50 protein-coding genes (2 of these 50 only partly in view) are annotated in these 56,896 nt (G+C 67.0%); 22 read left to right on the top strand and 28 right to left on the bottom strand.

Annotated elements, in window-relative coordinates; translation table 11 throughout:
• Positions 1-1,085: the 3' portion of a dihydrolipoyl dehydrogenase gene (gene lpdA / locus CVM50_RS13515; protein WP_085886943.1), read on the top strand. Its footprint begins 310 nt before the window's first position; only the last 1,085 of its 1,395 coding nucleotides appear in the window; its start codon lies off the left edge, out of view; it ends in the stop codon at positions 1,083-1,085.
• Between the two features lie 73 nt (positions 1,086-1,158).
• On the opposite strand, the gene CVM50_RS13510 is transcribed toward lpdA, so the two are convergent.
• Positions 1,159-1,863, bottom strand: a complete 705-nt coding sequence (locus tag CVM50_RS13510; RefSeq protein WP_085886942.1) for a ZinT family metal-binding protein — start codon at positions 1,861-1,863, stop codon at positions 1,159-1,161.
• Positions 1,864-2,295: 432 nt separating this feature from the next.
• Between CVM50_RS13510 and uvrA the strand changes: the two genes are divergently transcribed.
• The gene (gene uvrA, locus CVM50_RS13505) at positions 2,296-5,154 is read left to right on the top strand and encodes an excinuclease ABC subunit UvrA (protein ID WP_085886941.1); all 2,859 of its coding nucleotides are present in this window, start codon (positions 2,296-2,298) and stop codon (positions 5,152-5,154) included.
• Positions 5,155-5,211: 57 nt separating this feature from the next.
• Here the strand turns inward: uvrA and CVM50_RS13500 are convergent, their stop codons facing one another.
• From CVM50_RS13500 to CVM50_RS13475, 6 genes are all read right to left on the bottom strand, one after another.
• Positions 5,212-6,192: a phosphotransferase gene (locus tag CVM50_RS13500; protein WP_085886940.1), complete on the bottom strand. Its 981-nt coding sequence runs from the start codon at positions 6,190-6,192 to the stop codon at positions 5,212-5,214.
• Positions 6,193-6,259: 67 nt separating this feature from the next.
• Positions 6,260-7,132, bottom strand: coding sequence for a 3-hydroxyisobutyrate dehydrogenase (gene mmsB, locus CVM50_RS13495; protein ID WP_085886939.1), 873 nt, complete (start codon positions 7,130-7,132; stop codon positions 6,260-6,262).
• A gap of 35 nt (positions 7,133-7,167) precedes the next feature.
• Positions 7,168-8,202 (bottom strand): enoyl-CoA hydratase/isomerase family protein, encoded by a 1,035-nt coding sequence (locus CVM50_RS13490; RefSeq protein ID WP_085886938.1) that lies wholly within the window; start codon positions 8,200-8,202, stop codon positions 7,168-7,170.
• Positions 8,199-9,338: an acyl-CoA dehydrogenase family protein gene (locus CVM50_RS13485; RefSeq protein WP_085886937.1), complete on the bottom strand. Its 1,140-nt coding sequence runs from the start codon at positions 9,336-9,338 to the stop codon at positions 8,199-8,201. Before CVM50_RS13485 ends, CVM50_RS13490 begins: the two co-directional genes overlap by 4 nt.
• A 56-nt stretch (positions 9,339-9,394) precedes the next feature.
• Positions 9,395-9,817, bottom strand: coding sequence for a hypothetical protein (locus tag CVM50_RS13480; RefSeq protein WP_085886936.1), 423 nt, complete (start codon positions 9,815-9,817; stop codon positions 9,395-9,397).
• A gap of 203 nt (positions 9,818-10,020) precedes the next feature.
• Positions 10,021-11,520, bottom strand: a complete 1,500-nt coding sequence (locus CVM50_RS13475) for a CoA-acylating methylmalonate-semialdehyde dehydrogenase (RefSeq protein ID WP_085886935.1) — start codon at positions 11,518-11,520, stop codon at positions 10,021-10,023.
• Between the two features lie 110 nt (positions 11,521-11,630).
• Here CVM50_RS13475 and CVM50_RS13470 point away from each other — a divergent pair, with 110 nt between their 5' ends.
• The 3 genes from CVM50_RS13470 to coaD all read left to right on the top strand — a co-directional run bounded on the left by CVM50_RS13470 (position 11,631) and on the right by coaD (position 13,657).
• Complete coding sequence (locus CVM50_RS13470; RefSeq protein WP_085886934.1) at positions 11,631-12,524, top strand: LysR family transcriptional regulator; 894 nt, start codon at positions 11,631-11,633, stop codon at positions 12,522-12,524.
• Positions 12,525-12,589: 65 nt separating this feature from the next.
• Positions 12,590-13,024 (top strand): CBS domain-containing protein, encoded by a 435-nt coding sequence (locus CVM50_RS13465; protein ID WP_085886933.1) that lies wholly within the window; start codon positions 12,590-12,592, stop codon positions 13,022-13,024.
• Between the two features lie 141 nt (positions 13,025-13,165).
• Positions 13,166-13,657 carry a pantetheine-phosphate adenylyltransferase gene (coaD, locus tag CVM50_RS13460; RefSeq protein ID WP_085886932.1) on the top strand — a complete coding sequence of 164 codons (492 nt, stop codon included), beginning with the start codon at positions 13,166-13,168 and terminating at the stop codon, positions 13,655-13,657.
• Here the strand turns inward: coaD and CVM50_RS13455 are convergent.
• From CVM50_RS13455 to tkt, 5 genes are all read right to left on the bottom strand, one after another.
• Entirely contained in the window at positions 13,626-14,609 is a 984-nt protein-coding gene (locus tag CVM50_RS13455) for an alpha/beta fold hydrolase (RefSeq protein ID WP_085886931.1), read from the bottom strand. The two genes, coaD and CVM50_RS13455, sit on opposite strands and share 32 nt — an antisense overlap.
• Before the next feature lie 52 nt (positions 14,610-14,661).
• A complete protein-coding gene (locus CVM50_RS21730) occupies positions 14,662-14,805 on the bottom strand; it encodes a hypothetical protein (protein WP_198431901.1) in 144 nt (47 codons plus the stop codon).
• A 193-nt stretch (positions 14,806-14,998) separates the two neighbouring features.
• Positions 14,999-16,000 carry a type I glyceraldehyde-3-phosphate dehydrogenase gene (gap, locus tag CVM50_RS13450; protein WP_085886930.1) on the bottom strand — a complete coding sequence of 334 codons (1,002 nt, stop codon included), beginning with the start codon at positions 15,998-16,000 and terminating at the stop codon, positions 14,999-15,001.
• Between the two features lie 201 nt (positions 16,001-16,201).
• Complete coding sequence (gene gap, locus CVM50_RS13445; protein WP_085886929.1) at positions 16,202-17,206, bottom strand: type I glyceraldehyde-3-phosphate dehydrogenase; 1,005 nt, start codon at positions 17,204-17,206, stop codon at positions 16,202-16,204.
• Positions 17,207-17,603: 397 nt separating this feature from the next.
• Positions 17,604-19,619, bottom strand: coding sequence for a transketolase (gene tkt / locus CVM50_RS13440; protein ID WP_085886928.1), 2,016 nt, complete (start codon positions 19,617-19,619; stop codon positions 17,604-17,606).
• Between the two features lie 361 nt (positions 19,620-19,980).
• Here tkt and CVM50_RS13435 point away from each other — a divergent pair, with 361 nt between their 5' ends.
• Both CVM50_RS13435 and CVM50_RS13430 read left to right on the top strand, forming a co-directional pair.
• Positions 19,981-20,523: a hypothetical protein gene (locus CVM50_RS13435; protein ID WP_085886927.1), complete on the top strand. Its 543-nt coding sequence runs from the start codon at positions 19,981-19,983 to the stop codon at positions 20,521-20,523.
• Positions 20,523-20,936 carry a cell division protein ZapA gene (locus tag CVM50_RS13430; protein WP_085886926.1) on the top strand — a complete coding sequence of 138 codons (414 nt, stop codon included), beginning with the start codon at positions 20,523-20,525 and terminating at the stop codon, positions 20,934-20,936. Before CVM50_RS13435 ends, CVM50_RS13430 begins: the two co-directional genes overlap by 1 nt.
• Before the next feature lie 166 nt (positions 20,937-21,102).
• On the opposite strand, the gene grxD is transcribed toward CVM50_RS13430, so the two are convergent.
• From grxD to CVM50_RS13405, 5 genes are all read right to left on the bottom strand, one after another.
• Positions 21,103-21,465, bottom strand: coding sequence for a Grx4 family monothiol glutaredoxin (gene grxD / locus CVM50_RS13425; protein WP_085886925.1), 363 nt, complete (start codon positions 21,463-21,465; stop codon positions 21,103-21,105).
• A 129-nt stretch (positions 21,466-21,594) separates the two neighbouring features.
• Positions 21,595-21,822, bottom strand: coding sequence for a BolA/IbaG family iron-sulfur metabolism protein (locus CVM50_RS13420; RefSeq protein WP_085886924.1), 228 nt, complete (start codon positions 21,820-21,822; stop codon positions 21,595-21,597).
• Between the two features lie 237 nt (positions 21,823-22,059).
• Entirely contained in the window at positions 22,060-22,695 is a 636-nt protein-coding gene (locus CVM50_RS13415) for a YrbL family protein (RefSeq protein WP_157792186.1), read from the bottom strand.
• Positions 22,696-22,836: 141 nt separating this feature from the next.
• Positions 22,837-25,002, bottom strand: a complete 2,166-nt coding sequence (gene purL / locus CVM50_RS13410; protein ID WP_085886922.1) for a phosphoribosylformylglycinamidine synthase subunit PurL — start codon at positions 25,000-25,002, stop codon at positions 22,837-22,839.
• 482 nt (positions 25,003-25,484) lie between these two features.
• Positions 25,485-26,399 (bottom strand): LysR family transcriptional regulator, encoded by a 915-nt coding sequence (locus tag CVM50_RS13405; RefSeq protein ID WP_085886921.1) that lies wholly within the window; start codon positions 26,397-26,399, stop codon positions 25,485-25,487.
• 192 nt (positions 26,400-26,591) lie between these two features.
• Between CVM50_RS13405 and CVM50_RS13400 the strand changes: the two genes are divergently transcribed.
• The 11 genes from CVM50_RS13400 (at position 26,592) to CVM50_RS13350 (ending at position 39,600) form a co-directional block, all read left to right on the top strand.
• Positions 26,592-30,005: an indolepyruvate ferredoxin oxidoreductase family protein gene (locus tag CVM50_RS13400; RefSeq protein WP_085886920.1), complete on the top strand. Its 3,414-nt coding sequence runs from the start codon at positions 26,592-26,594 to the stop codon at positions 30,003-30,005.
• Positions 30,006-30,257: 252 nt separating this feature from the next.
• A complete protein-coding gene (locus CVM50_RS13395) occupies positions 30,258-31,175 on the top strand; it encodes a lysophospholipid acyltransferase family protein (RefSeq protein WP_085886919.1) in 918 nt (305 codons plus the stop codon).
• A gap of 46 nt (positions 31,176-31,221) precedes the next feature.
• The gene (locus CVM50_RS13390) at positions 31,222-32,034 is read left to right on the top strand and encodes a glutamate racemase (protein ID WP_085886918.1); all 813 of its coding nucleotides are present in this window, start codon (positions 31,222-31,224) and stop codon (positions 32,032-32,034) included.
• Between the two features lie 122 nt (positions 32,035-32,156).
• Complete coding sequence (gene argC / locus CVM50_RS13385; protein WP_085886917.1) at positions 32,157-33,185, top strand: N-acetyl-gamma-glutamyl-phosphate reductase; 1,029 nt, start codon at positions 32,157-32,159, stop codon at positions 33,183-33,185.
• A 24-nt stretch (positions 33,186-33,209) separates the two neighbouring features.
• Positions 33,210-33,647: a cytochrome c maturation protein CcmE gene (gene ccmE, locus CVM50_RS13380; RefSeq protein WP_085886916.1), complete on the top strand. Its 438-nt coding sequence runs from the start codon at positions 33,210-33,212 to the stop codon at positions 33,645-33,647.
• Between the two features lie 110 nt (positions 33,648-33,757).
• Entirely contained in the window at positions 33,758-34,372 is a 615-nt protein-coding gene (locus tag CVM50_RS13375; RefSeq protein ID WP_085886915.1) for a holin-associated N-acetylmuramidase, read from the top strand.
• Entirely contained in the window at positions 34,363-34,911 is a 549-nt protein-coding gene (locus CVM50_RS13370; RefSeq protein ID WP_085886914.1) for a holin family protein, read from the top strand. Before CVM50_RS13375 ends, CVM50_RS13370 begins: the two co-directional genes overlap by 10 nt.
• A gap of 109 nt (positions 34,912-35,020) precedes the next feature.
• The gene (locus CVM50_RS13365) at positions 35,021-36,988 is read left to right on the top strand and encodes a heme lyase CcmF/NrfE family subunit (RefSeq protein ID WP_085886913.1); all 1,968 of its coding nucleotides are present in this window, start codon (positions 35,021-35,023) and stop codon (positions 36,986-36,988) included.
• Positions 36,985-37,464 (top strand): cytochrome c-type biogenesis protein, encoded by a 480-nt coding sequence (locus CVM50_RS13360; RefSeq protein WP_085886912.1) that lies wholly within the window; start codon positions 36,985-36,987, stop codon positions 37,462-37,464. The genes CVM50_RS13365 and CVM50_RS13360 overlap by 4 nt, the downstream gene beginning before the upstream one ends.
• 75 nt (positions 37,465-37,539) lie before the next feature.
• Positions 37,540-38,319, top strand: a complete 780-nt coding sequence (locus tag CVM50_RS13355) for an enoyl-CoA hydratase-related protein (RefSeq protein ID WP_085886911.1) — start codon at positions 37,540-37,542, stop codon at positions 38,317-38,319.
• Between the two features lie 108 nt (positions 38,320-38,427).
• Positions 38,428-39,600: an MFS transporter gene (locus CVM50_RS13350; RefSeq protein ID WP_085886910.1), complete on the top strand. Its 1,173-nt coding sequence runs from the start codon at positions 38,428-38,430 to the stop codon at positions 39,598-39,600.
• An 80-nt stretch (positions 39,601-39,680) separates the two neighbouring features.
• On the opposite strand, the gene CVM50_RS13345 is transcribed toward CVM50_RS13350, so the two are convergent.
• Both CVM50_RS13345 and gltX read right to left on the bottom strand, forming a co-directional pair.
• Entirely contained in the window at positions 39,681-40,976 is a 1,296-nt protein-coding gene (locus CVM50_RS13345; protein WP_085886909.1) for a citrate synthase, read from the bottom strand.
• 83 nt (positions 40,977-41,059) lie between these two features.
• Entirely contained in the window at positions 41,060-42,469 is a 1,410-nt protein-coding gene (gene gltX, locus CVM50_RS13340) for a glutamate--tRNA ligase (protein ID WP_085886908.1), read from the bottom strand.
• 81 nt (positions 42,470-42,550) lie between these two features.
• Here gltX and CVM50_RS13335 point away from each other — a divergent pair, with 81 nt between their 5' ends.
• A complete protein-coding gene (locus CVM50_RS13335) occupies positions 42,551-44,665 on the top strand; it encodes a ComEC/Rec2 family competence protein (protein WP_232618241.1) in 2,115 nt (704 codons plus the stop codon).
• A 302-nt stretch (positions 44,666-44,967) separates the two neighbouring features.
• Here the strand turns inward: CVM50_RS13335 and lexA are convergent, their stop codons facing one another.
• The 6 genes from lexA to trpD form a co-directional block, all read right to left on the bottom strand.
• Positions 44,968-45,687, bottom strand: a complete 720-nt coding sequence (lexA, locus tag CVM50_RS13330; RefSeq protein WP_085886906.1) for a transcriptional repressor LexA — start codon at positions 45,685-45,687, stop codon at positions 44,968-44,970.
• A 94-nt stretch (positions 45,688-45,781) separates the two neighbouring features.
• A complete protein-coding gene (locus CVM50_RS13325; RefSeq protein WP_085886905.1) occupies positions 45,782-46,966 on the bottom strand; it encodes a molybdopterin molybdotransferase MoeA in 1,185 nt (394 codons plus the stop codon).
• A complete protein-coding gene (gene moaC / locus CVM50_RS13320; protein WP_085886904.1) occupies positions 46,963-47,436 on the bottom strand; it encodes a cyclic pyranopterin monophosphate synthase MoaC in 474 nt (157 codons plus the stop codon). Before moaC ends, CVM50_RS13325 begins: the two co-directional genes overlap by 4 nt.
• 61 nt (positions 47,437-47,497) lie before the next feature.
• A complete protein-coding gene (trpC, locus tag CVM50_RS13315; RefSeq protein WP_085886903.1) occupies positions 47,498-48,307 on the bottom strand; it encodes an indole-3-glycerol phosphate synthase TrpC in 810 nt (269 codons plus the stop codon).
• Positions 48,304-49,011: a uracil-DNA glycosylase gene (locus tag CVM50_RS13310; protein ID WP_085886902.1), complete on the bottom strand. Its 708-nt coding sequence runs from the start codon at positions 49,009-49,011 to the stop codon at positions 48,304-48,306. The genes trpC and CVM50_RS13310 overlap by 4 nt, the downstream gene beginning before the upstream one ends.
• A complete protein-coding gene (gene trpD / locus CVM50_RS13305) occupies positions 49,008-50,027 on the bottom strand; it encodes an anthranilate phosphoribosyltransferase (protein WP_085886901.1) in 1,020 nt (339 codons plus the stop codon). Before trpD ends, CVM50_RS13310 begins: the two co-directional genes overlap by 4 nt.
• A 212-nt stretch (positions 50,028-50,239) precedes the next feature.
• Here trpD and CVM50_RS13300 point away from each other — a divergent pair, with 212 nt between their 5' ends.
• Positions 50,240-51,937, top strand: a complete 1,698-nt coding sequence (locus CVM50_RS13300) for a divergent polysaccharide deacetylase family protein (RefSeq protein ID WP_085886900.1) — start codon at positions 50,240-50,242, stop codon at positions 51,935-51,937.
• A gap of 158 nt (positions 51,938-52,095) precedes the next feature.
• Here CVM50_RS13300 and CVM50_RS13295 read toward each other — a convergent pair whose 3' ends face one another.
• The gene (locus tag CVM50_RS13295; RefSeq protein WP_085886899.1) at positions 52,096-53,946 is read right to left on the bottom strand and encodes a peptidylprolyl isomerase; all 1,851 of its coding nucleotides are present in this window, start codon (positions 53,944-53,946) and stop codon (positions 52,096-52,098) included.
• A gap of 128 nt (positions 53,947-54,074) precedes the next feature.
• Positions 54,075-55,253 carry an aminotransferase gene (locus CVM50_RS13290; RefSeq protein ID WP_085886898.1) on the bottom strand — a complete coding sequence of 393 codons (1,179 nt, stop codon included), beginning with the start codon at positions 55,251-55,253 and terminating at the stop codon, positions 54,075-54,077.
• A gap of 220 nt (positions 55,254-55,473) precedes the next feature.
• Here CVM50_RS13290 and CVM50_RS13285 point away from each other — a divergent pair, with 220 nt between their 5' ends.
• Entirely contained in the window at positions 55,474-56,166 is a 693-nt protein-coding gene (locus CVM50_RS13285; protein ID WP_085886897.1) for a DUF4336 domain-containing protein, read from the top strand.
• Positions 56,167-56,186: 20 nt separating this feature from the next.
• Here CVM50_RS13285 and CVM50_RS13280 read toward each other — a convergent pair whose 3' ends face one another.
• A complete protein-coding gene (locus CVM50_RS13280) occupies positions 56,187-56,645 on the bottom strand; it encodes a winged helix-turn-helix transcriptional regulator (RefSeq protein ID WP_085886896.1) in 459 nt (152 codons plus the stop codon).
• Between the two features lie 112 nt (positions 56,646-56,757).
• On the opposite strand from CVM50_RS13280, the gene CVM50_RS13275 reads away from it, so the two are divergent.
• Positions 56,758-56,896, top strand: the beginning of a protein-coding gene (locus CVM50_RS13275; RefSeq protein WP_085887270.1) for an SDR family oxidoreductase. The gene runs 722 nt beyond the window's last position; only the first 139 of its 861 coding nucleotides appear in the window; its start codon is at positions 56,758-56,760; its stop codon lies off the right edge, out of view.

Below are 56,896 nucleotides of genomic sequence, written 5' to 3'. Positions count from 1 at the left end.
AGAAGAACAAGGTCACCGTTGTCATGGGCGAGGCCAAGCTGGCCGGCAAGGGCAAGGTCAGCGTCAAGACCAAGGATGGCACCGAAGAGCTGACCGGCAAGACCGTGGTCCTGGCCACCGGCGCCCGGGCTCGCGAACTGCCGGGCCTGGAAGCGGACGGCGATCTGGTCTGGACCTACCGCCACGCGCTGAAACCCGCACGCATGCCGAAGAAGCTGCTGGTCATCGGATCTGGCGCCATCGGCATCGAATTCGCCAGCTTCTACAATACGCTTGGCGCCGACACGACCGTGGTCGAGGTCATGGACCGCGTGCTGCCCGTGGAGGACGAGGAAATCTCGAAGTTCGCCAAGAAGCAGTTCGAGAAGCAGGGCATGAAGATCATGCAGAAGGCCATGGTCAAGCAGCTGGATCGGGCCAAGGGCAAGGTCACCGCCCATATCGAGGTCGGCGGCAAGGTCGAGAAGCACGAGTTTGACACCGTGATCTCCGCCGTGGGCATCGTCGGCAACGTCGAAAACCTCGGCCTGGAAGAGCAGGGCATCAAGGTCGACCGCACCCATGTGGTGGTCGATGAATACTGCCGCACCGGGGTCGAGGGCGTCTATGCCATCGGCGACATCGCCGGCGCCCCCTGGCTGGCGCACAAGGCCAGCCACGAAGGCGTCATGGTGGCCGAGCTGGCCGCGGGCAACAAACCGCACCCGGTCCGCCCCGAAAGCATCGCGGGCTGCACCTACTGCCACCCGCAGGTCGCCTCCGTCGGTTTGACCGAGGCACAGGCGAAAGAGGCGGGATATGAGCTGAAGGTCGGGCGTTTCCCCTTCATCGGCAACGGCAAGGCCGTGGCCCTGGGGGAACAGGAAGGTCTGGTGAAGACCGTCTTCGACGCCAAGACCGGCGAGTTGCTGGGCGCCCACATGGTCGGCGCCGAGGTGACCGAGCTGATCCAGGGCTACGTGGTCGGCCAGGCGCTGGAGACCACCGAAGAGGACCTGATGAACACCGTCTTCCCGCACCCGACCCTGTCGGAGATGCTGCATGAATCGGTGCTTCAGGCCTATGGCCGCGCGATCCACATCTGATCGCTGCCGATTTTTGACACGCAAAAGGGGCGCCGGTTGATCCGGCGCCCCTTCGCATGTCCGGGCCCTGGGATCAGTGGGCCAGCATCTCCTCGACGATCTCGTCGCCGCTCAGATCGGCAGGGTAGTAGGTCGGCCAGTTGGTGACCTCTTCCAGCAGGGCCGCGCGGTCGTCGCCCCAGTAGAGGTGATAGTGGCCCGCATCGGTGGGCGAGACCGCGTGGTCGCTGAACTGCACGTAGCCCGGGGCGGCCTCGTCGCCGTCGACCTTGCGGAAGATGTAGCGCACGCCGCGGTTCCCCTTGGCGTAGGTCAGCACCTCATAGCCGTTGTTGACGTAGTCGGCGGTCACCGCGCCCTCGGGGCCGTGGAAGGTGAAGCTGTTGCCCGTGATCTCGATCCGGTCCACGTCGGTGGCATAGCCGGTGTCGTAGTAGGCGGTATATTCTTCTGCGGTCTTGTCGCCGGTCTGGGCCTTGGCGGCCATCACCGGCGCCAGGGTGCCGTCCTGCAGGAACGGGTAGACCGACTGCCAGTCGCCATACCAGTCGGACAGGGGGCGCGGCTGGATTTCCTCGTCGGTGAAATAGCCGCTGTAGATCCGTTTGCTATCCGTGTCGTGGGCATGGCCATGGTCGTGCTCGTGTGCCTCGTCATGGGCATGCTCGTGGTCGTGGTCGTGGTCGTGGCTTTCGGCCCAGGCGGGCAGGGCGGTGAGGGTCAGCGCGCCGAGGGCCAGCGCCGCGAGGGCGCGGGAGGTCAGGGGAAGGGACGACATGAGATCTCCTCTCGAATCATGTAACGATATAACATGGCGTTGAGTAGACGGAGTTTGCCCCGGGCTCAAGCCGTTTGCGAGGCTTGTCGCACCGGCGCGCGCCGCCTTGCCTGTCAATGTTGGGTCGCTGGCCTGCGTCCAGTGGCTCGGGTTGATGCTGTTACGCACCTCCGTGTCGCGCGCCTATGCGCCAAATCTCGGCAGCGATCCTCCACCACATCCTGAACGCTCACCCCGCCGGATCGGGAGAGGGACGAGCGAGGTGGACCATGGGCGGCCCCTCGGAACTGCCCGAGATCCTCCCAAGAGGAAGACAGGACCCGCCATTGTGAATGGCTGCAGACTAATGTTTCCTTAATGTTCTCATTTTCTCCTTGGATAGCCGTGCTGTCTCCCCTATCTCTAGCCGCAGTGGTTTTCCCGGGGGCGAATATGGCCGAGCAGAAGTTTATCGAGGTCCGCGGCGCGCGCGAACACAACCTCAAGGGCATCGACGTGGACATCCCCCGCGACCAGCTGGTGGTGATCACCGGGTTGTCGGGGTCGGGCAAGTCGTCCCTGGCCTTCGACACGATCTATGCCGAGGGTCAGCGTCGCTACGTCGAGAGCCTCTCGGCCTATGCGCGCCAGTTCCTCGACATGATGGAAAAGCCCGACGTGGATCACATCTCGGGCCTCAGCCCGGCGATTTCGATCGAGCAGAAGACCACGTCGAAGAACCCGCGCTCCACCGTCGGCACGGTGACCGAGATCTACGACTACCTGCGCCTGCTCTTCGCCCGCTCCGGCACCCCCTACAGCCCCGCAACAGGCCTGCCCATCGAGGCGCAGCAGGTGCAGGACATGGTCGACCGCGTCATGGGTATGGAGGAGGGCACGCGCGGCTACCTGCTGGCGCCGATGATCCGCGACCGCAAGGGCGAATACCGCAAGGAATTCCTCGACCTGCGCAAACAGGGCTTCCAGCGGGTCAAGGTGGATGGCGAGTTTTACGAGCTGGACGAGCCGCCGACGCTGGACAAGAAGTACCGCCACGACATCGACGTCGTGGTCGACCGGATCGTGGTGCGTGAGGGCATGGAAACCCGCCTGGCCGACAGTTTCCGCACCGCGCTGGATCTGGCCAACGGCATCGCCGTGCTGGAAACCGCACCGAAGGAAGGCGAGCCGGAACGCATCACCTTCTCCGAGAATTTCGCCTGCCCGGTCTCCGGTTTCTCGATCCCGGAAATCGAACCGCGCCTGTTTTCCTTCAACGCCCCCGACGGCGCCTGCCCCCATTGCGACGGCCTGGGGATGGAGCTGTTCTTTGACGAGCGGCTGGTGGTGCCCGATGCCCAGCTGAAGGTGGCCGATGGCGCCATTGCCCCCTGGCGCAAGGGCAAGTCTCCCTATTTCCTGCAGACCATCGACGCCATCGCCCGGCATTACGAGTTCGACAAAAACAGCCGCTGGAAGGACCTGCCGAAGAAGGTGCAAAACGTCTTCCTATACGGCTCTGGCAAGGAAGAGATCGCCTTCCGCTACGACGAGGGCGGGCGTGTCTACAACATCACCCGTGCCTTCGAGGGCGTCATCCCCAACATGGAACGGCGCTATCGCGAGACGGACAGCAATTGGGTGCGCGAGGAATTCGAGCGCTACCAGAACAACCGTCCCTGCGGCACCTGCAATGGCTACCGGCTGAAGCCCGAACCGCTGGCGGTGAAGATCGACGGCCATCACATCGGCCACGTGGTGGAGAAATCCATCCGCGAGGCGCTGGATTGGATCGGGGCCGCGGGCGACACCCTGTCGAAGCAGAAGGCCGAAATCGCGCGCCCGATCCTCAAGGAGATCCGCGAGCGGCTTGGCTTCCTCAACAACGTCGGGCTGGAATACCTGACGCTTTCACGCGCGTCTGGCACCTTGTCGGGCGGTGAAAGCCAGCGGATCCGGCTGGCCAGCCAGATCGGCTCGGGCCTGACCGGGGTGCTCTACGTGCTGGACGAACCCTCCATCGGGTTGCACCAGCGCGACAACGGGCGGCTTCTGTCCACTCTGAAGGGGCTGCGCGATCAGGGCAACTCCGTGCTGGTGGTGGAACACGACGAGGAGGCGATCCGCGAGGCCGATTACGTCTTTGACATCGGGCCCGGCGCCGGTGTGCATGGGGGGCAGGTGATCGCCAAGGGCAAGCCCGAAGAGATCGCCGCCGATCCGGCCAGCCTGACCGGCCAGTATCTGTCGGGCACCCGCGAGATCGCCGTGCCCGCCGTCCGGCGCGATGGCAACGGCAAGTCCATCCAGGTGGTGAAGGCCAGCGGCAACAACCTGAAGGACGTGACCGTGGACTTCCCACTGGGCAAGTTCATCTGCGTCTCGGGCGTGTCGGGGGGCGGCAAGTCGACCCTGACCATCGAGACCCTGTTCAAGACGGCATCCATGCGGCTGAACGGCGCCCGCCAGACGCCCGCCCCCTGCGAGAGCATCAAGGGGCTGGAACACCTCGACAAGGTGATCGACATCGACCAGCGGCCCATCGGGCGCACGCCCCGGTCGAACCCGGCCACCTATACCGGCGCTTTCACCCCGATCCGCGACTGGTTCGCGGGCCTGCCGGAGTCGAAGGCCCGCGGTTACAAGCCCGGGCGCTTCAGCTTCAACATCAAGGGCGGGCGCTGCGAGGCTTGCCAGGGCGACGGGGTCATCAAGATCGAGATGCACTTCCTGCCCGACGTCTACGTCGAATGCGAAACCTGCAAGGGCCAGCGCTACAACCGCGAAACCCTGGAGATCAAGTTCAAGGGCAAGTCCATCGCCGACGTGCTGGACATGACCGTCGAGGATGCGCAGGAGTTCTTCCAGGCGGTCCCCTCGATCCGGTCCAAGATGGATGCGCTGGTGCGCGTGGGTCTGGGCTACATCAAGGTGGGCCAGCAGGCGACGACGCTGTCGGGCGGCGAGGCGCAGCGGGTGAAGCTGTCGAAGGAACTGTCGCGCCAATCCACGGGCCGCACCCTCTATATCCTCGACGAGCCGACCACGGGTCTGCATTTCGAGGATGTGCGCAAGCTGCTGGAGGTGCTGCACGAGTTAGTGGAACAGGGCAATACGGTGGTGGTGATCGAACATAACCTCGACGTCATCAAGACCGCCGACCACATCGTCGACATCGGCCCTGAAGGCGGCGATGGCGGCGGTGAAGTGGTGGCGATCGGCACGCCTGAGGACGTGGCGGAGGTCGAACGCAGCCACACCGGGCGCTACCTGAAGGACATGCTGAAAGGCGCGAAGGTTGCCGCCGAATAGGGTGGGGCGCACATCAGGGAAACAGGGGCCGGGCGGAGACGTCCGGCCCGTCGCGTTTCAGGCGGCGGCGAAGGCCAGAGCCAGGCGGTTCTCCAGACGCTTGTACTTTCCTTGCAGGAAGGGACTTTCGGCGTGGCGTGCCGCGTCGATGTGAAGCCAGTCGATCAGCAACTGCGCGCGCAGCAAGAACGACAGCAGTTCCTCGTTCACGGGCTGTCCATAGCCCTGCAACAGCGCGGCGCGCACCTGGCGCCTCACGCCGCCGGCATCGATCTCTGCCTCTGGCGCATCGGCGCGGATGTCGCCTTTCAGGAAATCCACCATGTCGTAGACCGCCAGCTTTCGCTTCTCTTCGAAGAGATCGAGGCCCAGCAGGCGTTTCTCCTCGACCAGCAGGTTGCCGGCATGGAAGTCCCCGTGGCTCAGAACACGTGGAACGGGGCACCCGCGCAGCCCTTCGACCTGCTGCCGCAGTGCACGGATCAGGGGCCGGAAATCGGCGGCGGGCGCCTGTGGCCCCTTCGCCCGAAGCTCCTCCAGCCGCGCGAAGATCCACTTGGGCCAGAACCGAGCCTCCTCCGCCGGGCTTTGCCCATGCAGCACGGCCAACCAGCGGCCCGCGCGGTGGCAGAGCGGCAGCGGATCGGCGCCCTCCTCCATCCGTTCCAGCACCGTCGGCACATCGTGGAACCGCGTCACCATGAAGGTTTCACCGGGGGACAGGTAGAGGGCCTCGATCACGCCCAGGTCGGGGTACGGGGCAAAGACCCGTGCCGCCTGCCGCAGGGCCCGGTATTCCTCCGCGATGCGCCCGGCCTGTTTCGGCACCTGGTTCAGCTTCAGGACGAAACTGCCGCCCCCCATCTCCATCCGCAGCACGCTGCGGTCGAGGTCAGGCGCCTTGGCCCCGTCGAGGCGTAGGAAATCCGGCCGCCCCGTGGCGCCTCCGGGCAGAGCCGCGCGCCCGGCGTCGGAGGCCAGGAACTCTGTCGCGCAGGCCTCGGCCAGGTCGCGGTCGAAATCCAGAAATCTCAGCATTGCCGGTCCCTTGCCCGATCCCTTGCCCCCGGGCAAAGCCTAGTGGGGGCAGGGGAGGGAGACAAGGTCAGGCGCCGTTGAGGCGCGAGAAGCGGGGCAGCATGGCGGAGAAGTCCTTGTCGCCGCCGCCTTCCTCCTCGACGAAGCGGGAATAGAGCGCCTCGGCCGCAGACCCCATGGGCGTCTCGGCGCCGCTGCTTTGCGCCGCCAGTTGCGACAGGCGCAGGTCCTTCAGCATCAGGGCGGCGGCGAAGCCGGGGGTGTAGTCGTTGTCTGCGGGCGACTTCGGCCCCACGCCCGGCGCGGGGCAATAGGCGTTCATCGACCAGCTGTAGCCCGAAGAGGTGGAGACCACGTCGAACATCGCCTGCCGGTCCAGCCCCAGCTGGTCGGCCAGGGCGAAGGCCTCGCAGGTGGCGATCATGGTCACGCCCAGGATCATGTTGTTGCAGATCTTCGCCGCCTGGCCGTTGCCCGCGCCGCCGCAATGCACGGCCTTCTGGCCCATGATCTCGAAGAGCGGCGAGACGAGCGCGAAGGCCTCCTCGGGCCCGCCCGCCATGAAGGTCAGCGTGCCCGCGTCGGCGCCGCCCGTTCCGCCCGAGACCGGCGCATCCATGGCCAGCAGGCCGCGGTCGCTTGCGCTCTCGGCCACGGCGCGGGCGCTGTCGACATCCACGGTGGAGCAATCCAGATGGCAGGCGCCCGCCTTCATCGCCGGCTGGATCTGTTCGGAGACCTGGCGCAGGATCTCGCCATTTGGCAGCATGGTGATGACCACCTCGGCGCCCTCTGCGGCGTCGGCGGCGGTATTGGCCAGCGGCACGCCCGGCACCCGCACCGGCGACATGTCGTAGCCGGTGACGTCGTGGCCTGCGGCGGCCAGGTTGCGGGCCATGTGCGACCCCATGTTGCCCAGACCGATGAACCCGATCTTCATGATGTTCTCCTCCCTCTTGTCCTTGTCTCGCGGGCTCAGGGCCCGTCGAAGCTCAGTTCCGCGTCCAGCGGCGCCAGCATCGCCGAAACCTCCTCCTCGGCGATGTCCAGCCCGTAGCTCCACTTCGGCTTGCGGTCGCGGTCGATGATCTGGGCGCGGACGCCCTCGATGAAATCGCCCTCGCTCATCGAGCGGTAGGTGAAGCGGTATTCCAGCGACAGTGCGGCGCGGATGTCGGCCTCGTCATGCAGGCGGCGCAGCATCTCCAGCGTGGCGGCCATCGACAGGGGACACCCCGCGCGAATGGCCTTCAGCGCCTTGTCCGCCAGTTCCTCCCCATCCTCGGCGGCCAGTTCCTCGACGATCTCGGGCAGGTTGTCGCCGGCGAAGAGCGCATCAAGGTAGGCCTGGTTTTCGGCGAGGCGGGAGGCGGGGGCGTAATGCCCGGCCTCTTCCAGGGCCTCGACGCTGCCGCTGGCGCAGAGCTCCGCCTTGGCGGCCTCCCATTCCTCCTCCGCCAGGAAGAGATCGGCAAATCCGGCGTGGATCGCGTCGCCGGGGCCCATGCGGGCGCCCGTCAGGCCAAGATAGGCGCCAAGCCGTCCGGGCGCGCGCGCCAGGAGGAGCGAGCCGCCCACGTCCGGCACCAGCCCGATGCCGCATTCGGGCATCGAAATCCGGGCGCTTTCGCCCACGACCCGGGTGGCGACATGACAGCCGACGCCCACGCCGCCGCCCATGACGAAGCCATGCAGGAAGCTGACGATGGGCTTGGGATATTCGGCCAGCAGGGCGTTCATACGGTATTCGTCGCGCCAGAAGCGGCGGCCATAGTCGAAATCGCCCGCGCGTCCGGTCTCGTACATCTCGCGGATGTCGCCACCGGCGCAGAAGGCCTTATCGCCCTCGGCGTCGATCAGCACCAGCGCCACCTCGGGGTCCTCCCGCCAGGCCAGCAGCGCCCTTTCGATCTCCAGCGCCATGTCATGCGACAGCGCGTTCAACGCCTTTTCCCGCGTCAGGGTGATGCGCCCGGCGCGTCCGTCGCGCCGGATGGAAAGATCGTTCATGTGGACAGAAGGCTCCTTGCCGTGATGAGGCGCATGATCTCGTTCGTGCCTTCGAGGATCTCGTGCACACGCAGATCCCGCACCAGTTTCTCGATTCCGTAATCCGCAAGGTAACCGTAGCCGCCGTGCAGTTGCAGGCATTGATTGACGATCTTCGATCCGGCCTCGGTGACGAATTTCTTGGCCATCGCGCAATGCTTGGTCGCATCCGGCGCGCCCTGGTCCAGTTTCCAGGCGGCCTGGCGCAGGAAGACGCGGGCGGCCTGCAACTCGATCTCCAGGTCGGCCAGGCGGAACTGCAGGGCCTGGAACTCGGACAGGGATTTGCCGAAGGCGCGGCGTTCGCCCATGTAGGCGATGGTGGCATCCAGCGCGGCCTGGGCGGCGCCCAGGGAGCACGACGCGATGTTCAGGCGTCCGCCGTCGAGGCCCATCATCGCATAGGCGAACCCGCGCCCCTCTTCGCCCAGCAGGTAGCTGGCGGGCACCTCACAGCCGTCGAATTGCACCTGCCGGGTCGGCTGGCTCTTCCAGCCCATCTTGCGTTCCAGCCCGCCGAAGCTGAGGCCGGGGGTGCCGTCGGGCACGTAGAGGGTCGAGATGCCCTTGGGGCCGTCGCCGCCGGTGCGGGCCATCACTAGGTAGCCATCGGAATAGCCCCCGCCGGAGATGAAGGCCTTGGTGCCGGTCAGGGCATAGCCGCCCTCGGTCGCCGCGGCCCGGGTCTTCAGCGCGGCGGCGTCGGATCCGCTGCCGGGTTCGGTCAGGCAGTAGGACAGGACGCGCTGCATCGACAGGACGTCGGGCAGCAACTCGGCTTTCAGGGCGTCGCTGCCGAAGGCGTCCAGCATCTTGGCACACATGTTGTGGATCGACAGGAAGGCCGCGACGGACGGGCAGGCCATCGACAGCGCCTCGAAGACCAGCGTGGCGTCCAGCCGGGTCAGCCCCGCGCCGCCGCTCTCCTCACTGACGTAAAGACCGCCGAAGCCCAGCTCGCCCACCTTGGGCCAGAGATCCTTGGGGATGTCCCCGGCCTCTTCCCAGGCCAGCGCATTGGGCGCGATGCGATCCTGGCCAAAGCTGCGGGCCATGTCGAAAATGGCCTGTTGTTCCTCGCTGAGCGCGAAATCCATGGGTTCTCCTCCCGCCTTAGTTCCAGCCCTGTCCGCGGTTGGCGCCACACCTCTCCTCAGGCGCGTTGCTGCTGGATCAGGGCCTCTATCGTTCTCTGTCTCAATCCCAGGATGTCCAGCGCCTGCTCTTCATCCGGGACGATCCTGTGGGTGATGCCGGGCACCTTGTCCCAGCTCTTCACCACGTAGCCTGCCACCTTTCGGGCCATCGGGGTATCCGCGAGATGCACGAACAGCCGGTCATGTTCCGACGGCGCGAATATTTCGGCCTTGCGGGCATGCATCCGCAGCAGGTCCAGCACGTCCAGCTTCATTCCCGTCACGTCGCGCATGTCCAGCAGCTGGTTCAGGTCCGGCGTGGCCTCGGGATCGCGCGCGAACCGGGTGAGGGATCGCAGGCTGTCACCGGGGCGGACGATGCCGGCCAGGCGGATATAGGCCAGGCCGAAGGACGTCAGGATCGTGTAGTCACAGGACATGCTGGGCGCCTTGAAGACAGGTCGGAGTGCCCGAAGTCTGTATCATCGCGACCGTGCCCGTCTACGGTGCCGCATGGTCGCATGGCGTCGATTTCGGCCGACTTGCCAACCTTGGTGGCGATTTGTGCTGGTCCTCCTCCCTGTGTCCGGCCTGCTCCGGGCCGGCAAACCAAATGGGGCGGCCCGAAAGCCGCCCCCTTGGATCAGTCCATTGCCTTGAAGTTGAACTCGCCACCTTCCTTGATACCCGAGAACCAGCGCGCCGTGACGGTCTTGGTCTTGGTGTAGAAGCGGAAGGCGTCGGGGCCGTACTGGTTCAGGTCGCCGAAGGCCGATTTCTTCCAGCCGCCGAAGGTGAAGTACGAAAGCGGCACCGGGATCGGGAAGTTGATGCCGACCATGCCCACGTTCACCCGGTTGGCGAAGTCGCGCGCGGTGTCGCCATCGGCGGTGAAGATCGAGGTGCCGTTGCCGTACTGGTTGTCCATCGTCAGCTTCAGCGCCTCCTCGTAGGTCTCGGCGCGAACCTGGCTGAGGACGGGGCCGAAGACCTCTTCCTTGTAGATGTCCATGTCGGCGGTGACGTTGTCGAACAGCGTCGGGCCCACGTAGAAGCCTTCTTCGTAGCCCTGAAGGGAGAAGCCGCGGCCATCCTTCACCAGGGTCGCGCCCTGCTCCACGCCGGAGGAGATCAGCCCCTCGATCCGCTCCTTCGCGGCGGCGGTGATGACGGGGCCGTAATCCACCTCGTCCTCGGAGGTGTAGGGGCCGACCTTCAGTTTCTCGATGCGCGGGATCAGCTTCTCGATCAGCGTGTCGGCGGTCTTCTCGCCCACGGGCACGGCGACGGAGATCGCCATGCAGCGTTCGCCAGCCGCGCCGAAGCCCGCCCCGACCAGCGCGTCGGCGGCCTTGTCCATGTCCGCGTCGGGCATGATGATCATGTGGTTCTTGGCGCCGCCGAAGCACTGGGCGCGCTTGCCGTTGGTGGCGGCCCGGCCGTAGATGTACTGGGCGATCGGGGTCGACCCGACGAAGCCGACGGCCTGCACGGTCTCGTTATCCAGGATCGCGTCGACCACTTCCTTGTCACCGTTGACGACCTGCAGCACACCGTCGGGCAGGCCGGCTTCCTTGATCAGCTCGGCGAGGCGCAGCGAGGTGGAGGGGCAGCGTTCCGAAGGCTTCAGGATCATCGCGTTGCCGGCGGCCAGCGCGGGCGCCATCTTCCACAGCGGGATCATGGCGGGGAAGTTGAACGGCGTGATGCCGGCCACGACGCCAAGCGGCTGACGCATCGAGTAGAGGTCGATGCCCGGCCCGCCGTCGTTCATGTATTCGCCCTTCAGCATGTGCGGCGCGCCCATGCAAACCTCGACCACTTCCAGGCCACGCTGCACGTCGCCCCGGCCATCGGGCAGGGTCTTGCCGTGCTCTTTCGACACCAGCTCGGCCAGCTCGTCCATGTGTTCGTTGATCAGGGCGCCGAATTTCATCATCACCCGGGCGCGGCGCTGCGGGTTGGTGGCGCCCCATTTGACCTGCGCCTCGGCGGCGCGTTCCACGGCGTGGTTCAGCTCGTCCACGGTGGCCAGCGGCACCTTGGCGATCACTTCGCCGGTCGCGGGGTTCATGACGTTGGTGAAGCGGCCCGAGGTGCCCTTTACATGGGCGCCGTCGATGAAATGGGTCAGTTCCTGCATAGGATCCTCCTGAGAATTTGTGATCAGGTTACTCTTGCGCAAATACCTGTTGAAGAGGAAAATCGGCAAAGAGGTTTTGCAAAAATGCAGGTGTGAAAGGCGGGTGAGCGATGAACTGGGATGATCTGCGGGTGTTCCTGGCGGTGGCCCGCCGCGAAAGCCTGTCGGCGGCGGCGCGCGGGCTGCGCATCGACCCGGCAACGGTCAGCCGCCGCATCGCCCGGCTGGAGGAGGAAACCGGCGCCGCGCTTTTTGCCAAGTCGCCCCAGGGCTATGCGTTGACCGAGGCGGGCGCCCGCCTGATGGGCCACGCGGTGCAGGCCGAGGCCGCGCTGCTGGCGGGCCAGGCGGAGGTGGCCGGGCAGGGGGCGCAGGGCTTGTCGGGGCAGATCCGCATCGGTGCGCCCGACGGGGTGGCGAACTTCCTGCTGCCCGATGTCTGTGCCCGCATCCTCGACGACAACCCGGAGCTGGAGATCCAGATCGTCGCCCTGCCGCGGCTGTTCAACCTCTCCCGCCGTGAGGCCGACATGGCGGTGACCGTCAGCGCGCCGACCGCCGGGCGGCTGCTGGTGCAGAAGGTGTCGGATTATCATCTGACACTGGCGGCGACATGCGGCTACCTCGACCGGCACCCGCCGATCCGCAGCCTCGATGATCTGCGCGGTCACCGCATGGTCGGCTACATCCCCGACATGATCTTCGACAAGGAGTTGGATTATCTCGAAGAGATCGGGGTGGACCGGGTGAAGCTGGCCTCGAACTCCGTCTCGGTGCAGTACCACTGGGTCGCAGGCGGCGCAGGCCTTGGCGTGCTGCACGACTTCTCTCTACCGCACCATCCGGATCTCTGCCGCATCCTGCCCGATCAGACCCGCCTGACACGCAGCTTCTACCTGGTGCGGCACCAGGACGACGCGCGCCTGGAACGGCTCAACCGCTTCGCCGCGCTGCTGTCCGAGCGGCTGCGGGCCGAGATTAACCGGAAGGAAGGGCTCTCTTGACAGGTTGGAGCAACCGGGGGACGCTTGAGGGTGAGGAGACAGGTTCAACCCAGGGAGGAGACCCGATGCTGGTTCAGCAGATTCTCAAGGCCAAGGACACCGAAGGCGTTTTCACCGTGAAGCCGGAGGTGTCGATCAGCGAAGTGACACAGATCCTGCGGGAGAAGCGGATCGGTGGCGTGGTTGTCAGCAGCGACGGAGAGGCCGCCGAGGGGATCCTGTCGGAGCGCGACATCGTGCGGGCGCTGGCCAGCCGGGGCGAAGGCCTGATGGAGCTGACCGCGGCGGACCTGATGACCAAGCACCCGATCTGCTGCTCGCTGGAGATGAACTCGGACGAGGTGCTGACCAAGATGACCGAGGGCCGGTTCCGCCACATGCCGGTGGTGCAGGATGGCGTGCTGGTCGGCATCGTCACGATCGGCGATGTCGTGAAGGCGCGGCTGTCGCAGTTGGCGGCCGAGAAGGATGCGCTGGAAGGCATGATCATGGGGCACTGACGGCCTGGCGCCGTTGCCGATGTTTGCGCATGCAGCATCGGCGCGGACCGGCGTTCGGCCCAGAAATTACTTGCTTCCCGCTTGCATTCCAGGACGCAATATTGTTGCGTGCGCTGCAGGTGCAAGCGGAGGAGCAGCCACATGCGTATCGGTCTTTACCCTGGGACGTTCGACCCTGTCACGCTGGGCCATATCGACATCATCCGGCGGGCGACGCTGCTGGTCGACCGGCTGGTGATCGGCGTTGCGATCAACCGCGACAAGGGGCCGCTGTTCTCGCTGGAGGAACGGGTGGAGATGATCGAGGCCGAGATCGGACCGCTGGCCCGCGAAAGCGGCACAGAGATCGTGGTGCACCCCTTCGAGAACCTGCTGATCCACTGCGCCCATGACGTGGGCGCCTCGCTGATCATCCGTGGCCTGCGCGCCGTGACCGATTTCGAGTACGAGTTCCAGATGGTCGGCATGAACCGGGCGCTGGACTCCTCGGTCGAGACGGTCTTCCTGATGGCCGACGCGGGGCACCAGGCGATCGCGTCCAAGCTGGTGAAGGAGATTTGCCGGCTGGAAGGGGACGTGTCGAAATTCGTCACCCCTAACGTCAACGATAGACTTCGGGCGAAGCTCTTCTGATCGTCAGGCTGCCGCGCATCTTGTCGGAGGCCTCGCGGATGAACTCCGCGCAGACCTTCGGCTGGGTCAGCGGCAGCATATGTCCCCCCGGCACCAGTTTCAGACCCATCTGCGGGTGACGCCCGACCAGTTTGGCGCCATGAATCTGCGGGTCGAGGATGCGATCCTCGGTGCCGTAAAGCAGCCGCACGGGCACGGTCAGCCCGGCATACTTGCGCGACATCTCGTCCAGCCCGTCACCGGACTGCATGTAGTCGCGGCTGGTGTTGTAGAAATGGCTGGGCCGCAGGGTCAGCATCGCACCCCCCTGGGTGGGGGCGTTCGGCGGCATCTCCTCGGGGCCGTAAACCTGGTCGATCACGGCGTCCGCCTGGCGCAGCGCGGCCGGGGTGGCGACGGTCCAGGCGGTCAGCCAGCGCAGGAAATCCGAGCGGATCCGCAGCCCGTCGAAGACCTCGGCGGGGGTGCCGGCGCGCAGGGTCAACGGCGCCAGCAGGGCCAGGCCGCGCAGGCGTTCGGCGTCCTGCACCGCCATGGCCATCGCGATCGCGCCGCCCAGGGAATGCCCGACGACCAGCGGGTTGCGGATCTCCAGCTTGTCCATGATTTCGAACATCAGTTCGGCGTGGTCGGCCAGGGCGCAGGGGTGGGTCATCGGCCGGTCGGAATAGCCCATGCCGGGGCGGTCGATGGCGATCACCCGGTGGTCGCGCGCCAGGTCGTCGATCAGACCGCAATCGAAATTGCCCATCTGGCCGCCGAGGCCGTGGATCAGCAGGATCTCGGGGCCGGCGCCGACGTCGAGGTAATGCAGGCGGCCGGTGGAAATACGGGTGAAGGCCCCGCGCGGCGGCACGGTCTGTTCGGCGCGACGCTTCCACAGGAGGGTGTTCAGGGCCAGACCCAGACCGCAAAGGATAAGAAGGCTCAGAAGCCCCAGAAAGACGTACATTTCTCAGACCCAGGTTGCGGCAGGGCCACCCATCCCCGCCGAATGCGACGCCTCAGCGCCAGAAGGCTAGCCACTCGACGAAATCTGCGAGCTTGCGCATCAGAAATAAGGTATTGTTTCCCTCTCCGACACCGTTGTCCAGCACCAGGAGCGTCACGATGATAACGCCGATGATAATCGCGGTGCGGTTGGTCACGCTGGCTCCTCCGCTGCGGCGACTTCGGTTTCCTATGCCCCAGGATGCCCAGCGTTTCAAGGGTTTGCGGGGCGCCTGTGGTCCAATGTGATGCCCGGGCGCGTCAGGTGGCGTTTTGTCGCCGGTGGATGTGGAAAAGGGCCGCGCGGATCTCCGCGCGGCCCTTTGTCGGTCCGTCGTGTCGGGGCGTGCCTCAGAGGGTCTTGCCGATGGTGGCCGCCATATCGGCCATGCGGCTGGAGAAGCCCCATTCGTTGTCGTACCAAGTCAGGATGCGGACCATGGTGCTGTCCATGACCTTGGTCTGGTCCAGTGCCATGGTGGAACTGTGGCTGTCATGGTTGAAGTCGATCGAGACGTTGGGCGCGGTGGTGTAGCCCAGCACGCCCTTCAGCGGGCCATCGGCGGCGGCAGTGATGGCGGCGTTGATCTCTTCCACCGTCGTCTCGCGCTTCGCCATGAAGGTCAGGTCGACGCAGGAGACGTTGGGGGTGGGCACGCGGATCGCCACGCCGTCCAGCTTGCCCTTCAGTTCCGGCAGCACCAGACCCACAGCCTTTGCGGCGCCGGTCGAGGTAGGGATCATCGACATCGCGGCAGCGCGGGCGCGGTAGAGGTCCTTGTGCAGCGTGTCCAGCGTCGGCTGGTCGCCGGTGTAGCTGTGGATCGTGGTCATGAAGCCCTTCTCGATGCCGATGGCATCGTTGAGGACCTTGGCCACCGGGGACAGGCAGTTGGTGGTGCAGGAGGCGTTGGAGATCACCTTGTGCTCGGCGGTGATCGCGTCATGGTTCACACCATAGACGGCGGTTACATCCGCGTCGGTGCAGGGCGCCGAGACCAGCACGCGCGAGGAGCCGTTTTCGAGGTGGCGCGCCGCCGCCTCCCGCTTGGTGAAGATGCCGGTGCATTCCAGCGCGATGTCCACGCCGGACCAGGGCAGTTCCTCGGGATTGCGGATCGCGGTGACCTTGATGCGGCCCATGCCTACGTCCATCCAGTCCTCGCCGGTGGTCACCTCGCCGTTGAAGCGGCCATGCACGCTGTCGTAGCGGAAAAGGTGAGCATTGGTCTCGACGGGGCCGAGATCGTTGATCGCGACGACTTCGACGTCGGTGCGGCCGCTTTCGGCGATGGCACGCAGGACGTTGCGGCCGATGCGTCCGAAACCGTTGATGGCGACTGTGGTTACCATGATCCGTGGTCCTTTGCTGGGAAGCGTGACGACGAGGTCACGAAAGGTCGTGGGAGCGTCAGGAATGTTTGCGCTAACTTTGTCTGTAAACTCTACCTCCCCGGCGCAAAGGTCAAGGGAAGGGATGCGACAATGCGAAAAACCCGCCGGATTTCTCCGACGGGTTCGGTGCTTTGATCGGGGCCCTTGCGGGCGCGGATGTCACTTCTGCAGGCGGCCCAGGGCGGCGGCCACGTCGGCCATGCGCGCGGAGAAGCCCCATTCGTTGTCGTACCAGGCCAGCACGCGCACCAGGCGCTTGCCGGTGACCTTGGTCTGGTCGGGGGCGAAGATCGAGGACTGCTCGGTGTGGCAGAAGTCGATGGAGACCTTGGGTTCCGGGTCGTAGCCCAGGACCTGCCCCATGTGACCGGCGGCGGCTTCGCGGACCACCTCGTTCACGTCCTCGACGGTCACGTCCTTCTTGGCGATGAAGGTCAGGTCGACGGCGGAGACATTGGGGGTGGGCACGCGGATGGCCGAGCCGTCCAGCTTGCCCTTCAGTTCGGGCAGGACCTCGCCCAGGGCCTTGGCGGCCCCGGTGGAGGTGGGGATCTGGCTCATCGCGGCGGCGCGGGCGCGGTAGAGATCGCCATGGCGACGGTCCAGCGTCGGCTGGTCGCCGGTGTAGGAATGGATCGTCGTCATGATGCCGCTGTCGATGCCGATGCCGTCGTTCAGCACCTTGGCCAGGGGCGCCAGGCAGTTGGTGGTGCAGGACCCGTTGGAGATCATCGTGTCACCAGCCACCAGATCGCGGTGGTTGACGCCGTAGACGATGGTCTTCTGCACGTTCTTCGCCGGGGCCGAGATCAGCACGGCCTTGGCGCCGCGTTCCATGTGGACCTTGGCCTTCTCGCCGTCGTTGAACTTGCCGGTGCATTCCAGCACGACGTCGACACCTTCCCAGTCCAGCTCCTGCGGATCATAGGTCGACATGACCTCCATCGGGCCGCGGCCTATGTCCATGGTGTTGCCGGCGATCTTCACCTCGTTGCCGAAGCGGCCGTGCACGCTGTCGTACTTCAGGAGATGGGCATTGGTTTCGATCGGGCCGGTGGCGTTCATCTTCACGACCTGAACGTCATTGCGGGCGGCCTCGGCGATATGGGCGAGCGTGCAACGCCCGATGCGACCGAAACCGTTGATGCCGAGCGTGACCGTCATGCCGATATCTCCTGATAGAAAACCTGCGATGTCCTTAGCCGAAGGTAGACCGTAGGGGTAGGGAGAAAAGTGTTTTCAGCCAATATGTTAGCGAAAACATTCGGGGGCCTGCCCGTGGTTGCGCTAACCGGGCTTCGGGTTCGCGCTAACAGGTTCTGCGGTGCAGCGTCGGCCCGTCGGGGTGAGGGAATCGCCCGCAGGAGGTTGGGGAGGGGGCGCTGCCCCCCGCGCGTGCCGCGCGTCCCCCGGAGTATTTTCGGCCAACGTATGGAGGCAAGGGCGGGGGCGACCCGTGAGGACACTTGCGCCGGTGCGGCGGGGCGGGCGCTGTCGCCTGGGCAAGAAAAAGGCCGGGCGCCACGGGGGCGTCCGGCCTTCGCAATCAGTCTCGGGCGGCTCAGAGCAGCGACTTGACCTTATCGGCCACGGCCTGGGCGGTGATGCCGAACTTCTCGTAGAGCTCGTCCGCCGGGGCGGAGCCGCCGAAGGAGGACATGCCGACGAAGCCGGCCTTGGCTTCGCGGCCACGCTCACCAAGCAGCCACTTGTCCCAGCCCTGGCGCACGCCGGCCTCGACCGCCACGCGGACGGGACCCGCGGGCAGGACGCGCTTGCGGATCTTCTCGTCCTGCTCCTCGAACAGCTCCCAGCAGGGCATGGAGACGACGCGGGTGCCGATGCCTTCGGCTTCCAGCAGGGCCTTGGCCTCCATCGCGATGGCAACCTCGGAGCCAGTGGCCAGCAGGATCGCCTGGCGCTTGCCTTCGGCGTCGGCCATCACATAGGCGCCCTGGGCGACCAGGTTCTTGGACTTGTGCTCGGTCCGCAGGGTCGGCAGGCCCTGGCGGGTCAGCGACAGCACGGAGGGCGTGCCTTTCTGGCTCAGCGCAATTTCCCAGGCTTCGGCGGTTTCCACCGCGTCGGCGGGGCGGAAGACCAGGGTGTTGGGCGTGGCGCGGCACATGGCCAGGTGTTCCACCGGCTGGTGCGTCGGGCCGTCTTCACCCAGGCCGATGCTGTCATGGGTCATGACGTAGACCGGCGAGATCTGCATCAGGGCCGACAGGCGCATCGCCGGGCGGGCGTAGTCGGTGAAGCAGAAGAAGGTGCCGGAGTAGGGCTTGATCCCGCCATGCAGGGCCAGGCCGTTCATCGCGGCGGCCATGCCGTGTTCGCGGATGCCCCAGTGCACGAAGCGACCCTTGCGGTTGTCGGTGTCGAAGATGCCCAGGTCCCCGGTCAGGGTGTTGTTCGACCCGGTGAGGTCGGCCGAGCCGCCGATGGTTTCGGGCAGCACGGGGTTGATCACCTCCAGCGCCATCTCCGACGCTTTGCGGGTCGCGACCTTGGGCTGGGTTTCCGAGACCTGCTTCTTCAGCGCGCGTACCACGGCCGAGAGCTTCTTCGGCGTCTCGCCGTCGATGCGGCGCTGGAACTCCTGCTGGCGGCGTTCGCTCTGGTTGCCCAGGCGGCCTTCCCAGGCAAAGCGTTCCTCGGCGCCGCGGCGGCCGATCTCTTCCCAGGCGGATTTCACGTCCGCCGGGATCTCGAAGGCACCGTACTCCCAGCCGTAGGCGGCCTTGGCGGCGGCCAGCTGGTCGGCGTCGGTGAGGGCGCCGTGACCCTTCGAGGTGTCCTGAGCGGCGTGGCCCAGGGCGATGTGGGTCTTGCAGGCGATCATCGAGGGCTTGCCGGCCTTCTTGGCGGCGGTGATCGCCTCGTCGATGGCCTCGGGGTCGTGCCCGTCGATTTCCTGCACGTGCCAGCCGTTCGCCTTGAACCGGGCGACCTGGTCGGTGGTGGAGGACAGTTCGACCTTGCCGTCGATGGTGATGCTGTTGTTGTCCCAGAAGACGATCAGCTTGGACAGCTGGTGGCGCCCGGCGAGCGAGATCGCTTCTTCGGAGACACCTTCCATCAGGCAGCCGTCACCGGCGATGACGTAGGTGTGGTGATCGACCAGCTTCTTGCCGAACTGGGCGCGCAGCATTTCCTCGGCCATGGCGAAGCCGACGGAGTTGGCGATGCCCTGACCCAGAGGGCCGGTGGTGGTCTCGATCCCCTTGGCGAGGAAGTTCTCGGGGTGGCCGGCGGTGCGGGCGCCCCACTGGCGGAAATTCTTGATCTCCTCGATCGGGAACTCCTCGTAGCCGGTCAGGTGCAGCAGCGAGTAGAGCAGCATCGAGCCGTGGCCGGCCGAGAGGATGAAGCGATCGCGGTCGAACCAGTTGGGCTGGGTGGCATCGAATTTCAGGTGTTTTTCGAACAGCACGGTGGCGACATCGGCCATGCCCATGGGCATGCCGGAATGGCCGGAATTGGCGGCGGCCACGGCGTCGAGGGTCAGGGCCCGGATCGCGGTGGCCTTGGACCAATGGTCAGGGTGTGCAGTGCGCAGGGCGTCGATATCCACGTCGGGTTCCTCTCGCATGTCAGGCATCGGATGTTAGCGCGCTCATAGCAGCCGTCACGCGAAAGGCAAGCGTGGCAGGCGGAATGCGCCGATTTTCGCGCCGTGTTTGGGAAAGTTCGCGGGTTTCGCTACACTTGCCCCCGACACGGTTGAAACTATGATTCGCCTGTAAAGCCAATAGCCTGTGCCGAGGGGTTCACGTGAACCCGGGCACGACCGCGCCGATCTGCGCCTGAACGGGTTTTCGGGTGGACGTCGGCGGGCGGGCATGCGCAGGAAGGGGCCGCGCCGGGGTGGCACGGCTTCCGGGGCGGGAAAACGGGCCGCAAGGCGCCGCAAACGGGCAATGTGAGACGAGCTGATGAGTAATCTGGAAGACTTGCAGGGCCGGATCCTGTACGCGATGGAGCGGATCGGGGCCGGTCTGGACAGGCTGGAACCGGTCCGCCCCGCCGAGGCCGAAGGGGAAACCCCCGAAGCCCTGCAGCGGGCGCTGGAGGATGAACGGACCGCAAATGCCCAGCTGGAAGAGCGGGTGAAGGCGCTGCACCGCCGCCAGGAGGAGCTGGAACAGGCGCTGGCCGCTGCCGAAGCCGCACCCCAGGCGTCCGGGGAGCCTGACCCGCAGGTGGCCGAGGCGATGATCCAGATGGATGAGGATATGTCGCGCCTGCGTGCCGCCAACGCGGCCCTGCGCGAGAACAACCGCCTGCTGCGCGAGGCGCAGGGCGGGGCCACGGCCGAGCAACTGAACGAGGCCCTGGCCGCGGAGCTGGAGGCGCTGCGCGCCGATCATGCCGCCGCCGAAGCCGAGGCCGCGACGATCAAGGCGGCGCTGGTCGCGATGATCGAGCAGGCCCCTGACGTCGCCGCCGATGTCGCCGCAGAAAAAGGAGAGGCCTGATGCCCGAGGTCGGAATTTCCATCGGCGGTCGCCGCTTCGAGGTGGCCTGCCAGGACGGCGAAGAACACTTCCTGGAGATGGCCGCGGGCCTTCTGGACCGTGAGGCCTCGACCCTGGTGCAGCAGACCGGACGGATCCCCGAAAGCCGGATGTTGCTGATGGCGGGGCTGATGCTGGCTGACCGCACCGCGGGGATGGAAGACAAGCTGGACGCCCTGCAGGGCCAACTGGCCGAGATGCAGGCGGAGCTGGAGGCGCTGCGCAATGCCCCGCCGCCCGAGCCGCGCGTGGTCGAGGTGCCCGTCGTGCCCGACAGCGTCGGGGATACCCTGGCCGAACTGGCCGCCCGCGCCGAGGCGCTGGCCGACACGGTCGAGGAAAAGGCCGCCGGCCAGACCGGCGACGAGGGCTGACCGCGCGAATGAGGTGATCCCGGGCGGGGGTCTGCCCCGTCGCCTCTTGGATCACGGCAGCGTCGCTTTGCCACTGTTCCCAAAAGAAAACCGGAGCGAAGGTCCTCCTTCGCTCCGGTTGCATTTTATACGATCGAGATCGGGTCGGCCCGTCGGGGCCGCTGTCTCAGGCGTTCGCTGCGCGGATCTTGTCAGCAGCGTCCTTGTCGTAGGTAACGCCGTTCTGGTCGAACAGACCATCCAGCTCCCCCGACAGGGTCATCTCGGTGATGATGTCGCAACCGCCCACGAATTCGCCCTTCACGTAGAGCTGGGGGATCGTCGGCCAGTCAGAGTATTCCTTGATGCCCTGGCGGATCTCGTCATCGGCCAGAACGTTCACGTCGGTGTAATCCACCCCCATGTAGTTCAGCACGCCGGCGACGCGGCTGGAGAAGCCGCACTGCGGCATGGACTTCGTGCCCTTCATGTAAAGCACCACGTCGTTCGCCTTGACGGTTTCGTCGATACGGGTCTTCGCGTCGGTCATGTTCTGCTCCTTCGGTAGGCGCGTCGTCTTGTTCCGCGCCGCACCCGCCAGTATCGCGGGCCGTGTTTCAGAAAGCCGTCGACATCGGGGCACCCCATCAGGGAGCCGAGCCACGGCTGCATAGGTCGGTCAGGGGGCCCGGGTGGTCAGGGCCAGGGCGTGAAGCTCCCCCGTGTCCAGCTTTGACTTGACCGCCGCGTTGACGGCGCGCTGTTGCTGCACACGGTTCATGCCGCGGAAACTCTCATCCTCGACCATGGCCGAGAAATGCTGACCGTCGTCGCCCTGGACGATGATCTTCGCGTCAGGGAAACTTGCGCGGATGAGGGCTTCGATGTCCGAGGCCTGAATCGTCATGTGTCGCTCCGTTGGTCGTTCGGCAGGAATGTATGCGAGGGGGCCCGGCCTCGCAAGAGGAGGCGCCAGGGCGCGCGCGGCGACGGCGATGTGCGGACGTGCCGAAAGGGGGTGTAAGCATCTGAGGGAAATGGACAAGCGGAGATCCTGGTGGGGGCCGTCCGATCTGCATTTCAAGATGTCCGGCGCGACCGGGTGCACAGGAGGCTTCCGCGGGCCAGTGCGGGCCTGAGGCGATCACTCGGGCGATAGCTCCCGCAGCTTGGCCAGCAGGGCCTGCTTATCACGTGCAAGGGTGCGCAGTCGCGCCCGTTTCGAGAAGACCCGCACGCGGATCAGCACCCGGTCACCCAGCCCCTCGATCAGCACCAGGCGGTCGGGGTCGCCGGACCAGACGATGTTGCCCGCGTGCAGATCCTGGGTCACCAGCCCGCTTTCAGCGATCTGGTCGAAGAGCTCGTCCACCAGGCGTAGGATGTGATCGTCGATGCGACCCGCGCGGGCCAGCTCGATGAGCGTGGGCGCCGGCTCTCCGTCCGGTCCGGAGATGCGTTCCACGGCGAAGGCAGGGCCCAGGTCGGTGCGCGAGAAGCCGAAGAGACGGGGCAGGAAGCCGGGCAGGTCGCCACTGCGGGCCACGGCGGCCAGGTATTCCTCGTACTCGCGATACCAGTTGATTAGCCCGCGATAACGCCAGACGGCATAGCGTTTCAGCCCGGGCTTGGCGAAGGCGCGGAAATGGCGGCTTTGCTGGCGGGGCACCTTCAGCAGGACGTTCAGGAACTCCGGGTGCTGGTAGACGATGCTCTCCTTGCCTTCGGCCAGCGGGCGCTGGCCGGAAAGGCGGATCGTCTGGGAAATGATGTCGGGCATCGGAGGACCTGGGGACAACGGATTTCTGTGAAGCTTTTGTAACATCGTGTCGCCCGGGTCAAAATGCAACTGCCCCCGAACGCCACTGGCGCCGGGGGCAGTCGATTGGCTCGCGGTTGGCGGCTGATTGCCGCCAGGGCCTTAGCCGAAGTGCTCTTCGAAGGCGCCGCGGTAGAGCGCCGACAGCTCCGCCAGGGGCGCGGAGACGCCGCCTATGGTCACCTGGTCGCCGCCGAACTTGCCCACCGTCGTCACGGTGACACCCGCCTTGCCCGCGTTGACCATCAGCGCCTCGGCCTGGTCGAAGTTGCAGGCCACGAGGTAGCGCGCCTGGTCCTCGCCGAACAGCTGGCGCTGGTCGGTCTCGTCCAGGGTCACGCCGACGCCGGCCGCTTCGGCCATCTCGAAGGCCGCCAGGGCCAGGCCACCATCGCTGAGGTCGGTGCAGACCTTGATCCAGTCGGTGTTGTCGCGGATGAAATCGCCGTTGCGCTTCTCGGCCTCCAGATCGACATGGGGGGCATCGCCGTCGGTCCGGTTGAAGACCTCGGCCAGCAGGGCGGACTGGCCCAAGTGACCGACCGTGTCGCCGATCAGCAGGGCGACATGACCCTCGCGCGCATGACCGATGATCGCATGGTCGGAGGATTTGATCAGCCCGACCGCGCCGATGGTCGGCGTGGGCAGGATGCCCGAGCCGTCGGTTTCGTTGTAAAGCGACACGTTGCCCGACACGATGGGCATGTCCAGCACGCGGCAGGCCTCTCCGATCCCCTGCAGGGCGCCGACGAACTGGCCCATGATTTCCGGCTTCTCGGGATTGCCGAAGTTCAGGTTGTCGGTGGAGGCCAGCGGTTTCGCGCCCGAGGCGGTCAGGTTGCGGTAGGCCTCGGCCACCGCCTGCTTGCCGCCCTCGATCGGGTTCGCCTTCACGTAGCGGGGCGTCACGTCGGATGTGAAGGCCAGAAGCTTGTCGGTGCCATGCACGCGCAAGAGGCCGGAGCCGAAGCCCGGGCCGCGCGCGGTGTCGGCCATGACCATGCTGTCGTATTGTTCATAGACCCACTGGCGCGAGCAGTAGTTGGGCGAGGAGATCAGCGCCTTCAGCCCGTCGATGGGATCGACCGAGGGGATGTCCTCATCCGTCAGCGGCTCGGCCGCCGGGGTCTCCACGTGAGGGCGGTCGTACTCGGGCGCCGAGGAGGACAGTTTCGACAGCGGCACATCGGCCCAGACCTTGCCGCCGTGGATGATCTCGAAGCGGTCCTCGTCGATGGTTTCGCCCACGATGGCGAAGTCGAGGTCCCACTTGTCGAAGACGGCGCGCGCCTCGGCCTCCTTCGCGGGGTCGAGCACCATGAGCATCCGCTCCTGGCTTTCCGACAGCATCATCTCGTAGGCGGTCATGTTGGGTTCGCGCTGCGGCACGTCGTCCAGGTTCAGCCGGATGCCCAGACCGCCCTTGTCGCCCATTTCCACGGCCGAGCAGGTGAGGCCCGCCGCGCCCATGTCCTGGATCGAGATCACGGCGCCGGTCTGCATCAGTTCCATGCAGGCTTCCATCAGGCGCTTTTCGGTGAAGGGGTCGCCGACCTGGACGGTGGGCCGCTTCTCCTCGATGGTCTCGTCGAACTCGGCCGAGGCCATGGTGGCGCCGCCGACGCCGTCGCGCCCGGTTTTCGCGCCGAGGTAGACCACCGGCATGCCGACACCGGAGGCGGCGGAGTAGAAGATCTTGTCGGTATCCGCCAGGCCGGCGGCAAAGGCGTTCACCAGGCAGTTGCCGTTATACGCCGGATCGAAGCGGACCTCGCCGCCCACGGTGGGCACGCCGAAACAGTTGCCGTAGCCGCCGACACCTTCGACGACGCCATGCACCAGCTGTCGGGTCTTCGGGTGGTCCTTCTCACCGAACGACAGCGAGTTCATCGCCGCGATCGGCCGCGCGCCCATGGTGAAGACGTCCCGCAGGATGCCACCCACGCCAGTGGCCGCGCCCTGATAAGGTTCGATGTAGGAGGGGTGGTTGTGGCTTTCCATCTTGAAGATGACGGCCTGGCCATCGCCGATGTCGACCACGCCGGCGTTTTCGCCGGGGCCGCAGATCACCTGGGGGCCTTCGGTCGGCAGGGTGCGCAGCCATTTCTTCGACGACTTGTAGGAACAGTGTTCGTTCCACATGGCCGAAAAGATGCCCAACTCGGTGAAGGTGGGGGCACGGTTCAGGATCCGCAGGATCTCGGCATATTCCTCGTCGTTGATGCCGTGGCTTGCGATCAGGTCTTCGGTGATGTCCGGCTCTTGCATGCTGGTCCCCCTAGGTGACGTTGGGGGGGATTTACGCGACTGTGCGGCTTTGGGGAAGGGGGGCTGCGGGATTTCGCGCGGCCCGTTGTGCATGGCGCGCGCAGGCCCGGGGGCGACGCGAGGGACCGGGCGCTTGTGCCATTCGTGGACGGTGGACGCGGTGCTTGCCGGAGCCTTTCGGGGCTGGCGCAAAAAAAAGGCCGGACACAAGGTCCGGCCAAGTCCAACAGGGAGGTATGACGATGATGCGCCGGTAGGCGCGATCACCATCGAATGCTCAGATATTGGTCGGAGTTGAAACGATCAAGCCCCAAAGTGACGCACCAAGTTCATTGCTGCTATGCAGACACTGCAGGGCCTTTCGCCTGTCACCTGCAGGCGACGCATGAGGCAATGAAAACGACGCGCCCCGCGGCCTGTCCGGGCGCGGGGCGGCAAATTGACAAACCGGCGGCGGATTGCCGGTCGCCTTTGGTCGCGGATCAGTCTGCGTCACGGTCGCGCAATTCGCGGATGGTGCGGCGGTGTGCCATGATCTCGTCCTGGACGAAATCGCGGAAGGCGGCGACGCGTTTCGAGTGGCGCAACTCTTCGGGGAAGGCCAGGAAGACCGGCACCTCGCCCGACTCGATGTCGGGGAAAATCCGTTCCAGGGTCGGAAAATCCTCGACGATGTAATCGGGCAGAACGCCGATGCCGAGGTTGTGGATCACAGCCTGCAGCACGCCGAAGTAGTTGTTGACCGTCAGGGTCGACCGCACGTCCGAGCTCATCAGTTGGTTTACCAGCGAGGCGCCGGCGGCCACCTGGGGCGCGGCGGGGGTCTGGCAGATCAGGCGATGCGTCGACAGGTCATCGAGCGACTCGGGCTTGCCATAGCGCGCGATGTAATCGGCGGAGGCGTAGCAGCGCATGCGGATGGACATCAGTTTCTTGCGGATCAGGTCGGCCTGGCTGGGCTCCTTCATGCGCACGGCCACGTCGGCCTCGCGCATGGGCAGGTCCAGCACGCGCTCTTCCAGCATCAGGTCGATCTTCAGGTCGGGGTATTTCTCGTAGAGCTTGGGCAGGCGCGGCGCCAGCCAAAGCGTGCCGAAGCCCACGGCGGTTGTCACCCGCAGTTCACCAAAGACCTCTTCCTCGCTGTCGCGGATCCGCGCAGTGGCGGTTTCAAGCCGCTTGGCCATGGCGCGGGTGGCGTCGAACAGAAGTTCACCCTGTTCGGTCAGGATTAGCCCGCGGGCGTGGCGGTGGAACAGCGTGGTATTCAGGCTTTCCTCCAGCCCGCGGATCTGGCGCGATACCGCCGACTGCGACAGATGCAGCGAATCCCCTGCATGGGTCAGCGACCCCGCATCGGCCACGGCGTGGAAAATTCTGAGCTTGTCCCAATCCATCGTGACCCTGCCTGCCTGTGTTTCGTGCCATATGGCCCGGAAGGGCCTTTAAATAAGTGTCTGCCACGGTTTTCGTGGCGCTCGTCTTAACGATAGCCTGTTTCGAGCGACAGGTGAAATTTGGAATTTCACTCCAAAGGTCATAAGATCTGACCTGATCCTGCCGTATATTGAGGCGCGAGGAGGCCCCCAATGACCCAGCCACGGATATCGCTGAACGACCGTTTCGACCTGACCAAAAGCCCGGTGCTGCTGAACGGGACCCAGGCCCTGGTGCGCCTTATGCTGGCGCAGAAGGCAAGGGACAAGGCAGCGGGGCTGAACACCGCCGGTTACGTCACAGGCTATCGCGGCTCGCCCTTGGGGGCGGTCGACATGCAGATGCGCCGCGCCGGCAAGTTGCTGGCGGAGCAGTCGATTCGTTTCGAGGAGGGGCTGAACGAGGACCTCGCGGCGACCGCTCTCTGGGGTGCGCAGCAGGCCGAGTTGCGCGGCGAGGGCAAATATGACGGGGTCTTCGGACTCTGGTACGGCAAGGGCCCGGGCGTGGACCGGTCGGGCGATGCGATGAAACATGCCAACATGGCCGGCACCTCGCCCAATGGCGGGGTCCTGATGGCCATGGGGGATGACCACACCGGCGAAAGCTCCACCGTGCTGCACCAGTCGGAATGGGCGCTGGTGGATGCCTACATGCCCATCGTCAGCCCCGCCGGCGTGCAGGAGATCCTGGATCTGGGTATCTACGGCTATGCGCTCAGCCGCTATGCGGGTGTTTGGGTGGGGCTGAAGACGATGAAGGACACGGTGGAGGCCACCGCCGTCGTCGATGGCGACCCGCAGCGGATGAAACTGGTCAGCCCAAGCGATTTCGAGATGCCCGAAGGTGGTCTGAATATCCGCCTGGGCGACAGCCCGCCCGAGCAGGAAGCGCGGGTGGTCGATTACAAACGCTTCGCCGCCGAGGCCTTCGCCCGGGCGAATCGCATCGACAGCCGCATGTGGGGCAAGCCGGGTGCCAAGATTGGTGTCGTCTCCGCCGGCAAGAATTACCTCGACGTGGTCCATGCCCTGACCCTGCTGGGCATCGACGAACCCGAGGCCGAGCGTCTGGGCATCTCCACCTACAAGGTCGCGCAGGTCTGGCCGCTGGACATGACCAGCTTCCGCGAATGGGCCGAAGGGCTCGATTTGATCGTTGTGGTCGAGGAAAAGCGCAAACTGCTGGAAGTGCAGATCAAGGAAGCGATCTTCGACGACCGCCAGGGGCGCCGCGTCTACGGTGCGCGCAAGGGCGGCCTTGGCTCGCCCGAGCTGTTCCAGACGAAGGGCGCCCTGGATCCCGTTGAAATCGCGGAGAAACTGGGCGATATCCTCGTCGAGGAAGGGCGCGACACCGATGGCATCAAATCCGGCATGGCGGCCCTGGGCGAAGTGCGCCGGAATGACAATGTCACCGATATCGCGGCGCGTCTGCCTTATTTCTGTGCAGGCTGCCCTCACAATACCTCGACCAAGCTGCCCGAGGGCAGCCGCGCCTACGCCGGGATCGGCTGCCACTACATGGTGCAATGGATGGACCGCGAAACCTCCGGCTACACCCACATGGGGGCCGAGGGGGCGAACTGGATCGGCGAAGCGCCGTTCTCCACCCGGGATCATGTGTTCCAGAACCTGGGCGACGGTACCTACAACCACTCGGGCATCCTGGCGATCCGCGCGGCCCAGGCTGCGGGGACGACGATCACCTACAAGATCCTGTTCAACGACGCGGTCGCCATGACCGGTGGCCAGGCGAACGAGGGCGGGCTGACCGCATACCGCATCGCGGAGGAGCTGAAGGCCATGGGCCTGTCGAAGATCGCTGTGGTGCACGACGAGAAGGAAGAGATTGATCTTTCGCAATTCCCGCAAGGGATCGAGATTTCCGAACGCGCCGATCTGCTGTCTGTCGAGGAGAAAATGACAAAGGTCGAGGGCGTCTCGGCCATCATCTACGTGCAGACCTGCGCCGCGGAGAAGCGCCGCCGGCGCAAGCGTGGCCAGTTCCCCGACCCGGACAAGCGCGTCTTCATCAACACCGATGTCTGCGAAGGTTGCGGCGATTGCGGGGTGCAGTCGAACTGTGTCGCCATCGTCCCCGAGGACACCGAGCTGGGCCGCAAGCGGGCCATCGACCAGTCCGCCTGCAACAAGGACTTCAGCTGTCTGAAGGGGTTCTGCCCCAGCTTTGTGACCCTGGAAGGGGCCAAGCCGAAGAAGGAAAGCGGCACCCATCTGGATCTGCCCGAGGATATGCCGGCGCCGGCGCTGCCCGCGATCAAGGGCACCCATAACATCGTCATCACCGGCGTCGGCGGCACCGGCGTGGTGACCATCGGCGCCGTGCTGGCCCAGGCCGCGCAGATCGACGGCAAGGGCGCCGGCATGATGGAAATGGCAGGCCTCGCCCAGAAGGGCGGCGCGGTGCATATCCACCTGCGGATCGCCGAGAAGCCCGACGACATCAGCGCCATCCGTGTTGCCACCGGCGAGGCCGACGCGCTGATAGGCGGCGATCTGGTGGTCAGCGCCGGGTCGAAGACCCTGGGCCTGACCCGCAGCGGGCGCACCGGCGCGGTGGTCAATAGCCACGACATCGTCACCGGCGACTTCACCCGCGACACCGAATTTGCCATTCCGTCCGACAGGTTGGAGCTGCAACTTCAAGCGCGCCTGAAGGATGACGTGGCGCTGTTCGACGCCAGCGAACTGGCCCGGGCGACCATGGGCGACTCCATCTTCTCCAACATGATGGTGCTGGGTGCGGCCTGGCAGAGGGGCCTTGTGCCGATCACCCATGACGCGATCTACCAGGCGATCGAGCTGAACGGCGCGGCCGTGCCGAAGAACCAGCGCGCCTTCGAGATCGGTCGTTGGGCCGCCCTGAACCCGCGTGAGGTGGAACGCCTGGCGTCGCCCCATGTCGAAGAGGCCAAGCCGCGCAGCCTGGAAGAGATCATCGACTATCGCGCCGATCACCTGGCCAAGTACCAGAACAAGCGCCTGGCGAAGAAATACCGCGCCTTCGTCGACCAGTTCGAGGATCCCGCGCTGAAGGAGGCCGTCGCCAAGGGCTATCACAAGCTGCTGGCGGTGAAGGACGAGTATGAGGTCGGCCGGCTGCACCTCGACACCCGTCGCAAGGCCGCTGAGCAGTTCGAGGGCGACTTCAAGATGACCTATCATCTGGCGCCGCCGATCTTCGAGAAGAAAGGCAAGGATGGCCGCCCGGTGAAGCGCAGCTTCGGCGAGTGGATGGGGCGGTCCTTCTGGCTGCTCGCGCACCTGAAGGGGATCCGTGGCACAATTCTGGACCCGTTCCGCAATCTGTCCGAACGAAAGATGGAACGTGCGCTGCTGGCTCAGTACGAAGCGGATATGGGCGAAATCGCAAAGGGTTACGACCCGGAGTTGATCGAAACGGTGATCGCCTTGGCGGAGCTGCCCCTGTCCATCCGCGGCTTCGGCCCGGTCAAGGTCGAGAACGAGGCGAAGGCCGCCAAGCAGCGTGAGGCCTATCTGGCGGTGCTGCGTGACGGCCCCGTCCGCGCTGCGGCCGAATAAGGACCGCGGCGCCGGAGCGGCACGAAAACACGCGCTTCCCGGCACCTCTTCGGCCGGTTGCCGCTCTGTTGGCCCGGGTCCCTTTGGGATCCGGGTCTTTTGCTCTTAACTGGATGGCAAGGCCGCCGCGCTTGGATGCGGGCGGCGTCGCGCGCAGGTCACTGTCTGGCGCGACGGGCGCGCCGCCGGCGCAAGGCTCTGGATCGAATCCGGGGGCGTGGCTAAGGAGGCGCAACACCGGGGACCCTTGCCATGACTGCCGATATCCTGCCGTCTCAGCACAATCCGCTGCCGCCCAGTCGGCGGCAGATTGCGCGCGACATCTCCTATGCCTCCAGCGCGCAGACCCGCTCCGGGCGGATGGTGATCCGGTTGATGGAGAATGCCCTGGGCCGGCCGGCGCTGATCCGGCGGGCCGACGGCTACGACGAAGATGTCGGCGCGGGGCGCGATTTCTGGTCGGTCATCGTCGAACGCTACGGGCTGGAGCTGTCGATTGTCGGCGGCAGTCTCGACAACTTGCCGAAGGAGGGGCCGCTGGTGGTGGTGGCCAATCATCCCTACGGCATCCTCGACGGGTTGATGTTGGGCCATATCCTGCAGGAACGGCGTGGCGATTTCCGTATCCTGGCCAACCGGGTCTTTTGCAAGGCCAGTGACCTGGACCGTGTGATCTTGCCGATCAGCTTTGACATCACGCGCGAAGCTGTTGAAACGAATATAGAAACCCGGCGAGAGGCGCTGCGCTACCTGCGCGAGGGTGGCTGCATCGGGGTCTTCCCGGGCGGTACGGTGTCGACCTCGGCCACGCCGTTCTCGCACCCTATGGACCCTGGCTGGCGGGGCTTCACCGCGCGGATGATCGCCAAGTCCGGGGCGACCGTGGTGCCGATCTTCTTCGACGGCACGACCTCGCGCCTGTTCCAGCTGGCCAGCCATTTGCATCAGACCCTTCGCATGGGCCTGCTGCTGAAGGAGTTCCGCTGCCGGGTCGATGGCCCGGTCCGCGTGGTGGTGGGCGAGCCGGTTGCCGCCGACGTCCTGGCCGCGCACGCGGGCGATACCAAAGCAATGATGGATTTCCTGCGAAAAGCGACGTATGAGCTTTCCCCGAAGCCGTTGAAATCCTACGATTACGGCTACGAGTTTGATGCAAAGCACCGGGGCTGACCCGGCGGCATGAGGGGCGGGCACCCGGATCGGGGCCCGAAAGGCCATGGCGGTTGGAATTTTCGATTCAGGTCTGGGTGGGCTGACGGTGCTGGATGCCTGCGCCAGGCGTCTGCCCGACGTGCCCTTCGTCTACCTGGGCGACAACGCCCATGCCCCCTATGGTGTGCGCGATGCCGATGACATCTTCGAGCTGACCAAGGCCGGCACGCAACGGCTGTTCGATGCCGGCTGTGACCTGGTGATCCTGGCCTGCAACACCGCCAGCGCGGCTGCCCTGCGGCGCATGCAGGAAAGCTGGGTGCCGGCGGACAAGCGGGTGCTGGGGGTCTTCGTGCCGCTGATCGAGGCGCTGACCGAACGCCAGTGGGGGGACAATTCGCCGCCCCGCGAAGTGGCCGTGAAACACGTGGCGCTGTTCGCCACACCCGCCACGGTGGCCAGTCGGGCCTTCCAGCGCGAACTGGCCTTCCGCGCCATCGGCGTCGATGTCGAGGCGCAGGCCTGCGGTGGCGTTGTCGATGCGATCGAGGACGGCGACATGATCCTGGCCGAGGCACTGGTGCGGTCCCACGTTGAGGCGCTGAAGCGCAAGATGCCGCACCCCGAGGCCGCGATCCTGGGCTGCACCCACTACCCGCTGATGGAAGAGGCCTTCCAGAAGGCCCTGGGGGAGGACGTGACCGTCTATTCCCAGGCGAACCTCGTGGCCGCCTCGCTGGAACACTACCTGGGCCGGCACCCGGAAAAACGCGGCCCCGGCGAGGTGCCGATGTTCCTGACGACGGGCGATCCGGGGCGGGTGTCGGACCACGCCACGCAGTTCCTGCGACGACGCATCGACTTTCACGCCGCCTGATCCCAGTCGGGCCGCGGCGGGTCAACGCACCCGCGACAATTTGATCTCGCTCATTCCGGAAATGGGCCATCTTCCCTAGATAGACAGACGGGCGGGCGCGCGACCCCGCCGAAAGGACGCATATGACCAAGAAAATCGCCATCATCGGGGCCTCGGGCTACACCGGGGCTGAACTGATCCGGCTGATCTCGACCCATGGTCAGATCGAGATCGCCGCGCTTGCCGCCAATTCCAAGGCCGGCCAGTCCATGGCCGAGGTCTTTCCCTTCCTGCGCCATCTCGACCTGCCGGACCTGGTGACGGTCGATCAGATCGACTTCTCTCAGATCGACCTGGCCTTCTGCGCCCTGCCGCACAAGACCAGCCAGAAGGTCATCAACACGCTGCCGAAGGACCTGAAGATCGTTGATCTTTCGGCCGATTTCCGTCTGCGCGATCCGGCGGAATACAAGAAATGGTACGGAAATGACCATGCCGCGGTCGAGATGCAGGCGGAAGCGGTTTACGGATTGACCGAATTCTACAGGGACGAAATCGCCGCGGCGCGGCTGGTGGCGGGCACCGGTTGCAACGCAGCCACGGGCCAATTCACCCTGCGCCCGCTGATCGCTGCCGGGGTGATCGGTCTCGACGACATCATCCTGGACATGAAATGCGCCGTCTCCGGCGCCGGTCGGTCGCTGAAGGAAAACCTGCTGCATGCCGAGCTGAGCGAGGGCTACAACGCCTATGCCGTCGGCGGCACGCACCGGCACCAGGGCGAGTTCGACCAGGAGTTCAGCGCCCTCGCGGGCCGCGAGGTGAAGATCCAGTTCACCCCGCATCTGGTGCCGGCGAACCGGGGCATCCTATCCACCGGCTATGTGTCGGGCGATGCGGCCGAGATCCACGCGACCCTGGCCGAGGCCTATTCCGGCGAGCCGTTTGTCGAGGTGCTGCCCTTCGGCGAGACGCCCTCCACCCACCATGTGCGGGGCTCGAACTTCGTCCACATCGGTGTGACGGGCGATCGTATCGCCGGGCGGGCCATCATCATCACGGCGCTGGACAATCTGTGCAAAGGCTCCTCGGGGCAGGCGTTGCAGAACGCCAACCTGATGTTGGGCCTGGAGGAAACCACCGGGTTGATGGGCGCACCAGTCTTCCCGTGACGCTTGAGGTTTAGGGGGAAGGTCATGAAAGGCCTTAAGAAAAAGAGACGCATCCAAATCATTGTCCTGGCCTTTGCGGCGCTTGCGCTGTCGGCCGGGCTGATCGGCTATGCCTTCCAGGACGGGATCAATTTCTTCCGCTCCCCCAGCCAGGTGGCCGAGGCGCCCCCTGGCCCGGACGAGGTCTTTCGCCTGGGCGGGCTGGTCGAGGAAGGCTCGCTGGAGCGGGGCGACATGATCCGCTTCGTCGTGACCGATGGCGGCGCCTCGGTGCCGGTGACCTTCGTCGGTATCCTGCCGGACCTCTTCGCCGAGAACCAGGGCATGATCGGCACGGGGCGCTACGTGAATGGTGTCTTTGAAGCCTCTGAAATTCTTGCCAAACATGATGAGAATTACATGCCGAAGGAGGTCATTGACGCGCTGAAGGAACAGGGCGTCTACGAGGCGCCCGAAAGCTGAACATCTTCTTTTGGGAAGACCTGCAAGAGGCTGCGTTCGGTCCCCGAGCGCAGCCTTAATCTTTTGCCCCGCAGGCTTTCTCCTGAGCAGCAGCATCAGGAGGCAGGCATATGGCGTTGAACGTGCGGCAGATCGCTGAAGAAATCGTGGCCCGCGAAGGCGGCTACGTGAACGACCCCGACGATCCGGGCGGGGCGACGAACCACGGGGTGACGATCCACACGATGCGGCGCCTGGGGCTGGACCTGGACGGGGACGGCGACGTGGATGCCGGTGACGTGAAGCGCCTGAGCCGGGCGCAGGCCCTCGATATCTTTCTCGAACACTACTTCCACGGCCCGCGGATCGCGGACCTGCCGGAACCGCTCTGGTCGACGGTCTTCGACATGTATGTGAATTCCGGCAACAACGCGGTGAAAATTCTGCAGCGCCTGCTTTGCGACATGGGCTGGTCGGTCAGCGTCGATGGCGCCATCGGGCCGCAGACCATCGGCGCCACGGCGGAGGCCTTCGCCTCGGCGGCGGACCACATGGTCGACGCCTACGGGATCGCGCGGCGCAACTACTACTTCCGCCTGGCAGACGGTCGGGCGCAAAGCCGCAAGTACGTGCGCACCCGGGCAGGGGGCAAAGGCGGCTGGATTCGCCGCGCGGAGGAGTTCATCGCCCCGCGCTACCATCTGACCGAGGCGGAGTTTGAAGAGAGGGTCGCGGCATGGGGTTGATCACCGGGTTTCTGGAAGCGATCTTTGGCGGCGGCCGCAACGTGATCCGCGAGACGGCGGAGGTGTTCCGCGTCAATGCCGAGGCCACGGACCAGCGTGATCTGGCGGCCCACGAGGTGGCGCTGGCGCAGCACGGGGCCGAGTTCCGCAGCAACCGCTCGGGGTTTGATCGGGTCATCGACGGGTTGAATCGTCTGCCACGGCCGGCCATGGCCCTGGGGGCGATCGGGCTTTTTGTTGCGGCGATGACCGATCCGGTCTGGTTCTCCGAACGCATGCAGGGTCTGGCCCTGGTGCCCGAGCCGCTTTGGTGGCTTCTGGGCGCCGTCGTCAGCTTCTATTTCGGGGCACGGCACCAGGTGAAGGGGCAGGAGTTCCAGCGCGAGATCGCCCGCACCATGGCGCAGACGCCGCAGGTGGTCGCAAACCTGCGGGAGTTGCGCAGCCTTGACCCGAAGGCGGCCGGGGCAGGGTCTTCGGCGGCGACAGAAGGCCGGGATGCCAATCCGGCGCTGGAGGCCTGGCGCCGCGCCGGATGATTGGCCGCGAGGCCGAGAACACGTCAAAAGGGGGCGCGGCAAATCTGTCGCGCCCCCTTTGCATTCATTTGAATTGAGCCGCCCCGGACCCTTCCCCTATAACCGGGCCATGATTACTGAACTCGGTCACTTCTGCCTCATCCTGGCCTTCGCGGTCGCCCTGTTCCAGACGGTGGTGCCGCTTGTCGGTGCCTGGAGGCGCTGGCCCGGCTGGATGGCCGCCGCCGAACCGGCCGCCCTGGTGCAGGCCGTGTTGGTCGGCGCCTCCTTCGCCGCGCTGACCTGGGCCTTCGTGACCTCTGATTTCTCGCTGCGCCTGGTCTGGGCCAACAGCCATTCCGCCAAGCCGATGTTGTATAAAATCACCGGTGTTTGGGGGAATCACGAGGGCTCGATGCTGCTGTGGATCCTGATCGTGGCGCTTTTCGGGGGCGCGGCGGCACTTTTCGGAACCAACCTTCCGCCCAGCCTGCGGGCGCGGGTGCTGGGGGTCCAGGGGATGATCGGTGCGGCCTTCCTGGCCTTCCTGCTGTTCACCTCGAACCCCTTCCTGCGCCTGGCGGTGCCGCCCTTTGACGGGCAGGATCTGAACCCGCTGTTGCAGGACCCGGGGCTCGCCTTCCATCCGCCCTTCCTCTACCTGGGCTACGTGGGCCTTTCGATGTCCTTCAGCTTTGCCATCGCGGCGCTGCTGGAAGGCCGGGTTGACGCTGCCTGGGGTCGCTGGGTGCGGCCCTGGACGCTGGCCGCCTGGGTCTTCCTGACCATCGGCATCGCGCTCGGGTCCTGGTGGGCCTATTACGAGCTGGGCTGGGGCGGCTTCTGGTTCTGGGACCCGGTGGAAAACGCGTCGTTCATGCCCTGGCTGGTGGCCGCCGCACTGCTGCATTCCGCCATCGTGGTGGAAAAGCGTGAGAGCCTCAAAAGCTGGACCATCCTGCTGGCCATCATCGCCTTCGGCTTCTCGCTGATCGGCGCCTTCATCACCCGCTCGGGCATCATCACCTCGGTCCATGCCTTCGCCACCGACCCGGAACGGGGTGTCTTCCTCCTGGCGATCACCGCGGCCTTCATGGGCGGCGGACTGACCCTCTTTGCCGCCCGGTCGGAAATCATGGCATCGAAGGGTGTCTTCGGCCTGATCAGCCGCGAATCCGCGCTGGTCTTCAACAACATCCTGCTGGGCGTGGCGGCCTTCGTGGTCTTCGTGGGCACGATCTGGCCGCTGGTGTCGGAAATGACCTTCGACCGGAAGCTGTCGGTCGGCGCGCCCTTCTTCAACATGGCCTTCACCCCCTTCATGGTGGCCCTGGGGGTCATCCTGCCCTTGGGCGCCATGCTGCCCTGGAAACGGGCCAAGCTGGGCCGGATCGCGCGCAAGCTGGCGCCGGCGGCGGTGCTGGCCCTGGCCGTGGGTGCGCTGGTCTGGGCGATGGAAGAGGGGCGCTCGGCCCTTGGCCCTGTCGGCCTGATGCTGGGCACCTGGCTGGTCGCCGGCAGTGTCGTCGACCTGTGGAGCCGCACGGGCAACAGCGGTTTTGCCCGCCTGGGGCGCCTGCCGCGCGCTGACTGGGGGCGCGTCGTCGCCCATGCCGGGCTGGGCGTCACCATGGCCGGGATCGCCGGCATGCTGGCCTGGCAGAGCGAGGACATCCGCGTGGTGCAGATCGGCGACACTGTCGAGCTGTCGGGCTACGAGATCACGCTGGAGGCGGTGAACCAGGTGCAGGGGCCGAACTACGTCTCCACCATGGCCGACGTACGGCTGTCGAAGGACGGGCGCGAGATCGGCACGATGCATCCCGAAAAACGCGTCTACCCGGTCGCCGGGATGCCCACGACCGAGGCGGCGCTGGACAACGGGTTCCTGCGCGACATCTACATCGCCCTGGGGGATCCGCAGCAGGGCGGGGGCTGGGCCATGCGCAGCTATGTCAAACCGCTGGCGAACTGGATCTGGGGCGGGGCCCTGCTGATGGCCCTGGGCGGCGCTCTGTCGCTCAGCGACCGGCGCTACCGGGTTGCGGCAGGCGCGGCGAAACAGGCCCGCGTTCAGCAGGGGGTGCCGGCGGAATGAGACGGATCGTGCAAACCCTGCGGGCGCTCCTCTGCCTGTCGCTGCTGTCCCTGGCGCTGCCCGCTCAGGCCGTGCAACCGGACGAGATCCTGGAGGATCCGGCGCTGGAAGAGCGCGCGCGGGACATCTCCACCGGGCTGCGCTGCCTGGTCTGCCGGAACGAGAACATCGACGACAGCAACGCCGACCTGGCCCGCGACCTGCGCCTTCTGGTGCGTGAACGCCTGGTGGCCGGGGACAGCGACGAGGAGGTCGTGGATTTCATCGTCGCTCGCTACGGCGAATACGTCCTGCTGCAGCCTCGCGCGGGCGGCTCGAACCTGGTGCTGTGGCTGGCGGGGCCGGCCATGCTCCTGCTGGGGGTGGGCATTGGACTGGGCTACATCCGGCGGCGGGGTCGCGCACGGTCCATGGGCGAGGCGGAGACGCTGTCGGCCGAGGAAGAGGCCCGGCTGAAGGAAATTCTGAAGAACTGACGTGATGTTCCCCTTTGACGGCGGGGCCGCCTTCGTCTTCTGTTGGGCCAACGGAAGACTGGAGGAGGCCACGCCGTGAGCTATGAGACGATCACACTGGAGATCGAGGACGGCATCGCCGTATTGCGGCTGAACCGCCCCGATGTGATGAACGCCCTGAACACCCGCATGCGCGCCGAGATCGCGGATGCGGTCCGCGAGGCGGGCGGCAAGGCCCGGGTGCTGGTGCTGACCGCCGACGGGCGGGCCTTCTGTTCGGGCCAGGACCTGAGCGACCGGGCCTCCGCCGCGCTGCCCGACATGGAACGCACGCTGCGCGAGGAATACGTGCCCATGCTGAAGGCCATCGTCGATTGCCCGATCCCGACGATCAGCGCGGTCAACGGCGCGGCGGCCGGGGCCGGGGCCAACCTGGCGCTTTGCGCTGACGTCGTGATCGCCGCGGAAAGCGCCTATTTCCTGCAGGCCTTCACCCGCATCGGCCTGGTCCCCGACGCCGGCGGCACCTATTTCCTGCCGCGCACCATCGGCAGCCAGAAGGCCATGGGCGCCGCCCTTTTCGCCGAGAAGATCACCGCCGCCCAGGCCGATGCCTGGGGCATGATCTGGGAATCCGTGCCCGACGACGCCTTCGAGGCCACCTGGAAGGCGCGCGCCGCGCATCTCGCCCAGGGGCCGACCGCCAGCTATGCCGAGGTGAAACAGCTGATCCGGGGCTCCTGGGAAGAGCCGGGGCTGGATGGCCAGCTGGACGCCGAGGGCAAGGCGCAGGGCCGCTGCGGCAAAAGCCGCGACTTCCGCGAGGGCGTGGTGGCCTTCCTCGAAAAGCGCCCGCCGCATTTCGAGGGCCGCTAAGGCCCATGGCGCGCACCGCCTGCGGGCTGGTGCTTTGGCCCCCATGGGGATAGCAGAGGGGCGCCATCGGGCGCCCCTTTCGCGTGTCCGGGCACAGGAGCAGGCAGGATGCAGACAGATATGGCCCAAGGCGAGGATGGCGGGCGGCGCGTCGACTGGCCGCTGATCCGCTGGTATGGGGCGTCGGCCACGCTGCTGGTGCCCCAGGCCGCCGGGCCGGTGGCCTTTTCCCTGCTGGCCCTGGCGCTGACCGGCGACGAAAGCGGCGGGGCTGCCCTGATCCTGGCCATGACCCTGGCGCAGGTGGCGGGCGCGGTGCCCTTCACCCGGTTGGGCGCGCGGTTCCGCGCCGCGCCCTACATGCGGGCGCTGATCGGGCTGCGTACCCTGGCGTTGCTGGTGCTGTGCCTGGGCGCCGCTTTGGGCTGGCCCCTCTGGGCGCTGGCGGTCTGCGCGGCGCTGTCTGGCTCGGTCAGCGGCGCGGCCTATGGCATGTTGCGCGCCCTGCTGAACCAGTTGACCCCCGAAGACCGCTATCCCCGCGCCCTGGGCATCGCCGCGACCCTGAACGAGGTCTCTTTCGTCGCCTCGCCGGTGCTGGCGGCGGGGCTGGGCGGGGTCTCACCGTTGCTGGCGGTGCTGGCGCTGAGCCTGCTGGGCGGGCTGCCCGCGCTTCTGGTGCCCGATGTGGCGCCCGTCCCTTGGGCCGAACCCGCGGCGGATCGCCGGGGCATCCTGTCGCCGCCTGTGCTGCTGTGGCTGGCCTGTGCGGCGGCGGGCGGCGCGGCGGTGGCCACGCTGGAGATCGGGGCGGTGGCCCTGGCGCTGCGCTTTGGTCATGCGCCGACAATGGCGATCCTGATCACCGTGCCGCTGTGCGTCGCCTCGGTCTGTGGCGGGCTTTGGGTCAGCTGGCGCAACCGCATGGCCGGGCGTGCGGCGGTGGTGGCACAGCTGGCGGTGATGGCGCTTGGCTGCCTGCTGGCCGCGACCGGGCTGTCGCTGGGCCTGACCGTCGCGGGCGCGGTGATGGTGGGGGCGGTGCTGCCGCCCCTGGGCACCACCTACATGCTGCTGATGGACCGTCTGGTGCCCGCGCACAGACGGGCCGAGGCCTTTTCGGTGCTGCGGACCGCCAACCTGCTGGGAGTGATCCTGGCCAGCGGTGTGCTGGCGGTGGTCTCGCTGGGGGCGGCGCTGGTGGCGGTGACCCTGGCCATGGCGGCGGTGACCCTGGCGGTGGCGCTTAGCCCTCGTGCCATGGGCCAGGGGCTGGGCTAGGCCCGGGCCGCTGCACCGTTGCCACCAAAGACAAAGGGCGACCCGAAGGCCGCCCTTTTCCACAATCTCTGTCCCGCCGATCAGCGGTTTTCGACATCCACGTAGTCGCGGGCGGTTTCGCCAACGTAAAGCTGACGCGGACGGCCGATGCGCATGCCCGGATCCTCGATCTGTTCCTTCCACTGCGAGATCCAGCCGACGGTCCGCGACAGGGCGAAGATCGGGGTGAACATCGAGGTGGGGAAGCCCATGGCCTCCAGGATGACGCCGGAATAGAAATCGACGTTCGGGAACAGCTTCTTCTCGGCGAAGTAGGGATCGGCGAGGGCCTGCTTTTCCAGCTCCTTGGCGGTGGCCAGGATCGGGTTGTCCTCGACACCCAGAAGTTCCAGCACCTCGTCCGCGGATTCCTTCATCACCGTCGCGCGGGGATCGAAGTTCTTGTAGACGCGGTGGCCAAAGCCCATCAGGCGGAACGGGTCGTTCTTGTCCTTGGCGCGGGCAATGAACTCGGGGATGCGATCGGGGGTGCCGATTTCCTTCAGCATCTCCAGGCAGGCCTGGTTGGCGCCACCGTGGGCGGGGCCCCAGAGGCAGGCGATGCCGGCGGCGATACAGGCGAAGGGGTTCGCGCCCGAGGACGACGCCAGACGCACGGTCGAGGTCGAGGCGTTCTGCTCGTGATCCGCATGCAGGGTGAAGATGCGGTCCATGGCGCGGGCCAGGATCGGGTTCACCTGGTAGTCCTCGGCCGGAACGGCAAAGCACATGCGCAGGAAGTTGGACGCATAGTCCAGGTCGTTGCGCGGATACACGAATGGCTGGCCGATCGTGTACTTGTAGGCCATGGCGGCGATGGTCGGCATCTTGGCGATCAGGCGGATCGAGGCGACTTCGCGCTGCCAGGGATCGTTGATGTCGGTGCTGTCATGGTAGAAGGCGGACATGGCGCCGACGACACCGACCATGATGGCCATCGGGTGCGCGTCGCGGCGGAAGCCGGTGAAGAAGCGGTGCATCTGTTCATGCACCATGGTGTGCTTGGTGACGCGGCTTTCGAAATCTTCCAGCTGCGCGGCATCGGGCAGGGCGCCGTAAAGCAGCAGGTAGCAGACTTCGAGGTAGTGCGATTTCGAGGCCAGCTGATCGATCGGATAGCCGCGGTGAAGCAGCTCACCCTTTTCACCGTCGATGTAGGTGATGGTGGAATCGCAGGATGCGGTGGAGGTGAAGCTCGGGTCATAGGTGAACATGCCCGTGGTGCCGTAGAGTTTGCGGATGTCGATGACATCGGGTCCGGCGGAGGGCGAAAGCACCGGGAATTCGTAGCTTTGGCCGTCGACAGTCAAAGTCGCCGTCTTGGTAGGTTCAGACATTATAAATCCCTTCCTCTGTTCCCGCACCGGCCTGCGTCAGCCGCCCGGCGCCCCTTCTTTTCACGGTGCTTCTCAACGAAGGGTTAATCGGCACCTTTGCTGGCATCCTGCAGCCGGAGGACCGTTTCCTCCTGGCCCAAAACCAGCATCATGTCATAGACGCTCGGGGTTGCGGTGCGCCCGGCCAGGGCTGCGCGCAGGGGCGCGGCCAACTGGCCGAATTTCATCTCACGATCCTCGGCGAATACGGTCAGTATCCCCTCCAGATCCTGACGGGTCCAGCTAGCACTTTGCAAGTGCGGCGTCAATTCAGTCAGTATACCGATGGATACTGCGTCCAGGTTCTTGGCCGCCTTCTCCTCGATCTCCAGGGGACGTTCGGCCAGGCAGAAATGAGCTTTTTCAAGGAGTTCCGGGAAAGTCTTGGCTCGTTCCTTCAGGAAGGGCATGGCCTGTTCCAAAAGGTAAATTTTTTGTTCCGTCAGAGGTTCGGCCCCCGTGGCGGCCAGGAAGCCCTGCAGTTCTTGCAGCAGTGCAGCATCTTCCGCTGCGGCAATATGCTGACCGCAGATATTGGCCAGTTTCTTGAAGTCGAACCGGGCCGGTGCCTTGTTCATACCGTCAAAGCCGAACCACTCCATCGCCTGGGCATCGGTGAAGAATTCGTCGTCGCCATGGGACCAGCCGAGCCGGGCCAGGTAGTTGCGAACGCCCGCGGCCGGGTACCCCATATCGCGGTATTCCTCGACGCCCAGGGCGCCGTGGCGCTTCGACAGTTTCTTGCCGTCGGGGCCGTGGATCAGCGGGATATGTGCATAGGTGGGCAGGGGCCATCCCATGGCGGTGTAGATGCCCATCTGGCGGGCGGCGTTGTTCAGGTGGTCATCGCCCCGGATCACCGTGTTGACGCCCATGTCGTGGTCATCCACGACCACCGCCAGCATGTAGACCGGCGTGCCGTCCGAGCGCAGCAGGATCATGTCGTCCAACTGATCGTTGCGGATCTTCACCGGGCCCTGCACCTGGTCGTCGATCACCGTCTGTCCGTCCAGCGGTGTCTTCAGGCGGATCACGTAGGGCGCGTCCGGGTGCGTTGCCGGATCGGCGTCGCGCCAGGGGCTCTGGAACAGGGTGGAGCGTTTCTCGGCCCGGGCCGCCTCGCGGAAGGCCTCGATCTCCTCCTGGGTGGAGAAGCACTTGTAGGCCTGCCCCTTCTCCAGCATCTCCAGCGCGACCTCGCGGTGGCGGTCGGCGCGGTCGAACTGGCTGACGATCTCGCCGTCGTGGTCAAGGCCCAGCCAGGTCATGCCGTCGATGATCGCCTGGGTCGCCTCGGGGGTCGACCGGGCGCGGTCCGTATCCTCGATCCGCAGCAGGAACTTGCCGCCGCGACCGCGGGCGTAAAGCCAGTTGAACAGCGCGGTGCGCGCGCCGCCGATATGCAGGAAACCCGTGGGCGAAGGGGCAAAGCGGGTGACGATCTGGTCGGACAAGACGACGATCCTAACGTTTGATTAACCATGCGCTGTGTAGCGTTCCGGGCATTGTCTATCGGCGGGCCGGAGGCGAGACAAGTGCGGCAGCTTGGCGAAATCCTCAGCGGCGCAGCCCTGGCGCAGCGCGGGCACCTGTTTCACTGGGCGCCGGTGGCCCTGGCCTGCGGGATCGGGGCCTATTTCGCCCTGCGGGTCGAACCCGCGCCGGGCCTGCGCGCGGGCCTCTGGGCGCTGGCGGCGGCGCTCTTCCTTCTCGGGGTCTGGGCGGGCCGTCGGGGGCGCGCCCTGGTGCAGCCGGCCTGCCTCGGGCTGGCCTTGCTGGCGGCGGGCGTGGCGCTGGCCTCGGTCCGGGCGCAGACGGTCGCCGGGCCGGTCCTGGGCTGGCGCTACTACGGGCCGGTGGAGGGGCGCATCGTCGGGATCGACCGCTCCGCCTCCGACGCGCCCCGGCTGACGCTGGACCGGGTCAGGCTGGACCGCATGGCGCCGGAGGAGACACCGACGCGGGTTCGGATCTCCCTGCACGGGCCCGAAGGCACCCTGCCGCGCCCCGGCGCACGGGTGATGACCACGGCCTTTCTCTCGCCGCCCGGCGGCCCGGTGGAACCCGGCGGCTTCGACTTTCGCCGCCATGCCTGGTTCCAGCGCCTCGGCGGCGTCGGCTATACCCGCGTCGCGCTGTTGTCCGTTGCCCCGCCGGAGCCGGGGGAGGCGAGGGTCTTTCGCGCGCGCATGGCCATATCGGCGGCCTTCCGGGCGCGGCTCCCGGGGGAGACGGGGGCCTTCGCCGCTGCCATCACCGCCGGTGACCGCTCCGCCATGGGGCAGGAGACGCTGCAGGACCTGCGGGTGTCGAACCTGGCGCACCTCCTGGCGATCTCGGGGCTGCACATGGGGCTGCTGACCGGCTTCGTCTTCATGGCGGTGCGGCGGGTGCTGGTGCTGTCGCGCCACGCGGCCCTCTACTGGCCGGTGCGCAGCATGGCGGCGGCCGGGGCACTGGCGGTGGCCTGTGTCTACCTGGCACTGTCGGGCGGCTCGATTGCGACGGAACGGGCTTTCGTCATGGTCGCCGTGGCTCTGGTCGCCGCCATGGCGCTCCGCCGGGCACTGACCCTGCGGGCCGTGGCCCTGGCGGCGCTGGTGGTGCTGGGCCTGCGGCCCGAGGCGCTGCTGTCTCCGGGCTTTCAGATGTCCTTTGCCGCCACCCTCTCGCTGGTCTGGGTCTTTTCCCTGCTGAAGGGCCGCGACTGGCCCGGGCGTGGCTGGAAGGGCCGGGCGATCACCCTTGTGCTCTCCTCGGCGGTCGCGGGGCTGGCCACGGCGCCGGTGGCGGCGGCGCAGTTCAACCAGGTGGCGCACTACGGGCTGATCGCCAACCTGCTGTCGGTGCCGATCATGGGCACCTTCGTCATGCCGGCGGCGCTGATCGCCGTGCTGCTGATGCCCCTGGGGCTGGAGGCGCTGCCGCTCCTCGTCATGGGCTGGGGCCTCGACTGGATCCTCTGGGTGGCGCAGATGGTCGCCGGGCTGGAGGGCGCGCGCGGCACTGTGCCCACGCCGCCCCCGGCAACGCTGCCGCTGCTGGCGTTCGGGGCGCTGACGGTCATGCTTTGGGTCGGGCGCGGGCGATGGCTCGGTATCGCGCCGATGGTGCTAGCGGCGCTTATGTGGGTCGGGGCAGAGCGGCCCCAGGTCCTGATCGCGGAAACCGGCGGACTGGTTGGTGTGATGACGGAGGCGGGGCGGGCGCTGTCCCGTGAACGCTCGGAGAGCTTCGCCGCCCGGGTCTGGCTGGAGAACGACGGCGACGCCGCCCGGCAGGAGGACGCCGCGGCGCGTTGGTCGGCACCGCCGGGGATCCGCCATGCCACGGGCAAACGGGCGGCCGCCGCGCAAGGTCCCTGTGGTGACGGAGCGATCCTGGTGCTGAACGTGCCCTCGGTGGAGGCCTCGGGCGCCGTGGGCTGTGACATCTACGATCCCGCGCGCCTCCGGCGAACCGGTTCGGTGGCGGTGCTGGGCATGGGCGCCGACAGTCGCATCGTCACCGCGCGGGATCGGAGCGGCGCGCGTTTGTGGAACACCGAAGCGCTGCGCCGTGCGGCTCTGGAGCGCCCTCGCTGGGACATCCGCGCTGTCTGGCGTGGCAAGGGGGCCGGCTTCGGGCCTGTCGGGTCTTTGCCGGATTGAACTGGCTCTGGGACGGACCGCTTGCCCCTTGGACGATCCTCGAAGGCGCGTCGGCGACAGGCGCCCCCGATGCTGCCGTCACAGCTGGCGTGTCGGTCGCATAAGGCGCCGCATGTTGAGCCTACGATTTAGCCCCCGCCGGCCGTGGCGCGCCTCAGAGGAGTTTCATTGACCATCCAGTGGCTCTGCCGAACAGCGGGGAAAGATGCCCGGTGCGCTAATCGGTTTCGCAGCGGCCGATAGGCGAAGACCCCACCGTTGCCGGCGGGGCCTGTGCCATGTCTCAGATAAGTCGTAGCGGATCAGTAGGTGCGGATCAGGCCGACAAGGCGGCCTTGAACGCGGACCTGGTTCGCCGGCAGGGTGCGGGTGGCATAGGCGGGGTTCGCCGCCACCAGATCCACCGACCCGGACTTGCGATAGATCTTCTTCAGCGTCGCCTCCTGGTCTTCGACCAGGGCCACGACGATGTCCCCATCATCGGCCGTCGCGCCTTCGCGGATGATGACCACGTCACCGTCGTTGATCCCGGCGTCGATCATCGAATCGCCGTTCACCTCCAGCGCGAAATGACTGTCGCCGCGGGCCAGCATGGCCTGGGGCACGGCGATATGCGACGAGATCTCGGAGATCGCCTCGATCGGGACGCCGGCGGCGATGCGGCCCATGACGGGCAGTTCCATCGCATGCATCACCTCCATCGCGGCACTGGCGGCGGGGCGTGCGGCGGCAGCCGGCTCGGCACCGCTTTCGATCGCCTTGGACTTGGATCCGGCTCTGCTGCCAGCGGTCTCCTTGGCGGCCAGGCTGTCGGGCAGCTTCACGATCTCGATCGCGCGGGCACGGTGCGCCAGGCGGCGGATGAAGCCGCGTTCTTCCAGGGCCGTGATCAGTCGGTGGATGCCGGACTTCGACCGCAGGTCCAGCGCCTCCTTCATCTCGTCGAAGGAAGGCGGTACGCCATCCTGCTGCATCCGCTTGTGGATGAATTCCAACAGGTCGAGCTGTTTCCGGGTCAGCATGGGGCGCTCCTGCACAATATCTTGAGGTGTGTTCTACTGCTGTTCTCGTTTTGTGTCAACAGCTGCCCGGCAGGAGAACAAATCCGAAGCCCCGTCAGATCGGCAGGTAGGGCAGGATCTCGCCGGCCTCGGCGGCGGGGGCGTGCGGCGGGCGCTGGATCAGCGCGCCGGCCTCCGACAGGATCGACAGGATCGAGCTGTCCTGGCTGTCGAAGGCGCGCAGCCCCTCGGGCGACAGGCGGGCCCGCATGTAGTGCATGCGCGGGCCATTGGCGGGCAGGGGCGCCAGCAGCGGGGCATGGGCCAGCGGCGCCGGTTCCGCCGGCAGGCCCTGGAAGGCGCGCAGGACGGGGGCTGCGAAGACATGGCCGCAGACCATGGCCGAGACCGGGTTGCCGGGCAGGCCGATCATCATCGCGCCGCCCAGGTCGGCGCCCATGCGTCCCGCCATCAGCGGTTTGCCGGGCCGCATCGCCACCTTGTAGAAGCTCTGCTCCATGCCCAGATCGCCCGCCACCTGGCCCACCAGGTCATGATCGCCCACCGAGGCGCCGCCGATGGTCACCACCAGGTCGGCGTCGGCCGCGAGGTGGAAGGCGCTTTCCAGCGAGGCCCGGGTGTCGCGGGCAATGGGCAGGATGCGCGGCCGCGCGCCGAGCGTACGGAACAGCGCCTCCAGCCCGAAGGTGTTGGAGGCGACGATCTGGTCGGGGCCGGGATCCTCGCCCGGCAGGACCAACTCATCCCCGGTGGAAATCAGCGCGACCTTAGGCTGGCGCGACACGGTGACCTTGGGCTGGTTCATCGCCGCCAGCAGGGCCACGTCGGCGGGGCGCAGCAGGCGCGGGGCCGTGAAGGTGTCGCCCTGACGGAAATCCACCCCGGCGGGGCGGATATGGGGGCCGGCGTCCAGCGGATCGGTCAGGGTGATGATGTCGCCGGTGCGGGTCACGTCTTCCTGCAGGACGACACGGGTCGCGCCCTCGGGCACCGGGGCGCCGGTGAAGATGCGCACGGCCTGGCCCGGTTTCACCTGGCCCTCGAACCGGCGGCCGGCGGCGCTTTCGCCGATGACGCGGAACATGGCGTGGGGCTGAGCCTCCTCGGCGATCACCGCATAGCCGTCCATAGCGGAGCCGGGGAAGGGCGGCTGGTCGCGGAAGGCATGGACATCGGCGCGCATGACGCGGCCCGCGGCCTCGCGCAGCGGCACCTCTTCGGTGCCGAGCGGACGGACCAGGGCGAAAAGGGCGTCCAGCGCCGCCTCGACGGAGATCATTGCGCCTCGTAGCGGCCGGATTTGCCGCCGTCCTTCAGCACGACCCGCAGGCCACCGATTTCCATGCCGCGATCTGCGGCCTTGACCATGTCGTAGACGGTCAGCGCGGCGGTGGAGGCGGCGGTCAGCGCCTCCATCTCCACGCCGGTCTGGCCGGAGGTCTTCACCGTCGCCTCGATGCGCAGGCCCGGCAGGTCCTCATCCGGGGTGATCTCGACACTGGCCTTGGTGATCGGCAGCGGGTGGCAAAGCGGGATCAGATCGGCGGTCTTCTTCGCGCCCATGATCCCGGCGAGCCGCGCGATGCCGGCGACGTCGCCCTTCTTGGTCTCGCCGGAGGTGATCAGGCGCAGCGTTTCGGGCTGCATCTTCACCCAGGCGACAGCGGTGGCGATCCGTGCCGTCACTGCCTTGTCGGAGACATCGACCATATGGGCGTCGCCCTTGCCGTCGAAATGGGTCAGAGCCATCGGCGCGGTTCCTCTCGTGGATCTTTGGTCAGGCCGTCGGGCGGCCATCCGTGGCGGGGCCTTACAGCCCGCCGCCGGCAGGTTGCGCCAGCAGCCGCCGGGTGGCCGTGGCCACGTCGTCTTCGCGCATCAGGCTTTCGCCGATCAGGAAGCAGCGCGCGCCGAAGCGGGCCAGGTCGGCCAGATCGTCCGGTCCGGTCAACCCGCTTTCGGCCACCAGGATGCGATCCTCGGGCGCCAGACGCGACAACTTGCGGGTGGTGTCCAGCGACGTCGCGAAGGTCTTCAGATCGCGGTTGTTGATCCCCAGAAGGCGGCTTTTCAACGCCGAGGCGCGGGTCAGCTCTTCTTCGTTATGCACCTCGATCAGCGCATCCATGCCCCAGTGACGGGCGGCGTCCTCCAGCTCTAGCGCCTGGGCGTCGCTGACCGAGGCCATGATGATCAGGATGCAGTCGGCGCCCAGGGCGCGGGCCTCGGCCACCTGGTAGGTGTCATACATGAAATCCTTGCGCAGCACCGGCAGGTCGCAGGCCTCGCGCGCCTGAACGAGGAACTCCTTGGCGCCCTGGAACGACGGCGTGTCGGTCAGCACCGACAGGCAGGCCGCACCGCCTTCGGCATAGGCGGCAGCAATACTGGCCGGGTCGAAATCCTCGCGGATCAGACCCTTCGAGGGCGAGGCCTTCTTGACCTCCGCGATCAGGCCATAACCCGAGCGTGAGGCCTCGTGCAGCGCGTCGGCGAAGCCGCGCACCGCAGGGGCGTCCTTCGCCTCCGCCTCGACCTCCGCCAGGGGCTTGGCCTCTTTGTCGGCGGCGATTTCGTCCAGCTTGTAGGCCTTGATGCGGTCCAGCACGGTCTCGCTCATCTCTGGGCTCCCTCGGTCGCGGACCTGGCGCCGGTCCAATCAATTTCGCCTTCCCCTCTTGCTCTAAGCCACTTGTTCACGCTTGAAAATGGGCGTGAGCCGAAAAATCCCCGGCGTGCGGAGAGCGGTGACGGGTGCGGAGACATCACGATCAAATGATCGTCCCCGGCAATATAACGCGCAAACCCCTGCGCAGGTTTCCCCCACAGCAGGAAGGCGCGGGGGCGGTCCGACAGCCGCTCCAGCACCTGTTGCGTCAGGCGCGACCAGCCGAGTTTCGCATGCGCCCCGGCCTCGCCCGCCGGAACGGACAGCGCGGTGTTCAGCAGCAGCACGCCCTGGGCGGCGAGGAACCGCAGGTCGGCGTTGTCCGGGCAGCCGCCCAGATCCGCCTGCATTTCCTTGTAGATATTGCCCAGCGACCGCGGCAGCGGGCGCACATGGGGCTCGGCCGAGAAGGCTAGACCATGGGCATGGCCGGGGGTCGGGTAGGGGTCCTGGCCCAGGATGACCACGCGGGTCGCCTCGGGCGGGCAGGCCGCCAGCGCGGCGAAACGCTGTGGCGCGGGGGGCAGGATCTGGCGTGTCTCCGCCGACAGAGCGGCGGCGATGCGCGGATAGTCGTCGGTGAAGAAGGGCAGATCGGCCCAGGGGCCGGGCGGGGCGGGCTGGCCCTCTGGCAGGGACGTCGGGGCGTCGCTCATGCGGCGGAGGTCAGTCGGGCCAGCGCCTCGACCTTGGCCAGGGCCGCGCCGCTGTCGATGCTTTCGGCGGCGATGCCGGTTGCTTCCTTCAGGTCGTCGGTCCGGCCCGCAACCACCAGGGCGGCAGCGGCGTTCAGCAGCACGGCGTCGCGGTAGGCCGATTGCGCCCCGTTCAGCAGCGCGCGGAAGGCGGCGGCGTTATGGGCGGGCGTGCCGCCGATGATCTCCTCGAAGGGATGGGTGGGCAGGCCGGCTTCCTCGGGGTGCAGCTCGAACTCGCGCACCGTGCCGTCGCTCTCCAGCCCCGCGACCCAGGAAATGCCGGAAATCGCCAGCTCGTCCGTGCCGTCCGAGCCATGCACCAGCCAGGCCTTTTCGGAGCCGAGCGCGCCCAGGGTTTCGGCCATGGGGCGGATCACCTCGCGGGAAAAGGCGCCGGTCAGCTGGCGGGTGACGCCTGCCGGGTTGGTCAGCGGCCCGAGGATGTTGAAGATCGTTCGCGTGCCCAGCTCGACCCGGGCCGGGCCGACATGGGCCATGGCCGGATGATGCATCGGCGCCATCATGAAGGCGATGCCGGTCTCGGCCAGCGCCTTTTCCACCACCTCGGGGCCGACCATCACCTGCACGCCCATCTGCGACAGCGCATCCGCCGCGCCGGATTTCGAGCTGAGGTTGCGGTTGCCGTGCTTGGCCACCGGCACGCCCGCGCCCGCCACCACGAAGGCCGTGGCGGTGGAGATGTTCAGCGTGCCCTTGCCGTCACCGCCGGTGCCGACGATGTCCATGGCGCCGGTCGGCGCCGTCACCTTGTGGCATTTCGATCGCATCACGGCGGCGGCGGCGGTATATTCCTCCACCGTTTCGCCCCGGGTGCGCAGCGCCATCAGGAAACCGCCGATCTGGGCCGGGGTCGCCTCGCCGTCGAAAAGGATCTGGAAGGCCTGTCCGGCTTCCTCCCGGCTCAGGGCGCGGTCTGCGGCGGCGGAGATGAGGGGCTTCAGGGCGTCGGACATTCGGGCTCTCCTCACCCCCTTTCCGAGGGCGGATATGGTGGTATAGTTTCGGCGGGCCCCAAGGGACGGGGCGCTGCATTGATCCCGCGCCAGCCCGGCAGCGTCAAGAGCCGTTCGGGCCCGGCGTTCAGGGCAAGCAACAGGGCAGGGACCCGCGACGGCGGTCCGACAGAGGCCCGGGCGCAAGACCCGGAGAGAGCGAGAGAGACAACGTGGCACGCGGCACGATTTCGGGGTTTGTCTGGGGCACCTTGCTCTCGGGCATGGCATTGGCAACCGCATCGCTGACGGCGCCGCCGCCCGGCTGGTCGCCGCCGGTCCCGCCCGGCGCGCGGTCCGACGAACCCGACCCCGCGCCGCAGGCCGCCTCGCCGCAGGTCGGTGAGGACGGGGCACCCGCTGAGCCGGGCGCTGACGTGTCTGATGACAGCCCGGACGAGGTGGCCGATGACGTGGCGGACCCGCAGGCCACCGGAGCCCATACGGCGCGAGGCGACGGAGGTGCCGCGCCGGAGGCTGGGGCCGCCGAGGTCCCGGCGGGGTCCGAATTCAACCGCGGCGCCGGGGATGTGCTGCCCGATCTGCCGCGCGGTGATCCGGCTACGTCCGGGGTACCGACCGCCCCGCGTCCCGCTGCCGAGACGGGCGGTGCCGCCCCCGCCACCCAATCCGACAGCGCTCCGGCGCCCGATGTGGCCCAGTCGTTGTCCCAGCCGCAGGCCAGCGGGAGCACCGAGGAGACAGCCCCGGCGCTGGACGGCGCGGCCGATCCGGCCCGGCCCGGGGCAGGCGCGCCCGAGGTCTCCGCACCCGTGGCCGAGATTGAGCCCGAGGCCCCCACGCCGCCCGTCGACGCGACCCCGGCAGATCAGGCGGCAGCGCTGGAGGGCGAGAGCGAAGAGGGCCGCGACACCCCTGTCGCCGGCGAGGAGATCGACCTGCCTGCCGCAGGCTTCCCGCAGGGAGATCTGGACGCGATTGGCGCGGCGCCCCAGGGGGCCGGCACCCTCCCGCCGGAGAGCCTGCCCGCCCCGGCGGAGGAGCCTGCCGCGCGCCCCCGGCTGCCGCAAATCGGAGCGGAGGAGGAGGCGGTGGAGACGACCGAGCCGAGCGAAGCGGCCCCCGAGGTCACCACCACCGCCCCGCGCCTGCCGGGGCAGGGAAGCCACGGCCCGCTGACCGAGCGTGGCACGCAGAGCGCCACCGCGCCGGAGGCCGCCACGCCGGACCTGCCGCCGATCGAAGGCTTCGCGGCCGACTACGACGCCGCCGACCCGCGACCGCGCATGGCCATCGTGCTGATCGACGAGGGCGATGACCGGGTCAGCATGAACTCCCTGCGCAGCTTCCCTTATCCGCTGAGCTTTGCCGTGGATTCCAGCCGTCCCGATGCGGCGCTGGCGATGCAGGCCTACCGTGCCGCCGGGTTCGAGGTGCTGCTGCGTGCCGACCTGCCCGAGGGCGCGACCCCGGGCGACGTGGAAACCGCTGCCCAGACCTGGTTCGCCGAGGTGCCCGAGGCGGTGGCCGTGATGGAAGAGGGGCCGGGCCTGCTGCAACGGGGCAGTGAGACCTCGGAACAGCTGGCCGAGGCCCTGGCCGCCAGCGGTCATGGCCTGCTTCTCTACCCCGAGGGCCTCGACACCGCGCGCAAGCTGGCCCTGCGCGAAGGTGTGCCGGCCGTCACGCTGTTCCGCGACTTCGACGCGCAGGGGGAGGACGCGCGGGTGATCCGACGCTTCCTCGACTACGCCGCACTGAAATCCGAACAGGAGGGCGGGGTCATCATGGTGGGCCGGCTGCGCCCGGAAACCGTCTCGGCGCTGCTGGTCTGGGGTCTGGCGGAGCGCGCCAACCAGGTGCACCTGGTCCCGGCCTCCGCGGTCCTGACCGACGCCTTGCCGGACTAGGCGACCCGGCGGGACCTCCGAGGCATGACCCCGAGATGCCAGGTGTCGGCAACTTGAGCCTGGGGGCAGCCCTTCTCGACACGTGAAAAAGGCGGAGGCCAACCGGCCCCCGCCTTTTCTCTTGTTCAGCGGCGTCGCCCCGGGCGGGGCGCCGCGCCTCAGCGGAACTGGGCGTGGATCGCGTTCAGCGCATCCTGGTCGATCCGCACATCCTTGCTGTTGCGCACATCGGTCATGTAGGCGGTGTAGATCTCCTGCGACAGCGCGTTGGAGGCCTGGGCCGTGACCTGCTGGCGCAGTTCGGTGGCGCGGGGATCATCCTCTGCCGGGGGCGTGATCGCATCGAGGCGGGCCAGGATCACGGCGCCGAAGCCCTGCGACACGGTCAGCGCGCCCTCTTCCATCTCGAAGACCTCGGCGTTGAAGCCGCGCGGCGTGCCCAGCACGGCGCCGTTGCGGGTCACCTGGGGCTCGACCGTGACGGTCAATCCCATGTCGGTGGCCACGTCCTCCAGCGTCTCGCCGGCTTCCACACGGTCGATGATCGCCTGGGCCTTTTCGGTCAGCGCGGCATCGGTCTGGGCTGCTTCCCAGTTGTCGGCCACGCGCTCCGCCACGTCCTCGAAGGGCTCGGGGGCGGGGGGCAGGACCTCGTCCAGGCGCATGGCGTAGATGCCGCCATCGTCCAGCTGCAGGATTTCCGGGTAGTCCTCCGACGACAGCGCCGTGGCCGCATCCTCGAAATCGGCATAGGCGGCGATCCCCTCGGACAGGCCGGGGTACCAGTCGACCGTGCCCAGCTCCATCTCGGTTTCCTTGGCCAGGTCCTCCAGCGTGGCGCCGCCGGCCAGCAGGTCTTCGGCGGGTTCGGCCTGGGCCTGCACCGCGCGGCGCGCGGCATCGGCGGCCAGCTCCTCGCGGATCATCAGCGAGGCGGTGCCGTAGTCGACCGAGGTGGCCGCCAGCACGCCGTTGACGCGGAAGAGCGCGGGGCCGAGGTCGCTGTCGACCGGGCCCACGATGTCGCCGCTTGTGGCCTCGAAGACGGTGTCGGCAGCGGCGCCGAGGTCATCGCGTGACACATCGCCCAGGTCCACGTCGTTCAGGGTCAGGCCGCGATCCTCGACCAGTGTCTCGAAGTCGGTCTCGCCCGCCTCGATCTGGTCCCGTGCCGCCTGGGCTGCGGCCTCGTCGGCGAAGGGCAGGCGTTCGACCAGGCGCCGCTCGGGCTGCTCGAACTGGTCGATCCGGTCCTCGTAGGCCTGGCGGATGGCGCTGTCATCGACGGGCACCGTGTCCACCAGCGCATCGGGCGACAGCAGCGCATAGGTGATGCGCTTTTTCTCCGGCGCGGTGTAGTCGTCGATGTTCTCGTCGTAGAAGGCGCGCAGCTCCGGCTCGGTCGGATCCGGGATCGGCGCGTCCAGCTGATCGACGCCCATGCGGATCATGCTGACCTGACGGGTTTCGGCCAGGAAATTGACCAGAGTGTCGGAGTAGGTCGCGGGCATCTCGGTGGCCGATACCACGGCGGCCTGCAGGATCGAGCGGGCGGTTTCGGCGCGCAGGTCGCTCTCGAACTCCTCCTCGGTCAGGCCGGCGTTGTCCAGCGCGAAGGTGTAGCTGTCGCGGGAGAAGCTGCCGTCGGGGCCCTGGAAGGCCTGGATCTGCAGGATCTGGTCGCGCAGCGTGCCATCGCCCACCGACAGGCCCAGCCGGTCGGCCTCGGCGTCCAGCGCGCGGTTCGACACCAGCCGCGCCAGCACCCCCTCGGGCAGACCGAAGGCCTGAGCCTGTTCGAAGGTCATCGCCTGGCCCATTTGCTGCCCCAGCTGGTTCATCTGGTTCTGCAACTCGCGCGAGTAGCTGTCGATGCGCACGGGCTTGCCCTCCACCGTTGCCACCCGGCTGACGGAGCCGGTGAAGCTGGTGGCGCCGAAGCCCCCGAGCCCGAGAATGAGCAGGGCCATGATGATCCACATGGCCCCCTTGGATTTCTTGCTCGCCATGCGGCAACCTCCGGTTTTTGCTACGCGCGCAAGGCTTTGTGCGGGCGTGCGGAAATGGGGCTCCGGGCGTCTGCCCGAAGCGTTGCGGCCTTGTTAAAGACTTGCCTCGCAAGGGGCAAGCATGGCCCTCAGGCGCTGGCGAAGGCGCTGACGCGGTCGAGAAAGGCGGTGATCCCGGCCTGGTCGAGATTGGCGACGGCGACGCGCATCTGGCGCATGCCGGCCCCGTCGCCGGGGGGCGTGAACATCGTGCCGGGCAGCATCAGCAGACCGGCGTCACGCACCAGGCGCGGGGCTAGCGCGGCAGAGCTTTCGGCAAAGGGATGCGACAGGTAGGCGAAATAGGCGCCCGCCGAATGCAGGGTCCAGCCCGCCGCGGCCAGCTGCTCGGCCCCGGCCAGCATCGCGGCGCGCCGGGCCAGGATCTCCGCCCGCTCGCCCGCGAGCCATTGGCCGAGGTTCTCCATCCCCCAGAGCGCCGCGATCTGGCCCAGTTGCGGGGCGCAGATGGCGACGCAATCCTGGAACTTCTCCATTTCCTCCAGCAGCTTGACCGAGGCGACGATGGCGCCGGTGCGGTGGCCGGTCAGCCGGTAGGCCTTGGAGAAGGAATAGAGGTGGATCAGCACGTCGTCCCAGTCGGGATCGGTGAACAGATCATGCGGCGCCGCGTCCGAGCTGTGGAAGTCGCGGTAGGTCTCGTCGAGGATCAGCATGATCCCCCGGGTGCGGGCCAGGTCGCGGAAGGCCGCGATCAACTCGGGCGGATACTCGGTGCCCGCCGGATTGTTGGGTGTCACCAGAACGATGGCGCGGGTGCATTCCGTGATCAGGCTGGCAGCGCGGTCGGGATCGGGCAGCATGTCGGCCTCGCAGGGCAGGGGCACGGCGCGCACCCCCTGCATGTCCAGCCACATCTTGTGATTGAAGTACCAGGGCGTCGGCAGGATCACCTCGTCCCCCTCGCCGGTCAGCGCGGCGATGGTGGCACAGAAGGCCTGGTTGCAGCCGGCGGTGATCGCGACCTGGGCCTCCGAAACCTGGCCGCCATAGGCTGCGGACCAGTCGGCGGCGATGCGGGCGCGCAGACCGGGCAGGCCCAGCACGGGACCATAGAGGTGCGTCTCGGGGCGGTCCATCGCCGCCTTCATCGCGGCGATCAGCGGTGGCGGTGGCGGCGCCACGGGCGCGGCCTGCGAGACATTGATCAGTGGTCGGTCGGCGGGAAAATCGACGCCGTCGAGCCAGCGTCGTGCCTCCATCACCGGGGGCAGGAAGGTGGCCTTGGTGCGCGTTGTGGGTGTCATCTGGGCCCCTTCGCTCGGACGTGTTGGGCACGTCGGCAATGATCAACAAATATGTGCTGCGCGGACGGCGCATGGTTCGAGCGGACGCTAGCAGGGCCGGACGAGCAGGGGAAGTGGCTGGCGGTGTTGCGCCGGTCCCCCGCGGCGGCGTCTTGCCGCGTCGCGGCAAAAGGCGCTAAGTGGAGAGCGCACTCAATTAGGTGACCTGGGGGAATTTGGCATGCTGGTGCCATTTGGTCGTGGACTGTGGACGGACGAGGGGCCGGTCGCCCCGGCGCTCGCCGGGTTCGTCTATCCCACGCGCATGGCCGTGGCGCAACTGGCCGATGGCAGTCTCTGGGTCTGGTCGCCGACGCCGATGACCGACAAGATGCGCCGCGAGGTCGACCGGCTGGGAGAGGTGCGCGCCCTGGTCTCTCCCAACCACTTTCACGAACGCTGGATGGCGGAATGGGCGCAGGTCTGTCCGCAGGCGCAGCTTTACATGGCTCCGGGCATGGCCCGGCGCCACCCCGATCTGCCCCAGAGTCATGAGCTGTCCGGTGATCCGCCGCCGCTTTGGGCCGGGCAGATCGACCAGGTGCCCGTGCCCGGCAATATCTACACCACCGAGGTGCTGTTCTTTCACCGCCTCAGCCGCACGGTGCTGGTCGCCGACCTGATGCAGAACCTGCCCAAGGGCTGGTTCGGTGGCTGGCGCGAACAGATCGCCCGGGTGGATGGGATCCTGGGCGAGGAACCCCAGGTGCCCTGGCGGTTCCGGCTGTCCTTCATCGACCGCAAGGCGGCGCGTCATGCGATCACGGAGGTGCTCGACTGGCGCGCCGATCAACTGCTGATGGCCCACGGGCCGCTGATCAGCCAGGGCGCGCGTGGGTTGTTGCACCGGTCCTTCGCCTGGCTGATGGACTAGGCCGGCAGGGGCCCGGAGGGTCACCCTGCCTCGGCGTCGTAACGCCGGCGCGCGGCGCGGATGTCGTCATGTGCGCCGGCGGCCCAGTCGAGCAGGGCGGCGACGGGCACCAGCGCAGCCTCGCCAAGCGCGGTCAGCGCATATTCCACCGAGGGCGGTTTCGTCGGGAAGACCTGGCGCGAGACCAGCCCGTCACGTTCCAGCATGCGCAGCGACTGCGTCAGCATCCGCTTGGAGATGTCGCCGACCTGACGCTGCAGCGCCGAGAACCGGTGCGGCTTCTGCGACAGGGTCACGAGGATCAGCAGGCTCCATTTGTCACCCACGCGGGCCAGCACATCACGGACCGGGCAATTGTCCATGTCCGGCACGGGCGCCTCGGGCGCGAAGAGGGCTGTGGATTTCTCCGAAAAGACCTGCAGCACCTGGCGCGCGGTGGCATCCAGCACGACGGGGTTACTCGGATGTTCCCTTGTCATTTATTAGTGCCTCCTTCACGGGCTGCGGCAGTCGGTCTACATTTGAGACCATACCCCGACAGGAGACCGGTGGAAAGGCCGCCGGCAGGGGATCGAGACAGTGGAGAACGACATGAGCGACAAGATTCTTGTGACCGGCGCATCGGGCCAACTGGGCGCCCTGGTGGTGGACAGCCTGCTGGCGAAGGTGCCGGCGGAGCGGGTGGTGGCCATGGTGCGCCGGGCCGAAGCGGCCGCGCCCCTGGAGGCCA

Origin of the sequence: Pseudooceanicola marinus (assembly GCF_002786295.1) — a bacterium.
Lineage (GTDB): Bacteria > Pseudomonadota > Alphaproteobacteria > Rhodobacterales > Rhodobacteraceae > Pseudooceanicola > Pseudooceanicola marinus.
The sequence above is the reverse complement of the archived record's forward strand: the minus strand, read 5'-3'. Positions and strand labels throughout refer to the sequence as shown.

Coding starts and splice junctions, on each gene's coding strand:
- CVM50_RS13485 (WP_085886937.1), bottom strand. CDS start 9,338: ATGGATTTCGCGCTCAGCGAGGAACAACAGGCCATTTTCGACATGGCC.
- CVM50_RS13280 (WP_085886896.1), bottom strand. CDS start 56,645: ATGACAAGGGAACATCCGAGTAACCCCGTCGTGCTGGATGCCACCGCG.
- CVM50_RS13455 (WP_085886931.1), bottom strand. CDS start 14,609: ATGTACGTCTTTCTGGGGCTTCTGAGCCTTCTTATCCTTTGCGGTCTG.
- coaD (WP_085886932.1), top strand. CDS start 13,166: ATGCGTATCGGTCTTTACCCTGGGACGTTCGACCCTGTCACGCTGGGC.
- CVM50_RS13345 (WP_085886909.1), bottom strand. CDS start 40,976: ATGTCTGAACCTACCAAGACGGCGACTTTGACTGTCGACGGCCAAAGC.
- CVM50_RS13510 (WP_085886942.1), bottom strand. CDS start 1,863: ATGTCGTCCCTTCCCCTGACCTCCCGCGCCCTCGCGGCGCTGGCCCTC.
- moaC (WP_085886904.1), bottom strand. CDS start 47,436: ATGGCTCTGACCCATTTCGACGGCAAGGGCGACGCCCATATGGTCGAT.
- CVM50_RS13285 (WP_085886897.1), top strand. CDS start 55,474: ATGCTGGTGCCATTTGGTCGTGGACTGTGGACGGACGAGGGGCCGGTC.
- CVM50_RS13470 (WP_085886934.1), top strand. CDS start 11,631: ATGAACTGGGATGATCTGCGGGTGTTCCTGGCGGTGGCCCGCCGCGAA.
- ccmE (WP_085886916.1), top strand. CDS start 33,210: ATGAAAGGCCTTAAGAAAAAGAGACGCATCCAAATCATTGTCCTGGCC.
- argC (WP_085886917.1), top strand. CDS start 32,157: ATGACCAAGAAAATCGCCATCATCGGGGCCTCGGGCTACACCGGGGCT.
- CVM50_RS13395 (WP_085886919.1), top strand. CDS start 30,258: ATGACTGCCGATATCCTGCCGTCTCAGCACAATCCGCTGCCGCCCAGT.
- purL (WP_085886922.1), bottom strand. CDS start 25,002: ATGCAAGAGCCGGACATCACCGAAGACCTGATCGCAAGCCACGGCATC.
- gap (WP_085886930.1), bottom strand. CDS start 16,000: ATGGTAACCACAGTCGCCATCAACGGTTTCGGACGCATCGGCCGCAAC.
- CVM50_RS13295 (WP_085886899.1), bottom strand. CDS start 53,946: ATGGCGAGCAAGAAATCCAAGGGGGCCATGTGGATCATCATGGCCCTG.
- CVM50_RS13290 (WP_085886898.1), bottom strand. CDS start 55,253: ATGACACCCACAACGCGCACCAAGGCCACCTTCCTGCCCCCGGTGATG.
- CVM50_RS13435 (WP_085886927.1), top strand. CDS start 19,981: ATGAGTAATCTGGAAGACTTGCAGGGCCGGATCCTGTACGCGATGGAG.
- CVM50_RS13465 (WP_085886933.1), top strand. CDS start 12,590: ATGCTGGTTCAGCAGATTCTCAAGGCCAAGGACACCGAAGGCGTTTTC.
- CVM50_RS13480 (WP_085886936.1), bottom strand. CDS start 9,817: ATGTCCTGTGACTACACGATCCTGACGTCCTTCGGCCTGGCCTATATC.
- CVM50_RS13390 (WP_085886918.1), top strand. CDS start 31,222: ATGGCGGTTGGAATTTTCGATTCAGGTCTGGGTGGGCTGACGGTGCTG.
- grxD (WP_085886925.1), bottom strand. CDS start 21,465: ATGACCGACGCGAAGACCCGTATCGACGAAACCGTCAAGGCGAACGAC.
- CVM50_RS13375 (WP_085886915.1), top strand. CDS start 33,758: ATGGCGTTGAACGTGCGGCAGATCGCTGAAGAAATCGTGGCCCGCGAA.
- trpC (WP_085886903.1), bottom strand. CDS start 48,307: ATGAGCGAGACCGTGCTGGACCGCATCAAGGCCTACAAGCTGGACGAA.
- mmsB (WP_085886939.1), bottom strand. CDS start 7,132: ATGAAGATCGGGTTCATCGGTCTGGGCAACATGGGGTCGCACATGGCC.
- CVM50_RS13490 (WP_085886938.1), bottom strand. CDS start 8,202: ATGAACGATCTTTCCATCCGGCGCGACGGACGCGCCGGGCGCATCACC.
- CVM50_RS13370 (WP_085886914.1), top strand. CDS start 34,363: ATGGGGTTGATCACCGGGTTTCTGGAAGCGATCTTTGGCGGCGGCCGC.
- CVM50_RS13500 (WP_085886940.1), bottom strand. CDS start 6,192: ATGCTGAGATTTCTGGATTTCGACCGCGACCTGGCCGAGGCCTGCGCG.
- CVM50_RS13365 (WP_085886913.1), top strand. CDS start 35,021: ATGATTACTGAACTCGGTCACTTCTGCCTCATCCTGGCCTTCGCGGTC.
- CVM50_RS13475 (WP_085886935.1), bottom strand. CDS start 11,520: ATGCAGGAACTGACCCATTTCATCGACGGCGCCCATGTAAAGGGCACC.
- CVM50_RS13350 (WP_085886910.1), top strand. CDS start 38,428: ATGCAGACAGATATGGCCCAAGGCGAGGATGGCGGGCGGCGCGTCGAC.
- CVM50_RS13430 (WP_085886926.1), top strand. CDS start 20,523: ATGCCCGAGGTCGGAATTTCCATCGGCGGTCGCCGCTTCGAGGTGGCC.
- CVM50_RS13400 (WP_085886920.1), top strand. CDS start 26,592: ATGACCCAGCCACGGATATCGCTGAACGACCGTTTCGACCTGACCAAA.
- CVM50_RS13405 (WP_085886921.1), bottom strand. CDS start 26,399: ATGGATTGGGACAAGCTCAGAATTTTCCACGCCGTGGCCGATGCGGGG.
- CVM50_RS13360 (WP_085886912.1), top strand. CDS start 36,985: ATGAGACGGATCGTGCAAACCCTGCGGGCGCTCCTCTGCCTGTCGCTG.
- trpD (WP_085886901.1), bottom strand. CDS start 50,027: ATGTCCGACGCCCTGAAGCCCCTCATCTCCGCCGCCGCAGACCGCGCC.
- CVM50_RS13325 (WP_085886905.1), bottom strand. CDS start 46,966: ATGATCTCCGTCGAGGCGGCGCTGGACGCCCTTTTCGCCCTGGTCCGT.
- CVM50_RS13310 (WP_085886902.1), bottom strand. CDS start 49,011: ATGAGCGACGCCCCGACGTCCCTGCCAGAGGGCCAGCCCGCCCCGCCC.
- uvrA (WP_085886941.1), top strand. CDS start 2,296: ATGGCCGAGCAGAAGTTTATCGAGGTCCGCGGCGCGCGCGAACACAAC.
- gap (WP_085886929.1), bottom strand. CDS start 17,206: ATGACGGTCACGCTCGGCATCAACGGTTTCGGTCGCATCGGGCGTTGC.
- CVM50_RS13420 (WP_085886924.1), bottom strand. CDS start 21,822: ATGACGATTCAGGCCTCGGACATCGAAGCCCTCATCCGCGCAAGTTTC.
- lexA (WP_085886906.1), bottom strand. CDS start 45,687: ATGCTGACCCGGAAACAGCTCGACCTGTTGGAATTCATCCACAAGCGG.
- CVM50_RS13415 (WP_157792186.1), bottom strand. CDS start 22,695: ATGCCCGACATCATTTCCCAGACGATCCGCCTTTCCGGCCAGCGCCCG.